Annotated in this window: 18 protein-coding genes and 1 pseudogene (2 of these 19 only partly in view); 15 read left to right on the top strand and 4 right to left on the bottom strand. The window is 73.0% G+C overall.

From position 1 onward, the window contains the following. The 11 genes and pseudogenes from AC3CHW_RS31555 to AC3CHW_RS31505 form a co-directional block, all read left to right on the top strand. Positions 1-7,487: the 3' portion of an SDR family NAD(P)-dependent oxidoreductase gene (locus tag AC3CHW_RS31555; RefSeq protein WP_488468739.1), read on the top strand. Its footprint begins 532 nt before the window's first position; 7,487 of the gene's 8,019 nt are visible here — the last part of the coding sequence; its start codon lies beyond the left edge, outside the window; the stop codon is at positions 7,485-7,487. A gap of 30 nt (positions 7,488-7,517) precedes the next feature. Further along, a complete protein-coding gene (locus AC3CHW_RS31550; protein WP_488468738.1) occupies positions 7,518-17,906 on the top strand; it encodes a type I polyketide synthase in 10,389 nt (3,462 codons plus the stop codon). A 43-nt stretch (positions 17,907-17,949) separates the two neighbouring features. After that, positions 17,950-23,322, top strand: a complete 5,373-nt coding sequence (locus tag AC3CHW_RS31545) for a type I polyketide synthase (RefSeq protein WP_488471231.1) — start codon at positions 17,950-17,952, stop codon at positions 23,320-23,322. Beyond that, entirely contained in the window at positions 23,222-29,893 is a 6,672-nt protein-coding gene (locus AC3CHW_RS31540) for an acyltransferase domain-containing protein (protein WP_488471230.1), read from the top strand. The genes AC3CHW_RS31545 and AC3CHW_RS31540 overlap by 101 nt, the downstream gene beginning before the upstream one ends. A gap of 25 nt (positions 29,894-29,918) precedes the next feature. Beyond that, on the top strand, positions 29,919-35,708 hold the full coding sequence (locus tag AC3CHW_RS31535; protein ID WP_488468737.1) for a type I polyketide synthase: 5,790 nt from the start codon (positions 29,919-29,921) through the stop codon (positions 35,706-35,708). A 113-nt stretch (positions 35,709-35,821) separates the two neighbouring features. After that, positions 35,822-42,988: pseudogene (locus AC3CHW_RS31530) on the top strand (type I polyketide synthase); the annotation flags it as partial. A 129-nt stretch (positions 42,989-43,117) separates the two neighbouring features. Continuing rightward, positions 43,118-43,807 carry a class I SAM-dependent methyltransferase gene (locus AC3CHW_RS31525; RefSeq protein ID WP_176160444.1) on the top strand — a complete coding sequence of 230 codons (690 nt, stop codon included), beginning with the start codon at positions 43,118-43,120 and terminating at the stop codon, positions 43,805-43,807. A 149-nt stretch (positions 43,808-43,956) separates the two neighbouring features. After that, positions 43,957-44,469 (top strand): SRPBCC family protein, encoded by a 513-nt coding sequence (locus tag AC3CHW_RS31520; RefSeq protein ID WP_176160445.1) that lies wholly within the window; start codon positions 43,957-43,959, stop codon positions 44,467-44,469. 87 nt (positions 44,470-44,556) lie between these two features. Beyond that, the gene (gene asnB / locus AC3CHW_RS31515; protein WP_488468736.1) at positions 44,557-46,398 is read left to right on the top strand and encodes an asparagine synthase (glutamine-hydrolyzing); all 1,842 of its coding nucleotides are present in this window, start codon (positions 44,557-44,559) and stop codon (positions 46,396-46,398) included. A gap of 13 nt (positions 46,399-46,411) precedes the next feature. After that, on the top strand, positions 46,412-47,185 hold the full coding sequence (gene ubiG / locus AC3CHW_RS31510; protein ID WP_488468735.1) for a bifunctional 2-polyprenyl-6-hydroxyphenol methylase/3-demethylubiquinol 3-O-methyltransferase UbiG: 774 nt from the start codon (positions 46,412-46,414) through the stop codon (positions 47,183-47,185). Then, entirely contained in the window at positions 47,182-48,990 is a 1,809-nt protein-coding gene (locus tag AC3CHW_RS31505) for an FAD-dependent monooxygenase (protein WP_488468734.1), read from the top strand. Before ubiG ends, AC3CHW_RS31505 begins: the two co-directional genes overlap by 4 nt. A gap of 198 nt (positions 48,991-49,188) precedes the next feature. On the opposite strand, the gene AC3CHW_RS31500 is transcribed toward AC3CHW_RS31505, so the two are convergent. Beyond that, on the bottom strand, positions 49,189-49,962 hold the full coding sequence (locus AC3CHW_RS31500) for a response regulator (protein WP_398608957.1): 774 nt from the start codon (positions 49,960-49,962) through the stop codon (positions 49,189-49,191). 122 nt (positions 49,963-50,084) lie between these two features. Between AC3CHW_RS31500 and AC3CHW_RS31495 the strand changes: the two genes are divergently transcribed. Both AC3CHW_RS31495 and AC3CHW_RS31490 read left to right on the top strand, forming a co-directional pair. Continuing rightward, on the top strand, positions 50,085-51,692 hold the full coding sequence (locus tag AC3CHW_RS31495; RefSeq protein WP_488468733.1) for a sensor histidine kinase: 1,608 nt from the start codon (positions 50,085-50,087) through the stop codon (positions 51,690-51,692). Next, positions 51,689-52,894 (top strand): PP2C family protein-serine/threonine phosphatase, encoded by a 1,206-nt coding sequence (locus AC3CHW_RS31490; protein WP_398608959.1) that lies wholly within the window; start codon positions 51,689-51,691, stop codon positions 52,892-52,894. Before AC3CHW_RS31495 ends, AC3CHW_RS31490 begins: the two co-directional genes overlap by 4 nt. Positions 52,895-53,138: 244 nt before the next feature. Here AC3CHW_RS31490 and AC3CHW_RS31485 read toward each other — a convergent pair whose 3' ends face one another. Continuing rightward, complete coding sequence (locus AC3CHW_RS31485; protein WP_488468732.1) at positions 53,139-53,729, bottom strand: DinB family protein; 591 nt, start codon at positions 53,727-53,729, stop codon at positions 53,139-53,141. Positions 53,730-53,944: 215 nt separating this feature from the next. Between AC3CHW_RS31485 and AC3CHW_RS31480 the strand changes: the two genes are divergently transcribed. Continuing rightward, positions 53,945-54,736, top strand: a complete 792-nt coding sequence (locus AC3CHW_RS31480) for an SAM-dependent methyltransferase (RefSeq protein WP_488468731.1) — start codon at positions 53,945-53,947, stop codon at positions 54,734-54,736. A 154-nt stretch (positions 54,737-54,890) separates the two neighbouring features. Here the strand turns inward: AC3CHW_RS31480 and AC3CHW_RS31475 are convergent, their stop codons facing one another. Together AC3CHW_RS31475 and AC3CHW_RS31470 are read right to left on the bottom strand one after the other, a co-directional pair. Next, complete coding sequence (locus AC3CHW_RS31475) at positions 54,891-55,496, bottom strand: class I SAM-dependent methyltransferase (protein ID WP_488468730.1); 606 nt, start codon at positions 55,494-55,496, stop codon at positions 54,891-54,893. Positions 55,497-55,590: 94 nt separating this feature from the next. After that, positions 55,591-56,544 (bottom strand): TIGR01777 family oxidoreductase, encoded by a 954-nt coding sequence (locus AC3CHW_RS31470; protein WP_488468729.1) that lies wholly within the window; start codon positions 56,542-56,544, stop codon positions 55,591-55,593. A gap of 278 nt (positions 56,545-56,822) precedes the next feature. Between AC3CHW_RS31470 and AC3CHW_RS31465 the strand changes: the two genes are divergently transcribed. Continuing rightward, positions 56,823-57,671: the 5' portion of an iron-containing alcohol dehydrogenase gene (locus AC3CHW_RS31465; protein WP_488468728.1), read on the top strand. The gene runs 312 nt beyond the window's last position; the window shows 849 of its 1,161 coding nt (coding positions 1-849); its start codon is at positions 56,823-56,825; its stop codon lies off the right edge, out of view.

The following is a 57,671-nucleotide window of genomic DNA, read 5'->3' as shown; positions in this document are numbered from 1 at the left end:
TCCCCACGCAGGGCGGGACACAGGGCGCTGCGGCGACCCGGGGCCGCACCGCGACCGGGGCGCCAGGCAGCACGGCAGCCGTCCCTGCCGCCGAGTTCGGTGCACGGGGCGCCGTGGGCGAGGCGCTCGCCCTGGTCGGCGCGCTCCCGGCGCCTGACTGGCCCCGGCCGGCCGCCGCCCCGGCGAGCCCGGACGGCGTCACGCTCCGGACCGCGCCGCTGGTCCCGCTCGTTCTCTCCGGGCACAGCGACGCAGCCCTACGAGCCAGTGCCAGAGCCCTGCACCGGCTGGTCGAAAGCTCCCCGGCACTCGGTCTCGCCGATCTCGGCCTGTCGTTGGTCAGCACCCGGACCGCCCTCGCGCGGCGCGCCGTCGTGCTGGCCGCCAGCCGCACCGACGCCCTGCGCGGGTTGCGCGCGGTGGCCGACGGCGCCTTCGACGCCATGGTCGTCAGCGCCACCGACCACGACAGGGACGAGGAGCCCGAGGGCGGGACGGAACAGCGCCCGGTCTTCGTCTTCCCCGGGCAGGGCCCCCATTGGCAGGGGATGGCCCTGGACCTGCTGGAATCCTCCGAGGTCTTCCGCCGGCACATGCGCGCTTGCGCGGACGCGCTGGAGCCGCACGTGCCCTGGGACCTGCACGAGGTGCTGCGCGAGGCGCCCGGCGCCCCCGCGATGCGGGCCGTCGACGTCGTCCAACCCGTCCTGTTCGCCGTCCTGGTCTCGCTCGCCGAACTGTGGCGCGCCTGCGGCCTGGAGCCGGCCGCGGTGGTGGGCGCCAGCCTGGGCGAGATCGCCGCGGCCCATGTCGCCGGGGCGCTCACGCTGGAGGAAGCCGCCCAGGTGGTCGCGTTGTGGAGCCAGGCACAGGCCGGGGCGACCGGTGACGGCGATCTGGCCTCCGCCCTGGCGTCCCGCGAGGAGATCGAGCGACGGCTGGGTCGGTGGGACGGCGACCGGCTGCACTTCGCGGGCTCCAACGGTCCCCGCTCGGTCCTGTTCAGCGGCGACCGGGAGGCCGTGGCCGAACTGCTGGCCGAGCTGATCGCCGACGGCGTACGCGCCAAGCGGCTCAGCAACGACCTCCCGGCGCACTCCCCCACGCTGCGCCTCGACGGGGAACTCCTGCTCGGCGGCCTGGCCGGGCTCACTCCGCGTACGTCGACGGTGCCCTTCTACTCCTCCCTGACCGGGGACCGCCAGGACACCGTCGGCCTTGACGGCCCGTACTGGCAGCGCAACATCACCCGGGAGATCCGGTTCGAGCAGGCCACCCGGGCTCTGCTGGCCGCCGGCCACCGGACGTTCGTGGAGGTCAGCCCGCACCCCGTGCTGCTCGCCGGGGTCCAGGAGACGCTGGAGGACGAGGGGCTGAGCGCGCACGCCACCGTGGTGGGTTCCCTGCGCCGCCACCAACCCGGCGTGCCCACCTTCCTGCGGTCCCTGGCGGAGCTGCATGTGCGCGGGGTCACGGTGGACTGGAGCGTCGTGTTCCAGGGCTCGGACGCCCGGCGGATGCGGCTGCCCACGTACCCGTTCGGAGCGGACGCGGCGGACGCAGCGGACGTGGCGGCCGGACAGGCCGCGGTCGGTGACGGCGGACCCGCCGACCGGCTCCGGCGGAAGCTGGCCGCACGACCGGCCGACGGACAGCGCGCCTGGCTGACTGAGCTGATGTACTCCCAGGTCAGCGCGGTGTGCGGGGGGCCTGTCCTGGACGCCGACGATGCCCGGCGGTCGTTCAGGGAACTCGGGCTCGACTCGGTGGCCGCCGTCGAGGTACGCAACCGACTGGTGACGGCGACGGGGCTGCCGTTGCCGATGACCCTGCTCTTCGACCACGCGACGATCGAGGCCGTCGTCGAGTACCTGCACGGCGCGCTGCTACATCCGGGGCCCGAGGTCGTTGACGTGCACACCGCCCCGGTCGCGGCTGACGCCGACGAGCCGATCGCCATCGTCGCGATGAGCTGCCGGTTCCCCGGTGGCGTCAGCACACCGGACGACCTGTGGCGGCTGGTCACCGAGGGTACGGACGCCATCTCCCCGTTCCCCGTGAACCGGGGGTGGGACGTGGCGGCCCTGTACGACCCCGACCCGGACCAACCCGGCACGACGTACGTCAGCGAAGGCGGCTTCCTGCACGACGCCGACCAGTTCGACGCGGGCTTCTTCGGCATCGGGCCGCGCGAGGCACTGGCGATGGACCCGCAACAACGGCTCCTCCTGGAGACAGCCTGGGAGGCGCTCGAACGCGCCGGTATCGATCCGACGTCCCTGCGCGGCAGCCCGAGCGGGGTGTTCATAGGCGCGATGACGCAGGACTACGGCGAGCGGATGCACCTGGCATCCGAGGAGGTCAAGGGCCATGTGCTGACCGGCAGTACCGTCAGCGTGCTGTCCGGGCGGCTGTCGTACGTGCTCGGCCTTGAGGGCCCGGCGATCACCGTGGACACCGCCTGCTCCTCCTCACTGGTCGCCCTGCACCTGGCCACCCAGTCACTGCGTCGCGGCGAGACGACCATGGCCCTGGCCGGCGGGGCCACCGTCATGACCGCGCCCGGCATGTTCATCGAGTTCAGCCGACAACGCGGCCTCTCCCCCGACGGCCGCTGCAAAGCCTTCGCCGCCTCGGCCAACGGCACCGGATGGAGCGAGGGCGTCGGCCTCCTGGTACTGGAACGCCTCTCCGAGGCGCGCCGCAACAACCACCCCGTGCTCGCCGTACTGCGCGGCTCGGCCACCAACCAGGACGGCGCCTCCAACGGCCTCACCGCGCCCAACGGCCCAGCCCAACAGCGGGTCATTCGACAGGCGCTGGCCGATGCGCGACTGGCCGCACACGAGGTCGACGCGGTGGAGGCGCACGGTACGGGCACCACGCTCGGTGACCCGATCGAGGCCCAGGCCCTGCTCGCCACCTACGGCCAAGGACGACCGGTCGACCGACCCCTGTGGCTGGGCTCGCTGAAATCCAACATCGGTCACACCCAGGCCGCCGCCGGCGTCGGCGGCGTCATCAAGATGGTCCAAGCCATGCGCCACGGCATACTGCCCCGCACGCTGCACGTGGATGAGCCCACGCCCCACGTCGACTGGGAGTCCGGCGCCGTACGCCTGCTCACCGAGCAGCGCCAGTGGCCCGAGACAGGCCGGCCACGCCGGGCCGCCGTCTCCTCCTTCGGCATCAGCGGCACCAACGCCCACGTCATCCTGGAGGAGGCCCCGGAAAGCGAGCCTGTTCCGAAGGACGCGGGTGCGCCGGTGGAGACGGGTATCGTGCCGATTGTTCTCTCCGCCCGCGACCCCCAAGCCCTCCGCGCCCAGGCCGCGCAGCTCGCCACGTACGTCGAAGAGCACCCGGACACGCCTCCGTACGCCATCGCCCACGCGCTCCTCGCCAGCCGAGCCACCCTCGAACACCGTGCCGTCCTCCTCACCCGCGACCGCGACCACCTCCTCGACGCGCTCCACGCTCTCGCGAACGATGAGGAACATCCGAGCGTGGTGACGGGGCAGGGAAACCACAGCCGACCCGTCTTCGTCTTCCCCGGCCAGGGCTCACAGTGGACCGGCATGGCCACCGACCTCCTGAACACCTCCGAGGTCTTCCGGCAGTCGATAGCCGAGTGTGAGAACGCCCTGGCGCCCTACGTCGACTGGTCGTTGACGGACGTGTTGACCAACGGCCAGCCCATCGAACGTGTCGATGTCGTGCAACCCGCACTGTTCGCCGTGATGGTCTCGCTGGTCCGAGTGTGGGAATCGCTGGGGGTCCGACCCACCGCCGTCATCGGCCACTCACAGGGCGAGATCCCCGCAGCCGTCATCGCCGGAGCCCTCACCCTCCAAGACGGCGCACGCATCACCGCCCTCCGCAGCCAAGCCATCCACACCACCCTCACCGGCCACGGCACCATGGCCTCCCTCACCCTCACACCCCAAGCAACCCAACAACTCCCCGGAGCATGGGGACAAGAACTCCACATTGCCGCCCACAACGGACCCCACACCACCGTCATCGCCGGCAACACCACGGCCATTGAAGACCTACTCCAACACTGCGAACAGCACAACATCCACGCCCGACGCATCAACGTCGACTACGCCTCCCACAGCCCCCACGTCGAACCCGTACGCGAGCAACTACTCAACCAACTAGCAGACCTGAAGCCCACAACGAGCGACATCCCGTTCTACTCGACCACCACCGGTCAGGCTCTCGACACCACCCACCTCACCGCCGACTACTGGTACACCAACCTCCGCCAACCCGTACTCCTCACCCACGCCACCACCACAGCGTTAAACAACGGACACACCACCTACATCGAAATCAGCCCCCACCCCATCCTCACCGCACCACTCCACGACATCACCGACCACACCAACCACCCCGCCACCATCACCGGAACCCTCCGCCGCGACCACGGCACCTGGACCCAACTCCTCACCCACGCCGCCCACCTCCACACCCACCACACACCCATCAACTGGACCACCACCCTCCCCCACCCAACCCACCACCACCCAAACCTCCCCACCTACCCCTTCCAACGCCAGCGCTACTGGCTCCCTGCTTCCTCACCCAGTCGCCGCCTCGGCCATGACTCAACTGGTCACCCCTTCCTGCTCACCCGTACCACCCTCGCCACCAGCCAGGAAACCCTCTACACCGGACACATCTCCACCCACACCCACCCCTGGCTGACCGACCACGCACTCTGGAACACCCCACTCCTCCCCGGCACCGCACTCCTCGAACTCGCCCTCCACACCGCCCACCACACCGGACTCCACCACATCGAAGAACTCACCCTCCACACCCCACTCACCCTCACCCACCACCAACCCCACCACCTCCAAATCCACATCGGCACCCCCAACACCACCGGACAACACCCCCTCACCATCCACACCCGACCAGAGGGCGCGGATGACGGTGCGTGGGTGCAACACGCGGTGGGAGTCGTGTCGGCGAAGGGGCGAGCGCCGCAGGACGGAGCGTGGCCGGGGCAGGGGGTTGCGCTCGCCGAGGTTGAGGGGGTCTACGGGCGGCTGGCCGAGGTCGGTTTTGACTACGGGCCCGCGTTCCAGGGGTTGCGGCGGCAGGGCCGGGCGGGCGATGACGTGGTCGCGGAGGTCGAACTGCCCGAGGCGCAACAGGCCGATGCTGACCGCTTCGACCTGCATCCCGCGCTGCTGGACGCGGCTCTGCACGCGACGCTGTTGGAAGGCGCGGATCGGGTGCGGTTGCCGTTCAGCTTCAGCGGAGTGACCCTGCATGCCACCGGCGCCACCGACCTGCGCGTACGGCTGACGCCGACCGAGCCCGACACGGTCTCGGTGCTCGCGACAGACGCCGGGGGGCAGCAGGTCGTCTCCATCGACGCGCTGACGTTGCGGGAGGTGTCCGCGGAGCAGTTCCGGGCCACGGCCAGCGGGCTGAACAACCCGCTGTACCAGGTGGAGTGGGTCCCGGCGGAGACGACTGGGCCGACCGAGCCGGCGCCGGTGGACGGCGCGCGGCGACCCGTTCTCGCGGGGCCCGCGGCGCTGCTCCCCGACCTCGCGGACGCGGCCCCGGCGTGCGTCGCGAGCGATCTCGGGGCGCTGATCGCCACCGTCACCGCTGGCGGTCCGGTGCCGGACACGGTCTTGGTGCCCTGCCTGTCTGGAGCTGGCAAGCCGGGCTCGGACGACGTGGCGGAGGCCGCGCACGTGGCCGCCCGTGAGGTGGGGGAACTGGTGCGGGCCTGGCTGGCTGAGGAGCGGCTCGCGGGCTCGCGGCTGGTGCTTCTCACGCGTGCGGCGGTGGCCGTACGCGACGAGGACGACGTGACGGACCTGGCGCGGGCGCCGCTGTGGGGGCTGATCAGGGCGGCAGGCTCGGAGCACCCCGGCCGGTTGGCGCTGGCTGACCTGGATGACGATCCCGACTCGTATCGGGTCCTGCTGCGCGCGCTCGCGACGGGCGCTGTCGATGAGCCGCAGCTCGCGGCGCGTGCGGGCCGGTTGTACGCCCCACGGTTGGCTAGGGTGGCGCGCTTTGACGGGGAGGGTGTGAGTCCGTTCGACGGCACGGGCACGGTGTTGGTCACCGGGGGCACCGGTCTGCTCGGCGGCATGCTGGCCCGCCATCTGGTCGGCGAGTACGGCGTTCGCAGCCTGTTGTTGCTCAGCCGTCGTGGCCTCGCCGCCGAGGGGGCGGAGGGGTTGCGCGCGGAGTTGGTGGAGCGGGGTGCGCGGGTGGTGGTGGTCGCGTGCGACGCGGCGGACCGTTCGGCGCTCGCGGCGGCCCTGGAGGCCGTGCCTGCCGAGTACCCGCTGACCGGTGTGGTGCACACGGCCGGGGTGCTCGACGACGGGGTGATCGCCTCGCTGTCACCCGAGCGTCTCGCGGCGGTTCTGCGGCCCAAGGTCGACGCGGCGTGGAATCTGCACGAGCTGACGCGCCCGTACGACCTGCGGGCCTTCGTGCTCTACTCGTCGGCGGCCGGCACGCTCGGTCAGGCGGGGCAGGCGAGTTACGCGGCGGGCAACGCGTTCCTGGACGCCCTGGCCTGGCACCGCCGCGCGACCGGGCTGCCCGGCCTCGCGTTGGCCTGGGGGCTGTGGGCCGAGGCGGGTGGGATGACCGGCCACCTCAGCGAGACGGACCTGCGGCGGTTGCGTCGCACGGGCCTGGCTCCCATGCCGTCCGAGCAGGGGCTCGCGCTGTTCGACATGGCGGTGCGGGCCGATGCGGACGCGCGGGCCGCGATCGGCCCGACGGTCGCCGGCGGGTCGGGCGCCGGGCGGGCCGCGCTGGTCCCCGCGGTCCTGGACTTCGCCGCACTACGCGCCCAGCCGGAAGTGCCGGCGCTGCTGCGGCGGTTGGTTCCTGCGGCGTCCCCGGCTCCGCTGCGGGCGGCGACCGGCAGGTCGCAGGCGGCGACGGTCGAGCGTCGGTTCGCGGAGCTGGCCCCCGATGAGCGCCGCCAGGCACTGGTTGACCTGGTACGGCGCCAGGTGGCGACGGTCCTGGGGCACGCCACGGCGGAGTCGATCGATCCCGAGCGCGGTTTCCTGGATCTCGGCGTCGACTCGCTCACCGCGCTCGACCTCCGTAACCGGCTCGGTGCCGAGGTGGGGCGACAGTTGCCCGCCACCCTCATCTTCAACCACCCCACCCCCAACGCCATGGGGCGCTACCTGGCGGCCGAACTCTTCCCCGGCGATGACGCCGCCGAGTCCGGTGCCGACGGGCCCGGGCCGGCCGCGGCCGATGGCCAGCCGGACGAGGCGGAGTTCCGCCGGGCGTTGGCGGCGATTCCGCTGGCCCGGTTCCAGGAGGCCGGTCTCGTACGGACCCTGCTGGGTCTCGCCGAGGCCGGAGGCGAGCACGGCGGACACGCCGCGGAGCCCGTGGCGGAGCAGCAGGACGCCGGGCTCGACGCGATGGACCTGGACGACCTGGTTCGGGTGGCCCTCGGTGACAACTAATCGTTCAGCCCATGAGGTTCGGAGTTATCGATGACCGCATCGAGCGAAGAAGTCGTCAAGGCACTGCGGGCCTCCCTCAAGGAGGTCGAGTCCCTGCGACGGCGCAACCACGCGCTGACCACGGCGGCCTCCGAGCCGATCGCCATCGTCGGCATGGCCTGCCGCTACCCCGGGGACGTCAGCTCGCCGGAGGAGCTGTGGCAGTTGGTGGCCAGCGGGGGCGACGCCGTCACCAGCTTCCCCGAGGACCGTGGCTGGGACGTCGCCGAACTCTACGACCCGGACCCGGACGCCGTCGGCAAGAGCTACACGCGCTCCGGTGGCTTCCTGAGCGGCGCCGCCGAGTTCGATCCGGAGTTCTTCGGGATCAGTCCGCGCGAGGCGACCGCCATGCACCCGCAGCAACGCGTCCTGCTGGAGGTGGCGTGGGAGGCGCTCGAACGCGCGGGCGTCGACCCCACGGCGGTGCGGGGCAGCCGTACGGGGGTGTTCGCCGGTGTGATGCACCAGGACTACGCCGCCAGGCTGCACAAGACACCGGACGACCTTGAGGGCTACCTGATGACGGGCAGCCTGGGCAGTGTGGTCTCGGGCCGCGTCGCGTACACCCTGGGGCTGGAGGGGCCCGCCGTCACGGTGGACACGGCGTGCTCGTCGTCGCTGGTCGCGCTGCACCTGGCGGGCCAGTCGCTGCGGGCGGGCGAGTGCTCCATGGCCCTCGTCGGTGGCGTGACGGTGATGACCACGCCGATCGGGTTCGTCGAGTTCAGCCGGCAGCGCGGGCTCTCCCCCGACGGCCGCTGCAAGGCGTTCGCCGCCTCGGCCGACGGCACCGGCTGGGGCGAGGGCGTCGGCGTCCTGGTGCTGGAACGCCTCTCCGAGGCGCGGCGCAACAACCACCGGGTGCTCGCCGTACTGCGCGGCTCGGCCATCAACCAGGATGGCAGCAGCAGCGGTTTCTCGGCCCCCAACGGCCCGGCGCAGGAGCGCGCCATCATGCAGGCGCTGGCCGACGCGCGGCTGGCACCGCACGAGGTGGACGCGGTGGAGGCGCACGGCACCGGCACCCGCCTCGGCGACCCGATCGAGGCCCAGGCCCTGCTCGCCACCTACGGGAAGGACCGGCCCGCCGACCAGCCGCTGTGGCTGGGCTCGCTCAAGTCCAATGTCGGGCACACCCAGGCCGCCGCCGGCGTCGGTGGCGTCATCAAGATGGTGCAGGCCATGCGCCACGGCGTACTGCCCCGCACGCTGCACGTGGACGAGCCCACACCCCACGTCGACTGGGAGGCCGGCACCGTACGGCTGCTCACCGAGCAGCGGGAGTGGCCCGAGGCAGGTCGTCCGCGCCGGGCCGCGGTCTCCTCGTTCGGCATCAGCGGCACCAACGCCCACGTCATCCTGGAACAGGCCCCCGAGCAGGAGGCTGTCCCCGAGGGCCGGGGACCGGCCGTCGACACGGGTGTCGTGCCGGTCGTCGTCTCGGCGCGCGACGCCCAGGCGCTGCGCGCCCAGGCCGCGCGGCTCGCCGCGTACGTCGAGGAGCACCCCGAGGCCGACCCGTACGCCATCGCGCACACGCTGCTCACGGCGCGCGCCAGCCTTGAACACCGCGCCGTGCTCCTGGCTCACGACCGGGGCCACCTGCTGGAGGCACTGCACGCCCTCGCCAAGGGTGACGAACACCCCAGCGTGATCACCGGCAACGCCGACCATGCCAGGCCCGTCTTCGTCTTCCCCGGCCAGGGGTCACAGTGGACCGGCATGGCCACCGACCTTCTGCGCACCTCCGAGGTCTTCCGACGGTCGATAGCCGAGTGTGAGAACGCCCTGGCGCCGTACGTCGACTGGTCACTCACCGACGTACTCACCAACGGGCAGCCCATCGAGCGCGTGGATGTGGTCCAGCCCGCGCTGTTCGCCGTGATGGTCTCGCTGGCCCGAGTGTGGGAATCGTTGGGCGTCCGACCCACCGCCGTCATCGGCCACTCGCAGGGGGAGATCCCGGCGGCCGTCATCGCGGGCGCGTTGACCCTCGAAGACGGGGCCCGCGTCACCGCCCTCCGCAGCCAGGCCATCCACACCACCCTCACCGGCCGCGGCGCCATGGCCTCCCTCACCCTCACGCCCGAAGCAACCCAACAACTCCCCGGGGCATGGGGCCGAGAGCTTCACGTCGCCGCCCACAACGGGTCCCACACGACCGTCATCGCCGGCGACACCGTCGCGGTGGACAACCTCCTCGCACTCTGCGCGGAACGGGACATCCACGCCCGACGCGTCAATGTCGACTACGCGTCCCACACGCCCCACGTCGAGGCCATCAGTGCCCAGCTCACCGACGTACTGGCCGAGGTGAAGCCCCGCAAGGGCAGCATCCCGTTCTACTCGACCACCACCGGACAGGCTCTCGACACCACCCAGCTCACCGCCGACTACTGGTACACCAACCTCCGCCAACCCGTACTCCTCACCCACGCCACCACCACCGCCCTAAGCAACGGACACACCACCTTCATCGAGATCAGCCCCCACCCCATCCTCACCGCCGCGCTCCACGACATCGCCGACGAAGTCGACCAACCTGCCAGCGTCACCATCACCGGAACCCTCCGCCGTGACCACGGCACCTGGACCCAACTCCTCACCCACGCCGCCCACCTCTACACCCACAACACACCCATCAACTGGAACACCACCCTCCCCACCACCGCTCCCCAACTCGACCTCCCCACCTACCCCTTCCAACGCCAGCACCTGTGGATCTATGACGAGGCAGCCGGTGGCGGGCTGGGTGACCAGGCGCCGGGGGACGAGGCGGACGCGGGGTTCTGGGCGGCGGTGGAGGGTGGGGACGTCGGCGCGTTGACGGAGGCGCTCCGGATCGAGGACGAGTCCGGGCGCTCGTCGCTGTCCGCGCTGTTGCCGACGCTGTCGGCATGGCGCAGGCAACACCGTGACCGCGACGCGGTCGACGGGTGGCGCTACCGGATCGCCTGGAAGCCGGTGGCGCGGGTGTCACCCGCGCCACTGACCGGCACCTGGCTCGTGGCCCTCGCCGCCGGGCACGACACGGACCCGTGGGTTACGGAGGCGCTGCGCGTACTCGGTGGCCACGGCGCTCGGATCGTGCCCGTGGAGCTGACCGAGGCGGACGCCGACCGCGACGCGCTCGCTGCCCGGCTGCGGGACGTGCTCGCTGGTGCGCGGAGCGCGGAAGGGGAAACCGAGGCGGCGGGTGTGCTGTCGTTCGTGGGGGTGGACTCGCGTCCGCACCCCCGGTTCGGCGCGCTGGCGACGGGGACGGCCCTGACGCTGACCCTGGTCCAGGCCCTGAGCCAGCTCGGGGTGCGGGCGCCGCTGTGGAGCGTCACCCGGGGTGCGGTGGCCACGGGGGACTCGGACGCTCCGGCCGATCCGGCGCAGGCGCAGGTCTGGGGGCTCGGCCGGGTGGTGGCTCTGGAGCATCCGGGGTTGTGGGGCGGGTTGGTGGACCTGCCGGAGAGCCTGGACGCGCGGTCGGTCGCGTTGCTGCGGCAGGTGCTGTCCGGCGCGACGGGCGAGGACCAGGTGGCGGTGCGTTCCGCCGGGTTGCTCGCGCGGCGGATGGTGAGCGCGGCGGGTGGCGCGCGGTCGGCGCGCCGGTGGCGTCCTCGGGGCACGGTGCTGATCACGGGTGGGACCGGAAGTCTCGCGCCCCGGCTGGCGGACTGGCTGGCCACCCAGGGGGCCGAGCATCTGGTGCTGGTCAGCCGGTCGGGGCCGGCCGCGCCCGGTGCCTCGGAGTGGGTGAGCGACCTCGAACGGCGGGGTGTGGGTGTGACCGTCGCGGCCTGCGACGTGGCCGACCGTGACGCGGTGGCGGCCCTGCTCGGCACGCTGCGGGCGGAGGGACACACCGTACGGACGGTGCTGCACGCCGCCGCCTTCATCGAGCTGGCGCCGGTCGGTGATACCTCGCTGACCAGCATGGACGCGGTGCTGGCGGCCAAGGTCGCCGGTGCGGCGCACCTGGCGGAGTTGCTCGACCCGGGTGAGTTGGACGCGTTCGTCCTCTTCTCGTCCATCGCGGGGTTCTGGGGCAGTGGTGACCACGCGGCGTACGCGGCGGCGAACGCGGCCCTGGACGCGCTGGCGGAACAGGGTCGGGCGCGCGGGATGCCGATGACGTCGGTGGCCTGGGGTGTGTGGGAAGACGCCGTGCACACCTGGCGGAACCTCGACGGTGTGGACGTCCAGGAGACCCGGGCGCGGGTGCGTCGTCAGGGGCTGCCGCTGATGCCCGCGGAGTTGGCCGTCGCCGCGCTCCAGCAGGCGCTCGACCAGGACGACACGTTCGTGGCCGTGGCCGACATCGACTGGGAGCGCTTCGTTCCCCTGTTCACCTCGATGCGGCCGAGTCGACTGCTGGACGCGTTGCCGGCTGCCCGGCGGCTGCTGGAGCGGCCCGACGCTCCCCGTACCGAGGAGGCCGCGGCCGGCGCCGGCGCCGCCGCGGAACTACGTGACCGGTTGGCCACGCTGACCGCCGCGGACCAGGAGACGGAGCTGACCGAGCTGATCACCCGGCATGCCGTGGTGGTGCTCGGGCTCGGCACGGCCGAGTCCACTCGGGTGGACCGGGCCTTCAAGGACGCCGGGTTCGACTCACTGACCTCGCTCGCCCTGCGCAACCGGCTCGCCGAGGCGACGGGGCTCCGGCTGCCGGCAACCCTGGTCTTCGACTATCCGACGCCTCTGGTGCTGGCGACCCACCTGCGCGAGTTGCTGATGGCCGCTCCGCACGGGTCCACGGCCGACCAGGGGACGGCACCGGTGGCCACGGCGGCGGCCACGGACAATGCGGCCACGGACGATGATCCGATCGCCATCATCGCCATGGCCTGCCGCTTCCCCGGTGGCGTCGCCAGCCCCGACGACCTGTGGCGGCTGGTGAGGAGCGGTGGGGACGCCATCTCGGCACCGCCGACCGACCGTGGCTGGGACCTGGCCGAGTCCTTCGGCATCGGCGGCGCCGAAGGCGACGACGCGGGCCGTCGGCGTACCGGGGAAGGCGGCTTCCTGCGCGATGTCGCCGGGTTCGACGCGGCGTTCTTCGGCATCGGACCGCGCGAGGCGCTGGCCATGGACCCGCAACAGCGGTTGGTGCTGGAGACCTCCTGGGAGGCGTTCGAGCGCGCGGGCATCGACCCGGCGACGCTACGCGGCAGCCGTACCGGGACGTACATCGGCGCGATGTCCCACGGGTACGGCCCCCGGTCGGCCGACGCGCCGCCCGCCGTCCAGGACTACGTCATCACCGGCGGCGTCACCAGCGTCATCTCGGGCCGTCTGGCTTACACGTTCGGGCTTGAGGGCCCGGCGGTCACGGTGGACACGGCGTGCTCGTCGTCGCTGGTCTCCCTGCATCTGGCCGCCCAGGCGCTGCGTACGGGCGAGTGCACGATGGCGCTCGCGGGCGGCGCGGTGGTGATGCCCACGCCGGACGTCTTCATCGGGTTCGGCCGGATAGGGGCGCTGTCCGCGAGCGGGCGCTGCATGGCGTTCTCCGACGAGGCGGACGGCTTCGGGCTGTCCGAGGGCGCCGGCATGGTGTTGCTCGAACGGCTCTCGGACGCCCGGCGCAACGGACACCAGGTGCTCGCCGTCATCCGGGGCTCGGCGACCAACCAGGACGGCGCCTCCAACGGTCTCGCCGCCCCTAACGGCCCCTCACAACAGCGTGTCATCCGCGCGGCGCTGGCCGCGGCACGGCTGGCCCCGGGCGAGGTGGACGCGGTCGAGGCACACGGCACCGGCACCCGCCTCGGTGACCCGATCGAGGCCCAGGCCCTGCTCGCCACCTACGGCCAGGACCGACCGGCCGACCGACCCCTGTGGCTGGGCTCGATCAAGTCCAACATCGGCCACACCCAGGCCGCCGCCGGCGTCGCCGGCGTCATCAAGATGGTGCAAGCCATGCGTCACGGGGTCCTCCCCCGCACCCTTCACGTGTCCAAGCCCACCACTCACGTGGACTGGACGGCCGGCGCGGTCGAGCTGCTGACCGAGGAACGTGCCTGGGTACGCGGTGAGACCGGGCCCCGCCGGGCCGCCGTGTCGGCCTTCGGTATCAGCGGCACCAACGCCCACGTCATCCTGGAGGAGGCCCCCGAGCCGCAGGCCGCGCCGGTCGACGAGAGCACACCGGATGAGACGGGCGTCGTACCGATCGTCCTCTCCGCCCGCGACCCCCAAGCCCTCCGCGCCCAGGCCACGCAGCTCGCCACGTACGTCGAAGAGCACCCGGAGGCCGACCCGTACGCCATCGCCCACGCGCTCCTCACCGGCCGAGCCGCCCTCGAACACCGCGCCGTCCTCCTCACCCGCGACCGCAACCACCTACGAGAGGCACTCCACGCCCTCGCCAACGGTGACGAACACCCCAGCGTGGTGACGGGACAGGGAAACCACACCAAGCCCGTCTTCGTCTTCCCTGGCCAGGGCTCACAGTGGACCGGCATGGCCACCGACCTCCTGGGCACCTCCGAGGTCTTTCGACAGTCGATAGCCGAGTGTGAGAACGCCCTGGCGCCGTACGTTGACTGGTCGTTGACGGACGTACTCACCAACGGCCAGCCCATCGAACGCGTCGACGTCGTCCAACCCGCACTATTTGCCGTCATGGTCTCGCTGGCCCGCGTCTGGGAATCGTTGGGCGTCCGACCCACCGCTGTCATCGGCCACTCGCAGGGGGAGATCTCGGCGGCCGTCATCGCGGGCGCGTTGACCCTCGAAGACGGGGCCCGCGTCACCGCCCTCCGCAGCCAGGCCATCCACACCACCCTCACCGGCCACGGCGCCATGGCCTCCCTCAACCTCACGCCCGAAGCAACCCAACAACTCCCCGGGGCATGGGACCGAGAGCTTCACATCGCTGCCCACAACGGGCCCCACACCACCGTCATCGCCGGAGACGGCGCAGCAGTCGAAGACCTCCTCAAGCACTGCGAAGAACACGACATCCACGCCCGACGCATCAACGTCGACTACGCCTCCCACAGCCCCCACGTCGAACCCGTACGCGAGCAACTAAGCAACCAACTAGCAGACCTGAAGCCCACAACGAGCGACATCCCGTTCTACTCCACCACCACCGGTCAGGCTCTCGACACCACCCACCTCACCGCCGACTACTGGTACACCAACCTCCGCCAACCCGTACTCCTCACCCACGCCACCACCACCGCCCTAAACAACGGACACACCACCTTCATCGAGATCAGCCCGCACCCCATCCTCACCACCGCACTCCACGACATCACCGACCAAGCCGACCAACCCACCAACGTCACCATCACCGGAACCCTCCGCCGCGACCACGGCACCTGGACCCAACTCCTCACCCACGCCGCCCACCTCCACACCCACCACACACCCATCAACTGGAACACCCACACCCCGAACGCAACCCACCACCTCCTCGACCTCCCCACCTACCCCTTCCAACGCCAGCGTTACTGGCTCACCACCCCCTCCACCACACACCCCAACGCCCACACCGCCGACCACCCCTTCCTGCTCACCCGTACCACCCTCGCCACCAGCCAAGAAACCCTCTACACCGGACACATCTCCACCCACACCCACCCCTGGCTGACCGACCACGCACTCTGGAACACCCCACTCCTCCCCGGCACCGCACTCCTCGAACTCGCCCTCCACACCGCACACCACACCGGACTCCACCACATCGAAGAACTCACCCTCCACACCCCACTCACCCTCACCCACCACCAACCCCACCACCTCCAAATCCACATCGGCACCCCCAACACCACCGGACAACACCCCCTCACCATCCACACCCGACCACACGCCCCGCAGGGGGACGAGGCGGCGTGGACGTGCCACGCGACCGGGTCGTTGTCGGCGAACGCGGAGACGGATGCGGGAGCGAGGGCGGATGCGGCGTCGGGCTGGGACGAAGCGGCGAGTTGGCCTCCAGAGGGAGCCGTGTCGGTGGCGGTCGAGGGGATCTATCCGCGGCTGGCGGAGGGAGGTCTGGTCTACGGGCCCGCGTTCCAGGGGCTGCGGGCCGCCTGGCGGCGTGGCGCGGAGGTGTTCGCGGAGGTGCGGTTGCCCGAGGCGCGACACGCCGACGCCGATCGCTTCGACCTGCACCCCGCACTGCTGGACGCGGCCCTGCACGCGACGATGCTCGACGGTGTGGAGCGGGTCGTGCTGCCGTTCTCCTTCCGGGGGGTGACTCTGCACGCCACCGGCGCCACCGACCTGCGCGTACGGCTGACGCCGACCGGGCCCGACACGATGTCGCTCGCGGTGGCCGATGGGCGGGGAGCGCCGGTGGCCACGGTCGCCGCGCTGGCGGTACGGCCGGTGGACCAGCGGCAGTTGGCCGTGTCGGGCCGGGCGGTGGCGGACTCGCTGTTCCAGGTGGCGTGGCACGCGGCGTCCGCCGACGCGCCGGGGGCGGGTCGGGTGGCGCGCTGTGCGGTGGTGGGTGGGGACGGGCTCGGGGTCGGCCCGGCGCTGCTGGGGGCCGGGAGCGCCGTGGAGGCCCACGCGTCGCTGGCGGATCTCGCCCGGGCCGTGGACGAGGGCGAGGCTGGTGTGCCGCCGGTCGTGGTGGTCCCGTGGCCGTTGTCGCGTGACGCGGACCGCCACTCGGCCGACGCGGCCAGCGACGCGGTGGTGCGCATGCTCGGCCTGTTCCAGGAGTGGGTGCGGGAGGAGAGGTTCGGGGACGCGCGGCTTGTCCTGGTGACGCGGGGGGCCGTGGCGGTGGCGCCCGCGGCGGGCGGTGGGCCGGCGGAGTCCGTGTCGGACCTGGCGGCGGCCTCCGTGTGGGGGATGGTGCGGTCCGCGCAGGCCGAGCACCCGGACCGGTTCGCGCTGGTGGACCTGGACGCGGACGCCGGCTCGGGGCGGGTGCTGGCGGATGTGCTCGCCGGGGCCGAGCCGCAGTGCGCCGTGCGGGCGGGGCGGGTGTGGGTGCCACGGTTGGAGCGGAGTCGTCCGCCGGCCACGGCTGGTCTCCCGGCGTCGCGGTCGGAGGGGACGGTGGTGATCACGGGTGGTACCGGAGTCCTCGGCAGCCTCATCGCCCGCCACCTCGTCACCCACCACGGCATACGCCACCTCCTCCTCCTCTCCCGCCGCGGACCCCACGCACCCAACGCCACCCAACTCCACCACCAACTCACCCAACTCGGCGCCACCCCCACCATCACCACCTGCGACACAAGCAACCACGAACAACTCGCCACCGCCCTCGCCACCATCCCACCCCAACACCCCCTCACCGGCATCATCCACACCGCCGGCACCCTCCACGACGCCCTCCTCACCAACCTCACCCCCCACCACACCCACACCACCCTCCAACCAAAAACCCACACCGCCTGGCACCTCCACCAACTCACCCAACACACCCCCCTCGACTTCTTCATCCTCTTCTCGGCGGCCGGGGGCGTGCTCGGTAGCGCGGGTCAGGCCAACTACGCGGCGGCCAACGGTTATCTGGACGCGCTGGCGGACTACCGCAGGGGGGCGGGGCTGCCGGCGGTGTCGATGGCGTGGGGGCTGTGGGAGGAGGTCAGTGAGATGACCGGCGGGCTGGGTGAGGAAGACCTGGCGCGGCTGCGGCGAACGGGTGTGCTGCCGTTGTCCTCGGCGGACGGGTTGGCGCTGTTCGACCTCGCGCTCGGGCAGGACCGGCCCCTGGTGCTCCCGGTGCGGCTCGACCTGGCCGCGATGCGCGCCAGGCCCGGTGCGCGTCCCGCGCTGCTGCGGGGCCTGCTCGGCGCTGCGCCGTCCCGTGCGGTCGCGGGCAGCGCGTCGGCCGCGCCGGGCGGCACGGGAGACGCCGCGGAACCCGGCGCCACACTGGCCCTCTCCGGACTGCCGGCTGCCGAACGAGCGCACGCGTTGCGGGAGTTGGTCAGGACACAGGCCGCGTTGGTCCTGGGTTACGCGGCGGCCGACGCCATCGACGACGAGCGCGGCTTCCTCGACGCGGGCTATGACTCGCTGCGGGCGGTGGAGCTGCGGAACCGGTTGAGCGCGGCCACCGGGTTGCGGCTGCCTTCCACCCTGGTCTTCGACCACCCCACGCCGGCGGAGGTGGCGGGCCGCCTCGACGAGTTGCTCCGGGAGCGTGAACGTCCGGACGCCGAGGCGTTGTTGACCCGGCTCGACGGCATGGCGGCGGACCTGTCGGCGGTGGTGGCGGACGACCCGGCGCGTGAGCAGGTGGTGACGCGACTGCGCGCGTTGTTGGCGGGCGTCGTGGGCGCGGCCGACGGTGGGGGCGGGAGCGGGGCCGGAGGGGAGCGGCGCGCTGGGGAGGGTGACGAGTTCGGTGACGTGTCCCTGGACGAGTTCCTGGACATCGTCGACGACGAACTGCGGGGCTGACGTGAACGACCTGGACCACTCCCGGGGGGAGACGTACACCAGCATGACGAGCGACGAGAAGGTTCTCGACACCCTCAAACGGCTGACCTCGGACCTGCGCCGGACCCGGCGGCGACTGCGGGAGGTCGAGGAGGCCAGCGGTGAGCCGATCGCGATCGTGGGCATGGCCTGCCGCTTTCCCGGCGGCGTGACGTCGCCCGAGGAACTGTGGCGGGTGGTCACAGAGGGGCAGGACGTCATCTCCCCGTTCCCGACCGATCGCGGCTGGGACCCGGACCTGTACGACCCGGACCCGGCCCGGCGCGGCAGCGTCTCCGTACGCGAGGGCGGATTCCTCCAGGACGCCGCCTCCTTCGACTCGGGGTTCTTCGGGATGAGTGCCCGTGAGGCGCTGGCCACCGATCCGCAGCAGCGGCTGCTCCTGGAGACGTGCTGGGAGGCGGTCGAGCGGGCCGGCATCGACCCGACGGCCCTGCGCGGCTCCCGTACCGGGGTGTTCGCCGGTGTCATCTACCAGGACTACGCGGCCCGGCTCCGGCATCCGCCGGGCGAGTTCGAGGGCTATCTCGGCAACGGCAGTACGGGCAGCGTGGCCTCCGGTCGGGTGGCGTACGCGCTCGGTCTGCGGGGACCGGCGATCAGTCTCGACACGGCCTGTTCGTCGTCGCTGGTCGCCGTGCACCAGGCGGCGCGGGCGCTGCGTGCGGGTGACTGCGCGCTGGCCCTGGCGGGTGGGGTGACGGTGATGGCCTCGCCGATGGCGCTGGTCGAGTTCAGCCGGCAGCGGGGGCTGGCGGGTGACGCGCGCTGCAAGGCGTTCGCGGCCGGGGCCGACGGCACCGCCCTGGGCGAGGGGGTGGGCATGCTCCTGCTTGAGCGGCTGTCGGACGCGCGGCGTGCCGGGCGTCGCGTCCTGGCGGTGGTCCGGGGCAGCGCCGTCAACCAGGACGGCGCGAGCAGCGGGCTCACCGCGCCGAGCGGGCCGGCGCAGCAACGGGTGATCCGGCAGGCGCTGGCGGGAGCCGGCCTGGCCGCGTCGGATGTGGACGCCGTCGAGGCGCACGGCACGGGCACCACGCTCGGCGACCCGATCGAGGCCCAGGCCCTGCTCGCCACGTACGGCCAGGACCGGCCGGCCGACCGGCCGCTGTGGCTGGGCTCGGTGAAGTCCAACATCGGCCACGCGCAGGCCGCCGCCGGGGTCGCCGGGCTGATCAAGATGGTGCTCGCGCTGCGGCACGGTGTCCTGCCCCGCACGCTGCACGTCGACACGCCGAACCCCCATGTGGACTGGTCCGCCGGTGCCGTGCGGCTGCTGACCGAGCAGCGGCCGTGGCCGGACACGGGGCGCCCGCGCCGCGCGGGGGTCTCCTCGTTCGGGGTCAGTGGCACCAACGCGCACGTCGTCCTGGAGCACGCCCCGGAGCCGTCCCGGGCGGACACCGGTGCCGATGTGCGGGCCCCGCTCGCGCCGCTGCCGGGCGGCGTGCCGTGGGTGGTCTCCGGGCGTGGCGCCGGGGCGCTGCGGGCCCAGGCCGATCGGCTGGCCGCGTACGTGGCGGAGCGCCCCGAGCTGTCCGCCGTCGAGGTGGGCGCGGCGTTGGCCCGTGCCCGCTCGGTCTTCGACCACCGGGCCGTGGTGTGGGGCGCTGACCGCGACGCGCTGCTGGCGGGGGTGCGGGCGCTGGCAGCGGACCGGGACGCGCCGGGCGTGACGCGCGGCTGTGTACGTACTGCCGCGCGCGCCGTGTTCGTGCTGGCCCCGCCGGAGCGGCTGGACTGGGCGGGCCGGCTGGCTGACGTCTCGCCCGCGTTCGCCCGTCGCCTCGCCGAGTGTGACGAGGCGCTGAGTGGCTTCGCCGACTGGTCGGTACGGGACGTGCTGCGCGGCGCCCACACCACGCCCGACGCGGACCCTGGCCGGTCCGCGCCCACGGCGGATGGCGTGGCCGCCGACCGGGCGGCGCGGTGGGCGGTCGTGGTCGCGCTGGCCGGGCTGTGGGAGGAGTACGGCGTACGGCCCGCCGCGGTGATCGGGGTGGGCGCCGCCGCGGTCGCCGGGGCGTGTGTGGCGGGTGCGCTGTCGTTGAAGGAGGGGGCCCGCGCGGTGACCTCCACGGTCGTGGCGCCGGTCGATCCGGCCGGGGCGCGTGTGCCGTTCCACGCGGCGCCTGACGGCCCGGCCGCCGCCGTCCGGGAGGTGCTCGGGCGCGGCCACACGCTGTTCGTGGAGGTGGGCGAGGGCGCCACGGTCGCCCCGGCCATCGCGTCGGTCACCGCCGTGACCGGCCACGAGGTCCACGTGATCGCCTCGCCGGCCGGTGGCGTCAGCGGCGCCGACGGGCTGCCCGCCGCGCTGGCCGCACTGCACGCCCACCACCTGTCGGTGGACTGGTCGGCGGCGTTCCCGAGTGGGGCGCCCACGGTGGAGCTGCCCACCTACGCCTTCCGCCGCCGCCGCTACTGGCTGGACGACGGTCCGAGGGTGGCCGACGTGGCGGCGGCCGGGCTGACCCCGGCCGACCATCCGCTGCTCGACGCCACGGTGGAGTTGCCCGACGGAGGTGGGTGGTTGTACACCGGGCGGCTGTCCGCGCGCTCCCACCCGTGGCTCGCCGACCACCGCGTCCTCGGCCGGGTGTTGCTGCCTGGTACGGCCGTGGTCGAGCTGGCGTGCTGGGCGGGTGCGCGGGCCGGGTGTGGGCACCTCGCGGAGCTGACGCTGATCGCTCCGCTGGAGCTGCCCGGCCCGGACGCCGGCCCCGACGAGGGCAGCGCCCTGCGCCTGTGGGTGAGCGCCCCGGACGCCACGGGGCGACGCGGGGTCGAGCTGTCCGCCCGCCCGGCGACCGAGCCTCACGGCCGGTGGACCAAGCACGCCATGGGCACGTTGACCCCCGTCCCCGGCCCCGGCCCCGATGGCGTCGGCGCGGCGGCCGACCCGGCCCACTGGCCACCGCACGGGGCCGAGCCGGTGGCACTTGACGACTTCGCGGAGCGCTCGGCGCGGCTGGGCATCGGTGCCGGCCCGGCCTTCGACGGTTTGCGGGCCGTGTGGCGGCGGGGTGACGAGGTGTTCGCCGAGGCGTCGTCGCCGGCCGCCCTGCAGGCCCAGGCCGGGCGGTTCGGGGTGCACCCGGCGCTGTGGGACGCCGCGCTGCGGGCCGTGGTCGCCGCGTCGCCGGACGGTGCCCCGGAGCTGCTCGTCCCGTACGCGTGGCACGGCGTGACGGTCACCGCCGCCGGGGCGGAGACCCTGCGCGTGTCGATCACGCCCGAGGGCCCGCACGCCGTGCGGGTGACGGCCACCGACGCCGCCGGCGTCCCGGTTCTGTCCGTCACCCGGCTGGAGTCCCGGCCGTTGCGGGTGCCGGTGCCCGCCGCGGCGGGCTCGCTGTCGCGCACGGAGTGGGTCCCGGCGCCCCGCACCGATCGCGGGCCCGGCCCGCTGGCGGTGCTCGGCGGTACGGACGCGCTACCGCTGGCCGTCGACGCGTCCTATCCGGACCTCGCTGCGCTGGTCGCGGCGGTGGCCGCGGGCGCGCCACCGCCCGGGGCCGTCCTGTGGCCGGTGCCCGTGCCGGGAGGTACGTCCGCGACGCCACCGGAAGCGGTGCGCGCCGCGACCGGTGAGCTGCTGGGCCTGGTGCGGGCCTGGTTGGCCGAGCCCCGGCTCGCTGACGCGCGGCTGGTCGCTGTCGTCACGGAGCCCGCCGGGGTCGGGGAGCCGGGCCGCCGGCTGGTGGGCGCGGCCGTGCGGGGGCTGCTGCGCAGCGCCCGCTCGGAGCACCCGCGCCGGTTCGGCCTGCTGAACCTGGCCGGTACGACCGCCACCGCGCTGGCACCCGCGCTCGCGCTGCTGGACACCGAGCCGGAGGTGACCCTGCGCGACGGCCGACCGCTGGTGGCCCGGCTGACACCGGTGGCTCCGGCGGCGGGCACCGGGGCGGGCCAGCCGTCCGACTCCGGGCACGGCACGGTCCTGGTCACGGGTGGCACCGGCACGCTTGGCGGGTTGGTCGCCCGACGGCTGGCGGAGCAGGGTGTGCGGCGGCTGCTGCTGGTCAGCCGGAGCGGCGAGCGAGCACCGGGAGCGCCCGAACTGGCCGCTGAACTCGGCGGGTTGGGTACGGAGGTCGCGTTCGCCGCGTGTGACGTGGCCGACCGGCGGGCGCTGGCCGCCGTGGTGCGCTCGGTACCCGCCGGGCAGCCACTGACGGGCGTGGTCCACACGGCCGGAGTCGTCGACGACGGCCTGGTGGCGACGCTGACGCCGGAGCGGATCGCGGCGGTACTCCGGCCCAAGGTGGACGCCGCCTGGCACCTGCACGAGCTGACAGCCGATCTGGGCCTACGGGAGTTCATCGTCTTCTCCTCCGCGTCCGGCGCCTTCGGCCCCGCGGGCCAGGCGGGTTACGCCGCGGCCAACGCCTGCCTGGACGCCCTGGCCCGACATCGACACACCCAGGGCCTGCCCGCCCTGTCGCTCGCCTGGGGCCCGTGGGCCGAACGCAGCGCGCTGACCGGCGCGTTGACCGACCGCGAGCTGGAGCGCATGGGCCGGGACGGGGTGCGGCCCCTGACGACACCGGACGCGCTCGACCTCTTCGACGCGGCTCGCGGGATGACCGGAGAGCCGGTGCTGATCCCGCTGCGGCTTGACCCCGACCGGCTACGGGACCGCGCTCAGCGCGGCCACCTCGCTCCGCTCCTGGCCGAACTGGTCACCTCCATCGCCCCTCCCCCGACCACCGACCCGGCCGCCCCCGAGACGTCCGCCCCCGAGTCAGCCGCCGCGCCTCCCCCGACACCAGCGCCCGCACCGGCTACGGCAGCCGCGCCAGCGACCCCGACCGGCGGCGGCGCCCTCCCCGCCGCGGAACGGCTACGGGCCATGCCGGAGCCGGAGCGGCTGCGGGCACTCACCGAACTGGTGCTGACCCAGGCCGCGGTGGCGCTCGGCGAGGCACCGGAGGACGGCATCGACCCGGACCTCGGCTTCGTGGACCTGGGCTTCGACTCCCTCGCCAGCCTCGACCTCCAGGCCGCGCTGCACGAGGAGATCGGGGTCGAGCTGCCCAGCACGCTGATCTTCGACTACCCCAACGCCACCGCGCTGGCCGGCCACCTCTGCGCCGAGCTGAGCGGGCGGCAGAGCACCGAGGTGGCCCCGGCACTGGCCGAGTTGGACCGCCTGGAGGCGTTCCTCACTCCCTTCGCCGCCGACGACCAGGCGCGGGGTTCGATCACTCACCGGCTGCGCGACCTGCTGTCCCGCTGGGCGGACGAGCCACAGGACGCCCCGGACCAGCCCGATCTCGCAGTCGCGAGCGACGACGAACTCTTCGCCGCCCTCGACCAGTTGCGCGGCACGGAACGCGGCACTCCCCCGACCCCGAACTCGAACCGGCTTTAGGAGCAGGCGCAAAGTGTCACAGGAAGACAAGTTTCGCGAGCATCTGCGCTGGGCCACGGCCGAACTCACCGAGTCACGGCGCCGGGTGGCCGAGTTGGAGGAAGCCGACCGCGAACCGCTCGCCATCATCGGGATGAGCTGCCGGTTCCCCGGCGGCGTCGACACCCCGGAAGAACTGTGGCGACTGGTGTCCACGGGGCAGGACGCCATCGGCGTACCGCCCGTGGAGCGCGGCTGGCACCTGGAGGACTTCTACGATCCGGACGGGACGCGCCCCGGCACCTCGTACGTGTGCGAGGGCGGCTTCCTGGAGGGCGCGACCGGCTTCGACCCGGCGTTCTTCGACATCAGCCCGCGCGAGGCGCTGGCGATGGACCCACAGCAACGGCTGCTCCTGGAGACGGCGTGGGAGGCGTTCGAGCGGGCGGGCATCGTCCCGGCGACGCTGCGCGGCTCCCGGGTGGGCGTCTTCGCCGGGCTGATGTACCACGACTACGCCGCGCGCCTGGGTGACGAGGTGGACGAGCCCGTCGCCGGGTTCCTCGGCAGCGGCAACGCGGGCAGCGTGGCCTCGGGCCGGATCGCCTACGTGCTCGGCCTGGAAGGGCCGGCGGTGACGCTGGACACGGCGTGCTCGTCATCGCTGGTCGCACTGCACCTGGCGGCCCAGGCCGTACGGCGCGGGGACTGCGCCATGGCGCTGGCGGGCGGGGTCACCGTGATGGCAACGCCGACCACCTTCGTGGAGTTCAGCCGCCAGGGCGGTCTGGCCAGGGACGGCCGCTGCAAGTCGTTCGCGGCTTCGGCCGACGGCACGGCCTGGGGCGAGGGCGCGGGCATGTTGTTGATCGAACGACTCTCCGAGGCCCGCAGCGCGGGGCACCCGGTGCTCGCCGTGCTGCGCGGGTCGTCGGTCAATCAGGACGGCGCGAGCAGCGGCCTCTCCGCGCCCAACGGCCCCGCCCAACAGCGCGTCATCCAGCAGGCGTTGGACGCGGCCGGCCTTTCAGCCGACCTGGTCGACGCGGTGGAGGCGCACGGTACGGGCACCACGCTCGGTGACCCGATCGAGGCCCAGGCCCTGCTCGCCACCTACGGCCAAGGACGACCGGTCGACCGACCCCTGTGGCTGGGCTCGCTCAAGTCCAACATCGGCCACACCCAGGCCGCCGCCGGCGTCGGCGGCGTCATCAAGATGGTCCAAGCCATGCACCACGGCGTACTACCACCCACCCTCCACGTCGACGAGCCCACACCCCACGTCGACTGGGAGTCCGGCGCCGTACGCCTGCTCACCGAGCAGCGCCAGTGGCCCGAGACAGGCCGCCCACGTCGAACCGCCGTCTCCTCCTTCGGCATCAGCGGCACCAACGCCCACGTCATCCTCGAACAAGCACCCGCGTTCGCCGCGACACCGGAGCCGGGGCCGGAACCACGCGAGGGGGTTCCCGCAGCGGCTCAGGCCGTGGCCTGGCCGCTGTCCGCCCGATCCGCCAAGGCACTGCGCGCCGCCGCGAGCCGGCTCCGAGCCGCCGTGGACGCCCACCCGGAGTGGACGACGGCCGACGTCGCGCGGACCCTGACGACGGAACGCTCGACGTTCGAGCACCGGGCCGTCGTCATCGGCACCCACCGCGCGGAACTCCTCACCGGCCTCGACGCACTGGCCGACGGCCAGGAGCACCCGAGCGTGGTGACGGGGCAGGGAAACCACAGCCGACCCGTCTTCGTCTTCCCCGGCCAGGGCTCACAGTGGACCGGCATGGCCACCGACCTCCTGAACACCTCCGAAGTCTTCCGACAGTCCATAGCCGACTGCGAGAGCGCCCTGGCGCCGTACGTCGACTGGTCGTTGACGGACGTACTCACCAACGGCCAGCCCATCGAACGCGTCGACGTCGTCCAACCCGCACTATTTGCCGTCATGGTCTCGCTGGCCCGAGTGTGGGAATCGTTGGGCGTCCAACCCACCGCCGTCATCGGCCACTCTCAGGGTGAGATCCCCGCAGCCGTCATCGCCGGCGCCCTCACCCTCCAAGACGGCGCACGCATCACCGCCCTCCGCAGCCAAGCCATCCACACCACCCTCACCGGCCACGGCACCATGGCCTCCCTCACCCTCACACCCCAAGCAACCCAACAACTCCCCGGAGCCTGGGACCGAGAGCTTCACATCGCCGCCCACAACGGACCCCACACCACCGTCATCGCCGGAGACGGCGCAGCAGTCGAAGACCTCCTCAAGCACTGCGAACAACACGACATCCACGCCCGACGCATCAACGTCGACTACGCCTCCCACAGCCCCCACGTCGAAACCATCCGCGAGCACCTCCTCACACAACTCGCCGACATAAAGCCCACCACGAGCGACATCCCCTTCTACTCCACCACCACAGGCGAAGCCCTCGACACCACCCACCTCACCGCCGACTACTGGTACACCAACCTCCGCCAACCCGTACTCCTCACCCACGCCACCACCACCGCCCTAAACAACGGACACACCACCTACATCGAAATCAGCCCCCACCCCATCCTCACCACCGCACTCCACGACATCACCGACCAAGCCGACCAACCCACCAACGTCACCATCACCGGAACCCTCCGCCGCGACCACGGCACCTGGACCCAACTCCTCACCCACGCCGCCCACCTCCACACCCACAACACACCCATCAACTGGACCACCCACGCCCCAGACCAGACCCACGACCACCTGACCCTTCCCACCTATCCCTTCCAACGCCAGCACTACTGGCTCACCGCCCCGGAGGCGGTCGGGGACGTGCGGTCGGCCGGGTTGGACGCGGCTGGGCATCCGTTGTTGGGGGGTGTGTTGTCGCTGGCGGGCGGGAGCGGTGACGCGGTGCTCGTCGGCAGGGTGTCGGTGCGGTCGCAGCCCTGGCTGGCCGACCATGCGGTGTGGGGCACGGTGTTGGTGCCGGGTGCGGCGCTGGTGGAGTTGGCCGTCCGGGCGGGTGACCAGGTCGGGTGCGATGTGCTGGAGGAGTTGACGCTCGCGGCGCCGTTGGTCGTCCCGGACGGGGAGGCCGTCCGGTTGCAGCTCACCGTCGGGGCTCCGGAGGAGGGTTCCGGGCGGCGGCCGGTGGCGATCCACTCCCGGCCCGACGAGGCCGGGGCCGACTCCGCCTGGAGCTGTCACGCGACCGGTTTCGTCGGTACCGGTGCCAGGCAGCCGGACTGGGATCTCGCGGTGTGGCCGCCAGTGGGCGCGGAGCCGGTGGACCTCGACGGGTTCTACCCGCGACTGGTGGCGAACGGGCTCGGGTACGGGCCGGCGTTCCAGGGCTTGCGCGCCCTGTGGCGGCACGGTGACGCGTGGTTCGCCGAGGTCAGGCTGCCCGATGACCAGTCGGCGGACGGGTTCGGCCTGCACCCGGCGCTGCTGGACGCCGCGCTGCACGGGGCCGTCGACCCCGCCGCTCCGATGCGGCTGCCCTTCTCGTGGACGGGTGTGCGGCTGTACGCGTCCGGGGCCACCGCGCTGCGGGTCAGGCTGACGGACGACGGGCAGGGCGGCCTCGCGCTCGCGCTGGCCGACGCCGACGGGGCTCCGGTGGCCGAGGTCGCCTCGCTGGTGGGTCGGGCGGTGACCGAGGAGCAGGTGCGGGCGGCGGGCACCGGTGACCGGGACGCCGCGCTGTGGGTGGACTGGCTGGAGGTGCCCCCGCCGGGTGACGCGTCGGAGTCCGGCGCGCCCTGGGCCCTGGTCGGCCCGGACGACCTCGCGTTGGGCGGGTCCGCCGTGGGGTCGCCGCTCGCCACGTACGCGGACCTGGCCGCGCTGGCGGATTCCGGTGCGGTGCCGGACACCGTTGTGGTGACCTGCGCTGGCGTGGGGCCCGCCGAGGAGGAGCTGCCCGAGGCCGTGCGGGAGGCGGTCGATCGGGTGCTCGGGCTTGCCCAGGCGTGGCTGGCCGACGCGCGGTTCACGGGCAGGTTGGTGGTGGTGACGCGGGGCGCGGTGGTGGCCGGGGACGGCGAGGCCGTACGGGATCTGGTGCACGCACCGGTGTGGGGGTTGCTGCGGTCGGCGCAGACGGAGAACCCGGACCGGTTCGTCCTGGCCGACCTCGACGGGCACGAAGCGTCCCGGGACGCGTTCGCCGGTGCGCTCGCCTCGGGTGAGCCGCAGTTCGCGTTGCGGGCCGGGCGGCTGTTGGTGCCCCGGCTGGTGCGGGACGAGCCCGGGCAGGCGTTGGAGCCGCCGGCGGACGGGGGGCCCTGGCGGCTGGACACGCGGGGCAAGGGCACGCTGGAGAACCTGGCGCTGGTGCCGTACCCGGAGGCCGCCGCACCGCTGGCGCCCGGGCAGGTGCGGATGGCGGTGCGTGCGGCGGGGGTGAACTTCCGGGACGTGCTGCTTGGCCTGGGCATGGTCGATCAGGACGTGATGGGCGGGGAGGCGGCGGGCGTCGTCCTGGAGGTGGGGTCCGACGTCACGGACCTGGCGCCCGGTGACCGGGTGATGGGCATGGTGCCCGGCTCCTTCGGGCCGGTCGCGGTCGTCGACCGGCGGCTGCTCGTACCGTTGCCCGCGAGCTGGACGTACACCGAGGGCGCCTCGGTGCCCATCGCGTTCCTCACCGCCTACTACGGCCTGGTGGAGTTGGCCGGGCTGCGGGAGGGCGAGTCCGTCCTGATCCACGCGGCGACCGGCGGCGTGGGGCTGGCCGCCCTGCAACTCGCGCGCCATCTCGGCGCCGAGGTGTTCACGACGGCGAGCCCGGCCAAGTGGCCGACGCTGCGGGCGTTGGGTGTGCCGGCCGAGCGGATCGCGTCCTCGCGGTCGCTGGACTTCGAGGAGCACACGCGCACCGCGTCCAACGGGGTGGACGTGGTGCTGAACTCGCTGGCCAACGCGTACGTGGACGCCTCGCTGCGGCTGCTGAACGAGGGCGGCCGGTTCGTCGAGATGGGTAAGACCGACATCCGCGACGCCGCGCGGGTGGCGGCGGACCATCCCGGTAGGTCGTATCTGTGGTTCGACCTGATCGACGCCGGTTACGAGCGGATCGGCCGGATGATGGCGGCGCTGATGCCGCTGTTCGCGGCGGGCACCCTCCGTCCGCTCCCCACCGCCACCTGGGACGTGCGGCGCGGGGTGGAGGCGTTCCGCTTCATGAGTCAGGCCCGGCACATCGGCAAGGTGGTGCTGACCATGCCTCCCGCGCCCGCCGCGACGCGGGACGGGACGGTGGTGATCACGGGTGGTACCGGAGTCCTCGGCAGCCTCGTCGCCCGCCACCTCGTCACCCACCACGGCATACGCCACCTCCTCCTCCTCTCACGCCGCGGACCCCACGCACCCAACGCCACCCAACTCCACCACCAACTCACCCAACTCGGCGCCACCCCCACCATCACCACCTGCGACACCAGCAACCCACAACAACTCGCCACCGCCCTCGCCACCATCCCACCCCAACACCCCCTCACCGGCATCATCCACACCGCCGGCACCCTCCACGACGCCCTCCTCACCAACCTCACCCCCCACCACACCCACACCACCCTCCAACCCAAAACCCACACCGCCTGGCACCTCCACCAACTCACCCAACACACCCCCCTCGACTTCTTCATCCTCTTCTCCTCGTCGGCCGCTGTGCTGGGCGGTCCCGGGCAGGGCAACTACGCGGCGGCCAATGCCTTCCTGGACGCGCTCGCGCAGCATCGGCGTGATCGGGGGCTGCCGGGTGTCTCGGTGGCCTGGGGGCTGTGGGAGCGGGAGAGCGGGATGACGGGGCATCTGGACGCGGCCGACCTGTCCCGGCTGCGCCGGGCCGGGACGACCCCGCTCTCCGACGCCGTGGGCCTCGCCCACTTCGACGCGGCGCTCGACGCCGACCGGGCCGCGGTGGTGGCGATGGGGTTCGACCCCGGCGCGGCGCGCGTGGCGCTCGGGGCGCAGCGGGTGCCGCCGCTGCTGCGGCGGTTGGTGGCGGCTCCGGCGCGACGGGTGGCCGCCGCCGGCGCTGGCCCGGCGGCCGGTGGCGCGCGGGCGCTGGTGGAGCGGCTGGCCTCGGTGCCCGACGCCGAGCGCGGCCGGTTGCTGCTCGGGTTGGTGCGGGAGCAGACGGCGCTCGTGCTGAGTTACGCGTCGAGCGGAGAGGTCGGCCCCGACCAGGCGTTCAAGCAGTTGGGCGTGGACTCGTTGACCGCGGTCGAGCTGCGCAACCGGCTGAGCGCGGCCACCGGTCTGCGGCTCCCCGCCACGTTGGTCTTCGACCATCCCACGCCGGCCGCGCTGGCCGGGCAGTTGCGTACGGAGCTGGCCGAGGCGCTGGGTGAGCCGGCCACGGTGGGCGAGGGAGCCGAGGCCGGCGAGGTGGACGACGCGGAGATCCGTCGGCTGCTGGCCACGGTCGCCCCGGCCCGGCTCCGCGCGGCCGGGTTGCTCGGCGCCCTGTTGGAGCTGGCCGAGCCCGCGCCACGGGTCGACGGGGCGGCGGCCGACGCGGACCCGGGTGACCTGGAGTCGATCGACGCGATGGACGCGGACGACCTGATCGGCCTGGCCTTCGGCAGTACCGACCTCTGATCGCGTTCGGACGGTGGAGAAGACGATGACCGCAGCACAGACACCCGCGTCACACGACCGCGTCCTGGCGGCCCTGCGGCACTCGGTGAAGGAGAACAAGCGCCTTGAGCAGCGCAATCACCAGCTCACCGAGGAACGACACGAGCCGATCGCGATCGTGGACATGGCCTGCCGGTTCCCCGGCGGTGTCACGTCGCCCGAGGACTTCTGGCGGTTGCTGAGCGAGGGCCGGGACGCCGTCACCGAGTTCCCCGCCGAACGTGGCTGGGACACCGAGGCGCTCTACGACCCGGACCCGGACCGGCCGGGCCACAGCTATGTGCGGCACGGAGCCTTCCTGCGGGACGCGGAACGCTTCGACGCCGCGTTCTTCGGGATCAGCCCGCGTGAGGCGCTGGCGATGGACCCGCAGCAGCGGCTGCTCCTGGAGACGGCGTGGGAGGTCTTCGAGCGGGCCGACATCGACCCCACGTCGGTGCGGGGAAGCCGGATCGGCGTGTTCGTCGGGGTGTCTCCGCTGGGGTACGGGGCGGGCTCGCAGGCGGCGTCGGAGGGCACCGAGGGTTACCTGTTGACCGGGACGACGGTCAGCGTCGCCTCCGGGCGGCTGGCCTACGCCTTCGGCCTTGAGGGGCCCGCGTTGACCGTGGACACCGCGTGCTCCTCGTCGTTGGTGGCCCTGCACCTGGCGGCGCGGGCGCTGCGGGCGGGTGAGTGCACCGCGGCGTTGGTGGGCGGGGCCGCCGTGATGGCAGCGCCGCACATGTTCGTGGAGTTCAGCCGTCAGCGTGGGCTCGCACCGGACGGCCGTTGCAAGGCGTTCGCCAGCGCCGCCGACGGCACGTCCTGGGGCGAGGGCGTGGGCCTGCTGCTTGTCATGCGGCTGTCGGAGGCTCGCCGCGCGGGGCACCGGGTGCTGGCCGTGCTGCGGGGCAGCGCCGTCAACCAGGACGGCGCCTCCAACGGGCTCACCGCGCCGAGCGGGCCGGCACAACAGCGGGTGATCCGGCAGGCGCTGGCCGACGCGCGGCTGGCCCCGGACGAGGTGGACGCGGTGGAGGCACACGGCACCGGCACCCGCCTCGGCGACCCGATCGAGGCCCAGGCCCTGCTCGCCACCTACGGGAAGGACCGCCCCGCCGACCGGCCACTGTGGCTGGGCTCGGTGAAGTCCAACATCGGCCACACCCAGTTGGCCGCGGGCGTCGCCGGGGTCATCAAGACCGTGCTCGCGATGCGGCACGGCGTCCTGCCACCCACGCTGCACGTGGACACCCCGGCCGAGCGGGTCGACTGGTCCCGGGGCGCGGTGGAGCTCCTCACCGAGGCGCGCCCGTGGCCGGCGGCCGACCGGCCCCGCCGTGCCGCGGTGTCCTCCTTCGGGATCAGCGGCACCAACGCCCACGTCATCCTCGAAGCGGCCGACCCCACCGACGCCGGCACGGGCAGCGCCCCCGCCTCCGCCCCCGCCTCCGGGCCGACCGTCGCCGCCACGGCGGCGGCCCCGGACGGCGACACGGGCGCGGGCGCGGCCCCGGGCTTGGCCAGTGGTGTGACGGGCGCGGCCGTGGGCGGTGGTGTGACGGGCGAGCGGGCCGTGGTTGCCGCCACCCCCTGGTCGTTGTCCGCCGCCAGCCCGGAGGCGCTGCGCGCGCAGGCCCTGCGGGTACGGGAGGCCGTCGCCGCGCACCCCGACTGGGAGCCGTCCGCCGTGGCCTGGGCGCTGGCCACCACCCGGGCCGACCTCGCCCAGCGGGCCGTGGTCGTCGGCGCCGGGCGTACCGAACTGCTCGCCGGGCTCGACGCGCTCGCCGGGGGCGCCACCGCGGCGCACACCGTCGTGGGCGAGGCGGCGCGGGGCGGCGGGCTCGCGTTCCTCTTCACCGGGCAGGGCTCGCAACGGCCCGGCGCCGGACGGGAGTTGTACGGCCTCTTCCCCGTCTTCGCCGAGGCGCTGGACCGCAACTGCGCGCTGCTGACCGAGCGGACCGGCCTGCCGCTGCGCGAGGCGCTGCTCGCCGAGGAGGGCTCGGCCGGCTACCCGGAGCACGTGCGGCTGCTGCGGCGGACGGCCTGGGCCCAGTGCGCGTTGTTCGCCCTTGAGGTGGCCCTGTTCCGGCTGGTGGAATCCTGGGGAGTGCGCCCGGACTTCCTGCTCGGCCACTCCGTCGGTGAGTTGGCCGCCGCGCACGTGGCCGGGGTGTTCTCGCTGGAGGACGCGGTGACCGCGGTGGCCGCCCGGGGCCGCCTGATGCAGGAGTTGCCGGCGGGCGGGGCGATGGTGGCCGTGGAGGCGACCGAGGAGGAGGTCGCGGCCCTGCTGGCCGGGGGCGACGGGACGGCGGAGATCGCCGCGGTCAACGGTCCGACCTCGGTGGTCGTGTCGGGTGACGAGGACGGGGTGCGGCGGGTCGCCACCGCGCTACGCGACCGGGGCCGGCGCACCAGGGAGCTGAGCGTCAGCCACGCCTTCCACTCGCCGCGCATGGACGGCATGGCGAGCGCGTTCCGTACGGTCATGTCACGGTTGGCGACCCACGAGCCGACGCTGCCGCTGATCTCCAACGTCACCGGGCTGCCGGTCACCGGCGAGCAGGTCCGCTCGGCCGAGTACTGGGTGCGCCACGCCCGGGCGACCGTGCGTTTCCACGCCGGCGTCCGGCACCTGGCGGCGCAGGGTGTCCGCACGTTCCTGGAGCTGGGCCCCGACAGCGTGCTGTGCGCGACGGCCCGCGACGGCGCCCTGGACGCGTTGGGCGCGAGCGGCGACGAGGTGGCGGCCGTGCCGCTGCTCCGCGCCGGCCAGCCCGAGCCGACGACCGTGCTCACCGCACTGGCCACGCTGCACGTACGAGGGTGTGGGGTGGACTGGCGAGCCTGCCTGGGTGATGTCGCCGGCCGCCCGGACCCGACGGCGCGGGTGGATCTGCCCACCTATCCCTTCCAGGACGAGCGCTACTGGCTGCCGCCGCGGCCGGCCGCCGCCGAACCCGCCGACCTGGGCCTGGAGGCCGCCGGGCATCCGCTGCTCGCCGCCGCGCTCACCCCGGCCGACGGTGACGGGCTGCTGTTGACCGGCAGGCTGTCGGTCCGCTCCCACCCGTGGCTCGCCGACCACGTCGTCCTGGACACGGTGGTCGTACCGGGCACGGCCTTCCTCGAACTGGCCCTGCACGCGGGGCGGTTGACGCGGTGCCCGGGCGTCGACGAGCTCGACCAGGAGAGCCCGCTGATCCTGCCCGCCGACGGCGCGGTCCGGGTGCAGCTCAGGGTGGGACCGCCCGAGGAGGACGGCCGCCGGCCCCTGGCCGTGTACTCCCGCCCCGACGGCGACGACACCGAACCCTGGACCCGGCACGCGAGCGGAGTGCTGACCACCGCGGCCGAGGCCGGTCCCGCCGCCGCCGACTCCCCCGGGCTCGACGGGGCCTGGCCGCCGCCGGGCGCCGTGCCCGTCGACATCGCCGACTTCTACCGCACGGTGGCCCTGGACGGCTTCACCTACGGGCCGTCCTTCCAGGGCCTGCGGGCCGTGTGGCACGTGGGCGACGACGTCTACGGCGAGGTGGAGTTGCCGGAGCCGTACCGGGCGGAGGCCCTCCAGTACGGCGTGCATCCCGCCCTGCTCGACGCCGCGCTCCACGCGGGCCTGGTGGGCAGCAGCGGGGAACAGGTGCTGCTGCCCTTCGCCTGGAACGGCGTACGACGCTCGCGTACCGGCGCGGCCCGGCTGCGCGTCCGCCTCTCCCCGGCCGGGCAGGACGCCATGTCGCTGCTGGTGACCGACGAGTTCGGCGCGCCCGTCGTGACGGTGGCCGCGCTGCGGGCGCGGCCGGTCTCCCTGGCCCAGTTGCGGGCCGCCGCCGGAACGCCGACCGGGGACGCGCTGTTCCGCGTCGAGTGGGCCGCCGCCGGCCCGGACACGGCGGGCGCCGCCGGGGCGGACGAGGCGGAGTGGGCGCTGGTCGGGCCGTACGATCCGCTGGCGGACTCGACACCCGAAGGGGCCGGCGGCCCGCTCGACCGCTACCCGGACCTGGCGGCTCTCGCGCAGGCCCTGGAGGGGGGCCGGCCGCTGCCGACGACCGTCTTCCTGACCTGCCCACACGCCGCGCCCGGCGCGGCCGTGCCCGAGGCTGCCAGGGAAGCGGTGGAGTGGGCCAGCTCCGCGCTCACCGCGTGGGCCGGTGACCCGCGCTTCGCCACCTCCCGGCTGGTCATGCTGACGCACGGCGCGGTCTCCGCCGGGCGGGACGAGGACGTGCCGAACCTCGCCCAGGCGCCGCTGTGGGGGCTGGGGCGGGCGGCCCAGGCCGAACACCCGGGCCGTTTCGTCCTGCTCGACCTGGGCGCCGGAGCCGACGTCCGCGCGGCGCTGCGGCGGGCCGCCGATTCCGACGAGCCACAGCTCGCCGCGCGGCCCGCCGGCCTCCGCACGCCCCGGCTGGTCCGGGCCAGGCCCGCCACCGTGGACCCCGCGCCAGCGGCCGCGCGCCTGGGCGACCGCGCCGGAACGGTCCTCATCACCGGCGGCACCGGCGCGCTGGGCTCGCTGCTCGCCCGGCACCTGGTCGCGGAGCACGGCGTACGACACCTGTTGCTGCTCACCCGGCGGGGCCCGCAGGCACCCGAGGCCGAGCGGCTGACGGCCGAACTCGCCACGGCCGGAGCGCGGGTGACGGTCGCGAGCTGTGACGTGTCGCGACGGCAGGCCCTGGCCGACGTGTTGGCCGGGATTCCGGCGGAGCATCCGCTGACCTCGGTCGTGCACGCGGCGGGGGTGGTGGATGACGGGGCGCTGGAGGCGCTGACGGCGGAGCGCTTCGACGCCGTGCTGCGGCCGAAGGCCGACGCGGCCTGGCACCTGCACGAGCTGACCCGGGGCATGGCGCTCGACGCGTTCGTCCTGTTCTCCTCGGCGGCGGCCACCCTCGGCGGCGCCGGGCAGGGAAACTACACCGCCGCGAACAGCTTCCTCGACGCCTTGGCCCAGCACCGCGCCGCCCACGGCCTGCCTGCCCACTCCGTGGCCTGGGGGCCGTGGGAGCAGCAGGCGGGGATGGCGGGAGAGTTGGACGAGGCGGCCCAGCGCCGGATGCGGCGCGCCGGGGTCCTCCCGCTGGCCCCGCACGACGGGCTCGCGCTCTTCGACGCCGCGCTGGCCGGCGACGATCACACCCTCCTGGCGGTCCGGCTGAACCTGGCCGCCCTGCGCGGCACGGCCGGCGCCGTGCCACCGCTGCTGCACACCCTGACCGGCACACCCACGACACCGGGGGCGGCGCCTGCCGCGGCCCAGTGGCGCGGGCGGTTGGCCGGGCTGGCGGTCGACGAGCGCGAGGGCGCCCTGCTCGACCTGGTGCGCGACGCGGTGGCCACCGTGCTCGGCCACTCGGACCCGACGGCCGTACACGGCGAACGGGCCTTCAACGACCTCGGGTTCGACTCCCTGACCGCCGTGGAGCTACGGAACCGGCTCGCCACCTCCACCGGGCTACGGCTTCCGGCCACCTTGATCTTCGACCACCCGACCTCCCGGGCCCTGGCCCGCTACCTGGACGGTGCGCTCCCCCAGGACGGGGCCCCCACCGGCGTGCCGATACTCGCCGAACTCGACCGGTTCGAAGCCACCCTGGCCACCCTCGCCCCCGACCACCCCGACCAGCCTCGGATCGCCACCCGGCTCCGCGCCGTTCTGGCCCGCTGGGACGACCGGCCGGTCGCCGCGGTTCCCGACCCGGACAGCGGGCTGGCGGACGACGCCGCGGACGACGAGGTCTTCGACTTCATCACCAACGAACTCGGGATCTCCTGACCGGCCCCGGGGCCACCACTCAACCGAGCCCCACGCCTTCTCCGTCCCTCCCGACCTGCCGAAAGGGTGGCACCACCGTGGCGAGCGAGACCGAGGAAAAGCTGCGTTACTTCCTCAAGCGGGTGTCGACCGACCTCCAGGAGACGCGCCGCCGCCTCCACGACCTGGAGTCCGTCGAGGGCGAGCCGATCGCCGTCGTGGGCATGGCCTGCCGCTACCCCGGCGGTGCCGACTCCCCGGAGAAGCTGTGGCGCCTCCTCACGGAGGGCCGGGACACGGCCACCCCGTTCCCCACCGACCGGGGCTGGGACGTGGAGGCGCTGTACGACCCCGACCCGGACCACCCCGGCACGACGTACGGGCGCGAGGGCTGCTTCATCGACGACCCGGGCCACTTCGACGCGGGCTTCTTCGGCATCGGGCCGCGCGAGGCGCTGGCCATGGACCCGCAACAGCGACTGCTCCTGGAGACCACCTGGGAGACGTTCGAGCGGGCCGGCATCGACCCGACCACACTCCGCGGCAGCAGCACCGGCGTCTTCATGGGCACCGGCCAACAGGACTACGCCTCCCTGGTCCAGCGGGCGACGGAGAACCTGGAGGGATACCTGCTGTCGGGCGGCGCGGCCAGCGTCATCTCCGGTCGGCTGTCGTACGTGTTCGGCCTTGAGGGCCCGGCGATCACCGTGGACACCGCCTGCTCCTCCTCACTGGTCGCCCTGCACCTGGCCACCCAGTCACTGCGTCGCGGCGAGACGACCATGGCCCTGGCCGGCGGAGCCACCGTCATGGCCGCGCCCGGCATGTTCATCGAGTTCAGCCGACAACGCGGCCTCTCCCCCGACGGCCGCTGCAAGGCATTCGCCGCCTCGGCCAACGGCACCGGATGGGGCGAGGGCGTCGGCGTCCTCCTTCTCGAACGCCTCACCGACGCGCAACGCAACGGACACCGGGTACTCGCCGTCGTGCGCGGCTCGGCCGTCAACCAGGACGGCGCCTCCAACGGACTCACCGCACCCAACGGTCCGTCCCAACAGCGCGTCATCTGGCAGGCGTTGAGCAACGCCAGGCTGACCACCGACGACATCGACGCGGTGGAGGCACACGGCACCGGCACCACGCTCGGTGACCCGATCGAGGCCCAGGCCCTGCTCGCCACCTACGGCCAGGACCGACCGGCCGACCGACCCCTGTGGCTGGGCTCGCTCAAGTCCAACATCGGCCACACCCAGGCCGCCGCCGGCGTCGCCGGCGTCATCAAGGCGATCCTCGCACTCCACCACGGGGCGCTGCCCAAGACCCTGCACGTGGACGAGCCCACACCCCACGTCGACTGGGAGTCCGGCGCCGTACGCCTGCTCACCGAGCAGCGCCAGTGGCCCGAGACGGGCCGGCCACGCCGAGCCGCCGTCTCCTCCTTCGGAGCCAGCGGCACCAACGCCCACGTCATCGTGGAGCAGGCCCCGGAGCCGCAGGCCGCCCCGGAGGAGGCCGAGACCACGGTCGACACGGGCATCATCCCGATCGTCCTCTCCGCACGAGGCCACCGGGCACTCCGCGCCCAGGCCGCACAGCTCGCCGCGTACGTCGAGGAGCACCCCGACGCCGACCCGTACGCCATCGCGCACACCCTGCTCAGCACGCGAGCCACCCTCGAACACCGCGCCGTCCTCCTCACTCGCGACCGCGACCACCTCCTGAACGCGCTCCACGCCCTCGCCAACGGTGAGGAACACCCCAACGTGGTGACCGGGAACGCGGACCACGCCAAGCCCGTCTTCGTCTTCCCGGGCCAGGGCTCACAGTGGACCGGCATGGCCACCAACCTCCTGGGCACCTCCGAGGTGTTCCGGCAGTCGATAGCCGAGTGTGAGAACGCCCTGGCGCCGTACGTCGACTGGTCACTCACCGACGTACTCACCAACGGACAGCCCATCGAACGTGTTGATGTCGTGCAACCCGCGTTGTTCGCGGTCATGGTCTCGCTGGCCCGAGTGTGGGAATCGTTGGGCGTCCAACCCACCGCCGTCATCGGCCACTCGCAGGGGGAGATCCCGGCGGCCGTCATCGCCGGCGCCTTGACCCTCCAAGACGGGGCTCGCGTCACCGCCCTCCGCAGCCAGGCCATCCACACCACCCTCACCGGCCACGGCACCATGGCCTCCCTCACCCTCACACCCCAAGCAACCCAACAACTCCCCGGGGCCTGGGACCGAGAGCTTCACATCGCCGCCCACAACGGGCCCCACACCACCGTCATCGCCGGAGACGGCGCAGCAGTCGAAGACCTCCTCAAGCACTGCGAAGAGCACGACATCCGCGCCCGACGCATCAACGTCGACTACGCCTCCCACAGCCCCCACGTCGAACCCGTGCGCGAGCAACTGCTCACACAACTCGCCGACATAAAGCCGACCACGAGTGAGATTCCCTTCTACTCCACCACCACCGGTCAGGCTCTCGACACCACCCACCTCACCGCCGACTACTGGTACACCAACCTCCGCCAACCCGTACTCCTCACCCACGCCACCACCACCGCCCTGAGCAACGGACACACCACCTACATCGAGATCAGCCCCCACCCCATCCTCACCACCGCACTCCACGACATCACCGACCAAGCCGACCAACCCGCCAACGTCACCATCACCGGAACCCTCCGCCGCGACCACGGCACCTGGACCCAACTCCTCACCCACGCCGCCCACCTCCACACCCACCACACACCCATCAACTGGAACACCCACACCCCGAACGCAACCCACCGCCTCTTCGACCTCCCCACCTACCCCTTCCAGCGGCGGCGCTACTGGGTGGACGCCAGGGCGTTGGACGTCTCGCCGCTGGCCGCGTCGGGTGGTGACGCGGTGGAGGGTGACTCGGCGGGAGCGGAGCTGCGGCGGGAGTTGGCTGGCCGGTCCGAGGTGGAACAGGAACGGGTGCTGCTCGAACTGGTGCGGACGCACGCCGCCGTGGTCCTGGGTCTGGAAGGGGCGCTGGATTTCGGGCGGTCCTTCAACGAGTTGGGCTTCGTCTCGCTCACCGCCGTGGAACTACGTAACCGACTGATCGCGGCGACCGGTGTGCGGCTGCCCGCGACCGTGGTCTTCGACCACCCGACGCCACGGGAGCTGAGTCGGCGGTTGCTCGCCGAGTTGGTGGGTCCCGGGGGCCAGCGGGCGCCGCGCCCGGTGGCGGCGGCGTGGACGGCGGCCGAGGGTGATGACGATCCGATCGCGATCGTCGCGATGGCCTGCCGGTTTCCGGGTGGTGTGGGCAGTCCGGAGGACCTGTGGCGACTGGTTGTCGAGGGTACCGACGCCATCTCGGCCTTCCCCGAGGACCGTGGGTGGGACGTGGCGGGGATCTACCATCCCGATCCGGGCCGCAGTGGCCGTACGTACACGCGGGAAGGCGGGTTCATCGCCGACGCGCACGCGTTCGACGCGGCGTTCTTCGGGATCGGGCCGCGCGAGGCGCTGGCCATGGACCCGCAGCAGCGGTTGCTGCTGGAGACCGCGTGGGAGGTGTTCGAGCGCGCGGGCATCGACCCGACGAGCACGCGCGGCAGCCGTACCGGTGTCTTCGCTGGCTCCAGTGGCCAGGACTATCCGCAGCTCGTCCTCGGTGCCTCGGCTGACATCGAGGGGTACCTGATGACCGGCAACGCCGCCAGCGTGTTGTCCGGCAGGCTGGCGTACGCGTTCGGGCTCGAAGGCCCGGCCGTCACCGTGGACACCGCCTGCTCGTCGTCGCTGGTCGCGCTGCACCTGGCCGCCCAGTCGCTGCGCTCGGGCGAAAGTGAGCTGGCGCTGGCCGGTGGGGTGACGGTGCTGTCCACACCGCAGGCGTTCATCAGCTTCAGCCGGCAGCGCGGGCTGGCGCCCGACGGTCGCTGCAAGCCGTTCTCCTCGGCCGCCGACGGCACCACGTGGGGCGAGGGGGTCGGGCTGCTCCTCCTGGAACGGCTGTCCGACGCCCGGCGCAACGGCCACCCGGTCCTCGCCACGGTGCGCGGCAGCGCCACCAACCAGGACGGGGCGAGCAACGGCCTCTCCGCGCCCCACGGCCCCTCGCAACAGCGGGTCATCCGGCAGGCGCTCGCCAACGCCCGGCTGGCTCCGGCCGAGGTGGACACGGTGGAGGCGCACGGCACGGGCACGCCGCTGGGCGACCCGATCGAGGCACAGGCCCTGCTCGCCACGTACGGCCAGGACCGGCCGGCCGACCGGCCGCTGTGGCTGGGTTCGGTGAAGTCCAACATCGGCCACACGGCCGCCGCGGCGGGGGTCGCCGGGTTGATCAAGATGGTGAAGGCGATGGAGCACGGGGTGCTGCCACCGACGCTGCACCTGGGCGAACCCACCCCGCACGTGGAGTGGGACACCGGGCGGGTCGCGCTCCTCACCGAGCCGGTGGCCTGGCCCGATACCGGCCGGCCGCGCCGGGCCGGGGTGTCCGCCTTCGGCATCAGCGGCACCAACGCGCATGTGCTCATCGAGCAGGCACCACCCGAGCCCGAGCGGGCGGCGGACGCGGCGAAGCCGGTCCCGGACCCAGCCCGCGCGGCGGAGCAGGTCCCGCAGCCGGCGTACGTGGCGGGTCCGGAGGGCGCGGAAGCCGCCCCGGTCGGGCACGGGCCACCGATGGTCTTGTGGCCGCTGTCCGCCCGTGGCGAGCGGGGTCTGCGGGCTCAGGCCGAGCGGTTGCGGGAGCACCTGGCCCAGCGGCCCGAGTTGGACCCGGTGGACGTCGCTCGCGCGCTGGCGGCCTCCCGGGCCGGGCTGTCGCACCGCGCGGTGGTCCTCGCCGACGGGCAGGGCGCCGACGCAGGGCGCGCTGGCCTGCTCGCGGGGCTCGCCACGCTGGCGGCGGGCGAGAACGCGCCGGGTGTGGTGCGGGGCACGGTCACCGGCGGTCGGACGGCGTTCCTCTTCCCCGGCCAGGGCAGTCAGCGGCCGGGGATGGGACGCGGCCTCTACGACGCCTTTCCGGTCTTCGCGCGGGCGCTTGACGAGATGTGTGGGCTACTGGACGAGCACGCCGACGATCCGGGGCGGCCGGGTCTGCTGTCGGTGTTGTTCGCGGCGGAGGGCACCGCGCGGGCGCGGCTGTTGGACGAGACGGTGTACACCCAGCCCGGGTTGTTCGCGGTGGGGGTCGCCGCGTACCGGCTCCTTGAGTCCTTCGGTGTCGTGCCGGACTGTGTCGGCGGGCACTCCATCGGCGAGTTGGCCGCCGCGCACGTGGCCGGGGTGTGGTCGGCCGATGACGCCTGCCGGCTGGTGGCGGCCCGGGCCCGACTGCTCCAGGCGACGCCGGAGGGCGGCGCGATGACCGCGCTCGAGGCGAGCGAGGACGAGGTGCTCCCGCTGCTGGGTGGGCGCGCCGACCAGGTCTCCGTCGCGGCCGTCAACGGGCCTCGCAGCACCGTGGTCTCCGGGGTCGCCGCGGCGGTCGCCGAGATCGCCGCCGTCTTCGCCGGCCAGGGGCGCAGGACCAGGGAGCTGAGGGTGCGCCGGGCCTTCCACTCGCCGCTGACGGACGGCGTGTTGGCGGAGTTCGGCGAGGTCGCGGCCTCGCTGACGTACCGGGCGCCGCGCGTCCCGGTGCTGTCCAACGTGAGTGGCGCGCTGGCCATCGCCGAGGAGTTCGGCACGCCGGCGTACTGGGTGCGCCATGTGCGCGAGGCGGTCCGGTTCTACGACGGGGCCCGCCAGTTGGCCGCCGACGGGATCACCAGTGTGCTCGAACTGGGGCCCGCAGGCGTGCTGTCGGCGCTGGTCCGCGAGGTTGCGGTGGAGCGGGGTGGCTCCATGGCGGCGGTGCCCCTGCTGCGGCGCGGCAGGCCGGAGCCCGAGAGCGCCCTGGCGGCGCTGGCCCACGCGTACGCCCACGGGGCGCCGGTGGCGTGGGAGGCGGTGTTCGGCGGTGCGGGGGGCCGTCGGGTCGAGCTGCCGACGTACGCGTTCCAGCGACGGCGGTTCTGGCCGGTTGGCCCACAGGGCCCGCGCCAGGACGCGGCCGACGAGCCGGTCGGGGCGACGGGGAGCGACGGCGCGGCCGTACTCGGCGAGCGGCTCGCGGAGTTGGACGGGGCGGGGCGTCGTGCGGAGGTGCGGGCGTTGGTGGTCGCCCAGGTGGCGGCCGTGCTCGGGCATCCCGCGACCGACGAGGTCGAAGCCGCGCTCGGCCTGCCGGAGCTGGGCATCGACTCGCTGGCCGCCACCGAACTACGCGACGGCCTGCACCGCGCGACGGGCGTGTCCCTGTCGAGTACCGCCGTCTTCGAACATCCCACCCTGGACGACCTGGCGGCACATCTCCTGGCCGGCTGGGAGGCGCTCGGCCCCGAGGCCCGGACCGCCCCCGCGCCGGCGTCCACCGGACCCGAAACCGGCGCGCCGACGACCGACGAGCCGACGGCTGACGAGCGTACGGCTGACGAGCGGACGACTGTCGAGCCGGCGGTGGCCGAGCCGGTGGGCCTGCTGGGTTCGCTGGCCGTACGGGCCGCCCGGGCGGGCCACTTCGCGGAGTTCGACGCTCTGCTGCGGGACGCGTCCCGCTTCCGGGAGACCTTCGCGGCGGTGTCCGACCTGACCCGGCGCGCGGCCCCGGTCCGGCTCGCGCACGGGCCGGCCCTCCCCCGGCTGGTCTGCTTCCCGTCCTTCGCCGGCAGGTCGGGGGCCCACCAGTACGCCCGGCTGGCCTCGGCCGCCCGGGGCGAGCGGGACCTGTGGGCGGTGCCGGCGCCCGGTTTCGTCGACGGTGAGGCGCTCCCCGCCGACCTGGGCGCGCTCGTGGACCTGCACGCGTCCGACGTCGGACACATTCGCGGGGACGCCCCGTTCGCCCTCGTCGGACACTCCGCGGGCGGCTGGATAGCCCACGCGGTGACCGAGCGTCTGGAGGAACTCGGCACCCCGCCGATGTGCCTGGTCCTCTTGGACAGCTACCCGCCCGGCAGCCCGGTGCTCCCCCGTATCCAGGCGGCGCTCGGCGCGGGCCTGGCCATGGGCGGGGGTGGGCTCGCGCCGGCCGGCGCGGCGCTCGACGACGTCTGCCTCACGGCGATGGGCGGCTACGGCGTCCTGTTCGCCGACTGGCAACCGCGTCCGCTCGCCACCCCGGTCGTCCAGGTCCGGGCCACCGCGCCGCTCCCCGGGTTCCCCACGGCCGACTGGCAGCCGGCCTGGCCGGGCGAGCACACCGAACTCCAGGTGCCGGGCGACCACTTCTCCGTACTCGGCGACCACGCCGCGGCCACCCTGCGGGCCGTCGGCGACCACCTCGGGGAGCCGTACTGACCGCGCCCCGGCCCGGCAGCGCCCCGCGCACCTCCCGTACGACCACGACTCCGCACCACGTCCAGCCGAACCGACCGCGACCAAGGGTGACCAGCGATGACCAGCACACACGACCACCAGCCCGACCCGGTGGACCAGGAGGTCCTGGACGGCCAGGCCGCCTACCACCCGCGTGCCCTCGCCTTCTACGACCTGGTGGTGTTCCGTGGCAGCGCCCCGCTCTTCTGGCGCTGCTCGCCGCGGAACTTCCTCCAGATGTACGCCACCAGCGTCGGGGCCAGCCACCTGGAACTCGGCGTCGGCACCGGCTACCTGCTGACCCGCACCCGGTTCCCGGTCTCCAACCCGAAGATCACGCTGGCCGACCTCAATCCCAGCACCCTGGACTTCACCGCGCGCCGACTGGCGTTCTACGAGACCACCAAGGTCGTCGCCAACGCGCTGGAGCCGCTCCCGGTGCCGGCGGAGAGCCACGACTCGGCCGCCCTCAGCTTCCTGCTGCACTGCGTGCCGGGCAGCCTGCGGGAGAAGGGCGTGGCCATCCGGCACGCCGCGGCGGCGGTCAGGCCCGGCGGCACGGTGTTCGGCAGCACCATCCTGTACGCGGGGGTCCCGGTGACCCGGTCCGGGCGGTGGCTGATGAACAACCTCAACGACAAGGGCGTCTTCCACAACTCCGAGGACAACCTGGAGGACCTGCGCGACCAGTTGAAGCAGAACTTCGACGACTTCGACCTGGTGACCCGCGGCAGCGTCGCGCTCTTCCGAGCCCGTAAGCCCGCGTGAGCCCGGACGCGCACCGAGCCAACATCCCGCGTGGCCTCACCCCGCCGCCCGGCGCCGCTCCCCACCTCCGACCCGGTCCGACACACCTGTCCTGCCCGTCCCGCCGCCTCGACGCCGCGGGCCCACCGCACGGAAGAGGAACCACACCCATGACCGCACGCTGGTATCCGATCGAGGAGGCCGACGACACCCTGTTCGCCACGGCCTCGCTCTACCACGCCCGCTCGGTGGAGGTGCCGTACTCGGCACAGGAGACCTGGGAGGCGCTGACCGGGGACGGGGTGTCGAGCTGGACCAAGGGCATGAAGCGACTGACCTGGACCTCGCCGCGGCCGTTCGGCGTCGGGACCACGCGGGAGATCGAGATGGGTGGTGACTTCACCCTGCGCGAGCGCTTCTTCCGCTGGGAGGAGGGGCACCGCAAGACGTTCACCGGGGTGGCCGGCACCCGGTCGATCTTCCGGCACCTGGTGGAGGACTACGTCGTGGAACCGACCCCGTACGGCGCCCGGTTCAGTTGGCGCTGGGCGGCCGAGCTCAACCGGCCCTGGTCGTTCTTCGGTCCGGCCCTGGACAAGCTCTCCTTCGCCCCGGTGGGGCGCTCCCACATCGACGGCCTGCCCGGCTACATGGCCACCCAACGGGCCGCGGCCGACCGCTGACGGGCCGGCCGCCAGCTCACCGGGCTGCCCGGCCCCGGCCCCGGCATCACAGAACCGCCACAGGAAACACCACAGGAAAGAGGACGTATGTGTGGGATCACCGGGTGGATCGCCTTCCGGCGGGACCTGAGCGCTGAACAGGCCGCGTTGGACGCGATGACGGCCACCATGCTGTGCCGGGGCCCGGACGCCGAGGGCACCTGGCTGTCGCCGTCCGCCGCGCTCGGGCACCGGCGGCTGTCCGTCATCGACCTGACGGGCGGCGTCCAACCCATGGTCGCGCAGACCCCGGACGGCCCGGTGGTCCTGACGTACAGCGGCGAGGCGTACAACTTCGTCGAGCTGCGCGACGAACTGCGCCGCCGTGGGCACGCGTTCCGCACCGCGAGCGACACCGAGGTGGTGCTGCGCGGCTACCTGGAGTGGGGCGAGGGTGTCGCGGACCAGCTCACCGGCATGTACGCGCTGGGCATCTGGGACGGGCGGGCGGACAGGCTGGTCCTGCTGCGTGACCGGCTCGGCATCAAGCCGCTGTACTACTACGAGACCGAGGACGGAGTGATCTTCGGCTCGGAGGCCAAGGCCGTCCTCGCCCACCCCGAGGTCGAGCCGGTGGTGGACACCGACGGCATGCGCGAGCTGTTCGCGTTCGTCAAGGAGCCGGGGCGCTCGGTGTGGGCGGGCATGCGCGAGGTGAAACCCGGCAACCTGGTCGTGCTGGACCGCTCGGGCCTGCGCGAGCGCGCGTACTGGCGACTGGAGGCCGCCGAGCACCGCGACGACACCGAGACCACCGTACGCCGCGTGCGCGAGCTGCTTGAGGACAGCGTCCAGCACCAGGTGGTGGCCGACGTGCCGCAGTGCGTCCTGCTCTCCGGCGGGCTCGACTCCAGCGCCCTGACCGCCCTGGCCGGGCGCCACCTGGCCGAACGGGGCGAGCGGACCCGTACCTTCACCGTCGACTTCGAGCAGCCCGAGGCGTTCCGCCCCGACGAGCTGCGCGGCTCACAGGACGCCCCGTTCGCCCGCGAGGTGGTCGAGCACGTCGGGACCGTGCACCACGACATCCGGCTCGACCACCAGGAGTTGGCCAACCCCGAGGTGCGGCGGGCCACGGTCAGCGCCCGCGATCTCCCGTTCGGCTTCGGCGAGGCGGACAACTCGCTGTACCTGTTGTTCAAGGCGGTGCGCGAGCACTCGACGGTAGCGCTTTCGGGTGAGTCGGCGGACGAGATCTTCGGCGGCTACCCGTGGTTCCACCACCCGACGGTGCAGCAGGCCCCGATGTTCCCGTGGGTGACGGCCTCCGGGCTGAGCCCCAAGTCCCACCCCACCAAGCTGATCAACCCCGAACTGCTGGTCGGCACGCTGGACGTGCCCGGCTACTGGCAGCAGCGCTACGCGCAGTCGGTGGCCGAGATCCCGGCGGTGCCGGGCGAGGACGCGCACGAGCGGCGGATGCGCGAGTTCTGCTACGTGCACCTGACGAGCCTGCTGGGGATGCTCCTGGACCGCAAGGACCGGATGAGCATGGCGGTCGGCCTGGAGGTACGGGTGCCGATCTGCGACCACCGCCTGGTGGAGTACGTGTACAACACGCCCTGGTCGATGAAGACGTTCGACGGTCGCGAGAAGAGTCTGCTGCGCGCGGCCGTCCAGGACCTCCTGCCGCGCTCGGTGGTGGAGCGGGTGAAGGCCCTCTACCCGCACACGCAGGAGTCGCGGTACGTACGGGAACTCCAGCGCCAGGTGGCCGAGTTGCTGTCCGACGACCACCGCGCGGTGGAGTTCTTCGACCGGGACGCCCTGACCAAGGCCGCCCGTGGCCTGCCCGAGGCCGTCGAGCCCGACGAGCGGGAGGCGTTCGAGCGGGTGCTCGACCTGGCCGTCTGGCTCGATGTCCGCCGTCCGACCATCAAGCTCTCCTGAGGAGCCACCGACCATGCCAGTCGACAACGACGTGTACAACCACCTCTCGTGGTGGGACGACAACCAGCCGTTCGCGACCCTGGAGGCGTTCACCCCGCCCCGGTTCGACTACTTCCACGAGGTGCTGACCAGCCGGCTCGGCCTGAACCTGACGGGCCAGCGGATGCTGGACATCGGCTGCGGTGGCGGGTTGCTCGCCGAGCGGTTCGCACGGGCGGGCGCCCAGGTCACCGGCGTGGACCCGTCAGGACCCTCGCTGAAGGCCGCCGCCGAGCACGCCCGCGCCGAGGGGCTGAGCATCCGCTACCAGGAGGGGTTCGCGGAGCAGCTCGACTTCCCCGACGCCTCCTTCGACCTGGTGTACTGCTGCGACACCCTGGAACACGTCACGGACACCAGCCGGGCGATCAGCGAGGCGGTCCGGGTGCTCAAGCCCGGCGGTTACTACCTGTACGACACGATCAACCGCACCTTCCGCTCCAAGCTCGGCATGATCAAGATGGCGCAGGACTGGAAGTCCGTCCGCTTCGCGCCCAAGGACCTGCACGACTGGAACGGCTTCATCAAGCCCGCCGAGCTGCACGCCCTCTTCCGCACCCACGGCCTGCACAACGAGGACCTGGTCGGCTTCGCCTCCAGCCGGCCGCCGCTGGAGCTGCTGCGCGCGATGCGCAGCCGGGCACGCGGCGAGATCACCTACGGCGAGTTGGGCCGCAGGTTCCAGCTCAGGGTGGCCAAGGACACCTCGGTCATCTACGGCGGCTACGCCAGGAAGGTCGCCCCGTGAGCACCGGCGAGAGCGCCACCCACCCCACCCGCGACGCGTCCCAGGAGGCTCCGCACGTGCACGTACCGGTACTGATCGTGGGCAACGGCCCGGCGGGGCTGACGGCCTCGCTGGCGCTGTCGCGCTACGGCGTACGGCATCTGGTGGTCGGCAAGTACGAGACGAGCGCGAACACCCCCCGCGCCCACCTGCTCAACCAGCGCACCGGCGAGATCCTGCGCGACCTGGGTGTCGAGGAGGCGGTGCTGGAGGCGGCGACACCCAGCTCGCTGCTGGCCAACCACGTGTTCATGTCCACCTTCGCGGGTCCCGAGGTCAGCCGGCTCGACGCGTACGGCAACGGCCCGGACCGGATCGGCGACTACCGCGCCGCCAGCCCGAGCCAGATGTGCAACCTGCCGCAGCACCTGCTGGAGCCGATCCTGGTCCGGGAGGCGGAACGGGCCCACGTGGGCGAGTTGCGCTTCGGCCAGGAGTTCCTGCGCATGACGCAGGACGCGGACGGGGTCACCGCGGTGATCGTCGACCGTCGGACGGGCCAGGAGTACGAGGTGCGCTGCGACTACCTGATCGGCGCGGACGGCGCCAACAGCCGGGTGATGGAGCAGGCGGGACTCACCCTCGCGGGACAGACCGGCCTGGCCAGGGTGGCGTCGATCTGGTTCGAGGCGGACCTGTCCCGCTACTGCGAGGACCGCCCCGCGATCCTGTACATGGGCGCCGTGCCGGGCAACCCGCCCGAGGACGGCCGGGTCTTCGTCAGCATCAGGCCCTGGAACGAGTGGGTCTACCTGCGCTTCTTCGGCCCCGACGAGGAGTTCGACCCGGACGACCACGAGGAGGTGCTCGGCCACATCCGGGAGAGCGTCGGCGATCCCTCGGTCAACGTCACGATCAAGCACGTCTCGCCGTGGGAGGTCAACGCGGTCGTCGCGCCCCGGTACGCGTCGGGGCGGGTGTTCTGCGTCGGGGACGCCGTGCACCAGATGCCGCCCACCAACGGTCTCGGCCTGAACTCGGCGGTCGCCGACGCGTTCAACCTGTGCTGGAAGCTGCGGCTGGTACTGGAGGGGACCGCCGGGCCCGAGCTGCTCGACACCTACCAGAGCGAGCGGCTGCCGGTGGGCGGCCAGATCGTCGACCGGGCGGTCCGCAGCATGCTGGACTTCCTCGCCATCCCGGCGGCGCTGGGCTTCACGGCCGAGCAGAGCGCCGCGGAGCAGTCCGCGCTGCTGCGCGGCCTCGCCGACGACACACCGGAGGCGGCCGAGCGCAGGACGGCCCTGGCCGCCGCGACCGACCAGATCAACTACCAGGTCAACGCGCACGGCGTGGAGATCGGCTACCGCTACCGCTCCGGGGCCCGAGTGGACGACGGCACGCCGGAACCTTCGCAGGAGACCGACCCGGAGCTGTACTACCAGCCCACCACCTGGCCGGGCGCCCGGCTCCCGCACGCCTGGCTGGAGGACGGTCGGCGCCGGGTCTCCACCCTCGACGTGGTCGGCCGGGGCCGGTTCGTCCTGCTCACCGGCCGCGGCGGCGAGGCGTGGCACGACGCGGCCAGCGAGGCCACGCGGTCGACCGGGGTCACCGTCACGGTACGCACCATCGGCGCGGCCGAGGGCCTGCGCGACCCGTACGGCACCTGGGAGCGGCTGCGCGAGGTCGACTCGGACGGCTGCGTCCTGGTGCGCCCCGACGGCCACGTGGCCTGGCGCGCCCAGACCAGTGAGGTGGCCACCGACCTACCGAAGGTGCTGGCCCGCCTCCTCGGCGCGACCCCGGAGCGGGGCCTGCGCTGACCCGCGTACCGCGCGGGGCACGGGCTCGTGCGGGGGTACGGCCGCCACGGCGGGCCGCACCCCCGCACGGCCGTGCGCACGCGGTGGTGCAACCGGTGGCGCGTACCCCTCGCTCTCGGCCCGTCGACGCGAGGCACTCACGCGGAGCCAGGGGAGCGCGCGGAGCACCCCGTTTCGCGCGGTCACCCAGGAGGGTGATCAGGGGCGGGGGCGGGTTGCCGTGTCGAGGTAGAAGGCGTCGATGCTCTGGACGGCCTGCTCGAACTCCTCGAGGTTGACGGGCTTGGTCACGTAGGCGTTGGCGTGGCTGCTGTACGCGCTGGTGACGTCGTCAGGCGCGGTGGACGTGGTGAGGACCACCACGGGGATGGTCTGCAGGTCCTCGTCGCCCTTGAGGATCCTCAGCAGCTCGCGGCCGTTCATCCGGGGCATGTTCAGATCGAGAACGATGAGATCGGGCCGCGGGGAGTCAGCGGCGCGCAGGTGTTCCAGCGCGGCGACCCCGTCGGTGACCCGGACCAGGTTGCGGGCTCCGCGCTCGGAGAGGGCTTCCTCGATGAGCATGGCGTCAGCGACGTCGTCCTCGACGAGCAGGACGTCGAGGGGGCGGGCGGGGGTGGCCATCATCGGGTGCTCCGTGGGTTTCTCGTCTGAATGGTGGAAAAGGCCCGGCCAGCGACGCCGGGCGCCCTGGCGGGTCATGCCGCATGCGGAGCCGAGCTGTGGGTAGCTGGCGCCCGCGCGGGCGGCGGCCGTGGCCGCCTCACGCTGGAGCCGTTCGGTGGCTTGCTGGAGGTGGTCGAGGACGTGGAGTAGGGCCAAAGCCTCCGGTAGCTCGCCCGATGCCCAGCGTGAGGAGGGCTTCTCCAGCAACCGTTGGGTGAGGCGCCGTGCAAGGTCGTCCACCGCCGCGTCAGCGATGGCGGCTGTCTCGTGCGAAGAGGTCCGCAGGTCGAAGTTCTTGCCTGGCATGTCCAGCACCCTAGGCCCCCGAGGCGGCCCGCGACAACAACAGTTGTCGCCCCATACAGTGTGCTGGCCATACTTACCCGACGCCCGGGACGGCTGTCCTAGTGAAACGAGGAGTGCACGAGATGACCGGCGACGAGAGACCGCCGCGTCTGCGCGGACTGTCCGCGTGGACGACCCGCCGGTGGCTTCGCGTGGGGGTGTCCGTCTCCCTGGCGGTACTGGCCTTGCTCGGCGCGACGGGAACCTGGGTCCTGTCGCGGACCGAGACGATCAGCGAGGACCTCGTGGACGTGCGCTCCCCCGCGCTGATCACCGCGATCCGCCTGGAGTCGGCCGTCCTCAACCAGGAGACGGGCATCCGCGGCTACGGGATCACCGGCGCGCCGGAGTTCACCGCGCCCTACCGGCAGGGGCTCGCCGAACAGCGGGCGGACCTGGAGCAGCTCGCCGACCTGCTCGCGGACGACCCCGACAGCCGGGCCGGGCTGGAGGCCGTACGGAAGGCCGTGGAGCGGTGGCAGGAGAGGGTCGCGCGGCCGATCGCCGAGGCGCCGCCGGACGCGGTCTCGGCGCTGGCGGCCGAGCGGGCGGCGGAGGGCAAGGCCACCTTCGACGAGGTCCGCGCCGCGCTCAACGACCAACAGCAGCGCCTGCGCGCGGACCAGGCCCAGGCCCGGGACGACCTGATGTCCATGCTGACCGTACGGAACTGGGTGTTCAGCACCATCGGCGTGCTCATCCTGGCGCTCGCGGCCCTCATCTTCGAGGGGCTACGTCGCGGCATCACCAGGCCGCTGGACCAGCTCGGCTCGGACGCCCGCACCATCGCCGGGGGTGACTTCGATCACCCCATCGACCCCTCGGGGCCGGCCGACCTGCGGCGGCTCAGCGGTGAGATCGACTCCATGCGCCGGCGTCTCGTGCGGGAACTGGCCTTCAAGGAGGAGGCGCGGTCGCGGCTGGACGCGCAGGCCGCGGACCTCCAGCGCTCCAACGCGGAGCTGGAGCAGTTCGCGTACGTGGCCTCGCACGACCTCCAGGAGCCGTTGCGCAAGGTCTCCAGCTTCACCCAGCTCCTCCAGCGGCGGTACGGGGGGCAGCTCGACTCCCGGGCCGACCAGTACATCGACTTCGCGGTCGACGGCGCGAACCGCATGCAGGTCCTCATCAACGACCTGCTCGACTTCTCCCGGGTCGGGCGGCTGCACAACACCCACGAGAGCGTCGACCTGGAGCAGGTCCTCGATCGCACCCTGTCCACGCTGAGCGTCGGCATCGAGGAGGCCGGCGCCACCATCACCCACGACCCCCTGCCCACCCTGATCGCCGATCCCACCCAGATGGGCATGCTCTGGCAGAACCTGATCGGCAACGCCGTCAAGTTCCGCCGCCCCGGTCAGGCGCCGGAGGTGCACGTCGCGGCGCGCCAGGAGGGCGAACTGTGGCGGTTCACCGTCACCGACAACGGCATCGGCATCGACCCCGAGTACGCGGACAAGGTCTTCGTGATCTTCCAACGGCTGCACACCAAGGACGCCTACTCCGGAAGCGGCATCGGCCTGGCCATGTGTAAGAAGATCGTCGAGTTCCACGGCGGCACCATCGCCGTGGACACCTCGTACCACGACGGCGCACGCATCAGCTTCACCCTCGCTCCCGAGCCGCCGGAGGCCGCCGACGCGCCCATCGCCACGGACACCGACCGCTCCGAGGAGGAGCAGGCACGATGACCGCGCCGGTGACCACCACAGACAGAGCGTCCGCCGACGAGCCGACGTATCACATCCTGCTGATCGAGGACGACGAGGGCGACACCCTGTTGGTGGAGGAACTCCTCCACGACACGGGGTTGCGGTTCGAGCTGACCACGCGCACCACGTTGGCCGAGGCCCGTGGCGCCCTGGCCGACAGGCGGATCAACTGCATCCTTCTCGACCTGCACCTGCCTGACGCGTCGGGCACCGACGCGGTCACCGCGATCCGGGCCCTGGCCCCGCACACCGCCGTGATCGTCCTCACCGGCCTTTCCGAGGCCCAGGCGGGCACCGAGGCCATGGCCGCCGGCGCCCAGGACTACCTCGTCAAGGGCAAGGTCGAAGCGGACCTGATGCACCGGACGGTGCGCTACGCCGTCTACCGGAGCCAGACCGAACGCGCGAACGCCGAGGCCCAGGCGGCTCGCCTGCGGGCGGAGGAGAACGCCCGACTGGAGCGGGGCCTGCTGCCCCAGCCCCTCCTCGACACCTCCACGGTGCGCGTCACCTCCCGCTATCTGCCCGGTGCCGAGATGACCCTGCTCGGCGGGGACTTCCTGGACGTGGTGGAGGGTGACGACGGTCTGTTGCACGCGGTGGTGGGCGACGTCAGCGGGCACGGCCCGGACGCCGCCGCACTGGGCGTCTGCCTGCGCATCGCCTGGCGCTCCCTGGTGCTCGGCGGGCACCGGGGGGACGACCTGTTGCACCTCATGGAACGCATCCTGATCGCCGAACGCGGCAACCAACAGCTCTTCGCCACGTGCACCCTCCTCACCCTGGACCAGGCGGCGGCCACCGCCACCCTCCACCTCGCCGGCCACCACGAGCCCCTCCTCACCACGACCGAAGGCACCCTGGAGGTGAGCGCCGCGCACGGCATCGCTCTGGGCATCGTCCCGGGGGTGGACAGTTGGCCCGCCACGGTCGTCCCCCTGCCCGCCGCCGGAGCCCTCACCCTGTACACCGACGGCCTCACGGAGGGACACAACGGCCCCGGGCGCGAGCGACTCGGCGTCGAGGGCCTGCTGGCCCTCATCGAGAACCTGCCGCCGACGCCCCCGGCCACCCACGTCGACCTGCTCATCAAGGAAACCCACGAGCTGAACGCCGGGCGGCACTCCGACGACGTCGCCGTACTCCGCCTCGACTGGGGCAGGCAGCCAGCCAACGGCTGAGTCCGGGGCCGGCTCGCCCGGCTCCCGCACGGCGCGTACGGGCACGCGGCCGGCCGTGGGGCCGGCCGCGTGTCGTTCGCCCTTCCCCCGGTGGCCAGGAAGCCGGCCCCGCTCCGGGCCCCGGGTGTCGTCCGCGGCCCTGGGGCGGGTGCCTGGGGAGTCCACTTCCACGGGGCCGGCCGCGATGGGGTGGCGGGGCAGGTGACCACGAGGGACTGTCACGGCGGACTGTTCGGGGTCGACCTCAGCGTTGCTTGTGCTGGGCCTCCTTGGCGGAGGTCTCCAGTCGGTCCCAGTAACTCCGGTACCACGCCGCGTCGCCGCCATCCATGTTCGTGCTGTCCCTGCGCATGCCGACCGTGCCGTCGATGAGTTCCCGGACGATGTCGGCGTGGCCCGCGTGCCGGTTGGTCTCGGCCGTCATGTGCAGCATGATCCGCTGAAGCGTCACCTCGCCGTCTTCCCACCACGCGACGTGGCCCTTGGCGTCCAGCGGCAGCGCCTCGATCGTCGCGTCCGCGTGCGCCCAGGCGCGGCGGTAGAGGCCGAGAACGTCCTCGCGCGACTCGTCGGCGGGTGCCCACATGTCCGCGTTGGGCTCGGAGCCTTCCTCGTCCCAGGGGAGGAGTTCGTTGTGCGGGCGGTCGAAGGTCGGGCCGAAGTAGGCGAACTCGACGCTGGCGAGGTGCTTGACGAGACCGAGGAGGTTGGTGCCGGTCGGTGTCAGCGGGCGGCGGATGTCGTACTCGGACAGCCCGTCCAGCTTCCAGACGACGGCTTCGCGGGCTGTTCTCAGGTAACGGTGCAGGTCGGACTTGGGATCATGGAGTGTCATGGGAGCCGAGTCTCGCACCACCGGACATCTCCCCGCGCGGCGCGGCCTGCGCAATCATGGGCGCCGTAGCCACCGTCGGGCGCTACGGCGTCTGCTGAACGTCCGCGCCCACCACCGCTTCCGAGACCTCCGCCCGCGCGCCCCCGGACACGACACGCGCTCAACGGCCCGACCCACCCTGACAGTCAGTCGCACGCAGGAAGGCCCACACCACGATGACCGACAGCCCGGGCACGCAGGTCCCCAACGTCTACGCCGGCATCCTGGGGGCCGGTTCGGAGGAGTTCCACCGTCGCGATCAGGAGTTGGCCCACGCCCTCCTCACCGCGGTCCCCTCCGCCAGCCTGGTCGCCCACCACACCCGCGCCTTCGTCCTCTCCGCCGCGGAAGCCTGCGTCCGCCAGCACGGCATGACGCAGATCCTGGACCTCGGCGCCGGCCGCCCCACCGCGCGGAACGTCCACGATGTCGCCCACGCCGCCGACCCGGCGGTGAACATCTGCTACGTCGACCACTCCCGCGCCGCCGTGGCCGCCCTGGCCGAGCAAGGCCCCACCGACAGCGATGGCACGGTGTCCTACCTCGTGGCCGACATCAGCGACCCCGACACCGTCCTGCGCTCCCCCGCCGTGCGCGAGACCATCGACCTCACCCGCCCAGCGGCCGTGCTCCTGGGCGCGGTCATCCCCTACATCACCAACGTCGACGTCCCCGACATGCTGAAGAGGTACACGGACGCGCTCGCCCCCGGCAGCATCCTCGTCCTCTCCCACGGCACGTACGACTTCGACCGTCCCAAGGTGCGACGGATGCAAGAGGTCTACGAAAGCTTCGGCATCCCCTCCCACATGCGCGGCGAGAACGAGCTCCGCGCCCTGATGGACCACGCGGGCGTCACCGTGCTGCCCCCGGGCATCGTGGCCACCAACCAGTGGCGCCCCGAGGGCGCGGTCGAGGCCGACGCGAGCGAGGCGTGCATGTACGGCCTGTGGGGCCGCACTGGGTGAACCACCCGAGGGTGACGCGCCCGCACGGCCCCCTTCCGCACAGCGGGTCTCCTGGCTGGTCATGATCCGCATGGGTCCGGGCCCGCGCGCCGGGGGCTGTCCGCTGTGGAGCGTTCGAGGCGGGCCCCACCGCCTCGCGCGGGGCTCCGGCGTCTCAGCCGCGGTGGACGCTCACCGCGTAGCCGCCGTCGTCGTACGGGTGGGCGTCCCACGTCGCGAAGCGGTCGACGAGGGTGAGGCCCGCCGCGGCGCAGTAGGCGTCGTACTCGGCCAGGGTGATGCTGGGCGGCACCGGCAGGTGGGCCTCGTCCAGGCCGAACCCGGCGACCAGGAATCCGCCCGGGCGCAGCGTCGCGGCCAGTCGGCTGACCACCGTGGCCTCGGTGCCCGAGGCGAGCAGCGGGAAGATGTTGCCGGCGGCGACCGCCAGGTCAAGGCCCGCGGTCACGCCCAGCTCGGCCAGGTCGAGACGCGCCAGGTCGGCCTGGAACCACGGCAGTTCCGGCGCCTGGCGGCGGGCCACCGCCAGCATGGACGCGTCGAGGTCGACGCCGACACAGTCGTACCCGAGCTCCGCCAGTCGGATCATGACGCGCCCGGTGCCACACCCGGCATCCAGCACCCGCGCCCCGGGAGGGACCAGCGTGGCGCAGAACCGCGCCTCCCCGTGCATGTCCTTCCCGCTCTCGGCCAGGGCCGCGAACCGGGCGGCGTAGCCTTCTCCGGACGTCCCACCAGTGAGTTCTTCCCAACGGCTCATGCGGGACAGCGTAGGCGAGGGGCACGGGGCCGCGAGCCCCGTGTGGGCGGTGGCAGCCGAGCGGCCGGCACGGACGTGGCGGGGGCCGGAGCGTTCACCGGGAGCGTCGTCCGCCGCGTGCGCGCCGTACGAGGTCGTCGGCGGCCTGTGGCCACCGGGCGTGGTCGAAGGTGAAGCCCGCTTCGAGGAGCCGGCCCGGGACGACGCGGCGACTCTTCAACAGCAGTTCGGTGTCCGAGCGCAGCGCGAACGCGCCGAGTTCGGCCATCCACCTGGTCGCCGGCAGCCCCACCGGGACGCCCCACGCGGTGCGCAACGTACGCATGAACGCGCGCTGCGGCAACGGGGCGGGGGCGGCGAGGTTCACCGGGCCGCTGAAGTCGTCCCGGTCGACCAGGAACTCGACCGCGCGGACGAAGTCGTGGTCGTGAATCCAGGACACGTACTGGGCGCCGCCCGCGACCGGGCCGCCGAGCCCGAGCCGCGCCAGCCACGACAGGACGTCGAAGACGCCACCGCGGTCGGGGCTCATCACCATGGCGGCGCGCAGGGCGACCTTGCGGGTGTGCGGGGTGTCGGCCTCCTCCTGGGCCTGCTCCCAGTTCCGGGCGATGTCGACGCTGTAGGCCCAGTAACCCGGGACGCGGGGTTCCGTGCCCCCGAGCGCGCCGGTGGCCTCGTCGTTGGGTGCGTCGAAGCGGTGGGCGTAGATGGTGGCGGTGCTCATCTGCAACCACACCCGAGGGGGCCGGGAGGCGGACGCGATGGCCTCACCCACCACGCGCGCGGAGTCCACCCGCGAGTCCATCATGGCCCGCAGGTTCGCCGCGGTGTAGCGGCAACTCACGCTGCGCCCGGCCAGGTTGACCACGACGTCACTGCCGTCGATCGCCTCGGCCCACGCCCCCAGCGTCCTGCCGTCCCACCCGATCTGCCGCTCGCGCACCGGCCGTCTGGTGAGCACCACGACCTCGTGTCCGGCGGCGGTCAGCGCCCGATCCAGGATCGTGCCTACCTGTCCGGTTCCCCCAGGTATCACTATCTTCATGAGATTCCTCCTCGGCGTGCCACCGAGCTTAGGCGGCCCCCCGCCGTGCCGAGCGCGGGGGTCCTCGTGCCGTGGCCCGCGACCGGACGAGCCCCACGAGGGTGCGGTCGGGCGTCGGTCGAGGGGCCGCGTACGTGAGGTCGCCACCGTCTCCCCCCGTAACCCGGCCCTCCGCATCACGCCCGTCGCCCGCACTGTTGAACTCGCGTGGTGCGGGCGGCAGAGTCGAACAGCCACGGAGCGCTAGCTCTCCCGCCTCATCCGTCGAGAGGTTCTTCATGATTGCAAGCCTGTCCCTGCCGCGGGTCCTGCGCGTCGGCCGCGGTGCCGCCGGTGAGTTGGGCGACGTCATCACCGGGCTCGGACTGAGTCGCCCGCTCGTCGTGACGGACGGGTTCCTGACCGGGACGGGCGCGGCCGAGCGGCTGGCAGCGCCGCTGCGGGCCGCTGGCCTGCACCCGTACGTCTTCTCCGGCACGGTGCCCGACCCGACGACCGATTCCCTGGCACCGGGGTTGAAGGCGTTGCACGAGCACGAGGCGGACGTGGTGGTCGGGTTCGGCGGTGGCAGCCCGATGGACACCGCCAAGGCGCTGGCCCTGCTCGGCGTCCAGGGTGGTTCGATGCGCGACTACAAGGCCCCGCGCGTCAACCACGGCCCCGCCCTGCCCGTGATCGCCGTGCCCACCACGGCCGGCAGCGGGTCGGAGGCGACCCAGTTCACCATCATCACCGACAGCGCCAACGACGAGAAGATGCTCTGCATGGGCCCGGCGTTCCTGCCGCTCGCCGCCATCGTCGACGTGGAGCTGACCATGTCGATGCCGCCCCGGCTGACCGCGGACACCGGCATCGACGCGCTGACCCACGCGGTCGAGGCGTACGTGAGCCGCAAGGCCAACCCCTTCTCGGACGGCCTCGCGCTCACCGCCATCACGACCATCGGCCGCCACCTGCGGCGCGTCTACGCGGACGGCGCCGACGCCGAGGCCCGCGAGGCCATGATGCTCGCCGCCACCCAGGCCGGCATCGCCTTCTCCAACTCCAGCGTGGCGCTCGTCCACGGCATGAGCCGCCCGATCGGCGCGCACTTCCACGTCGCCCACGGCCTGTCGAACGCCATGCTG

Source organism: Streptomyces sp. MGP-BFMKR1 (assembly GCF_057766585.1).
This window is presented reverse-complemented; position numbering and strand designations above follow the sequence as displayed.

Excerpts from the sequence above, each read along its gene's own strand:
- AC3CHW_RS31550 (WP_488468738.1), top strand. The coding sequence starts at position 7,518 with ATGACCGCATCGAGCGAAGAAGTCGTCAAGGCACTGCGGGCCTCCCTC.
- AC3CHW_RS31545 (WP_488471231.1), top strand. The coding sequence starts at position 17,950 with ATGACGAGCGACGAGAAGGTTCTCGACACCCTCAAACGGCTGACCTCG.
- AC3CHW_RS31535 (WP_488468737.1), top strand. The coding sequence starts at position 29,919 with ATGACCGCAGCACAGACACCCGCGTCACACGACCGCGTCCTGGCGGCC.
- AC3CHW_RS31525 (WP_176160444.1), top strand. The coding sequence starts at position 43,118 with ATGACCAGCACACACGACCACCAGCCCGACCCGGTGGACCAGGAGGTC.
- AC3CHW_RS31520 (WP_176160445.1), top strand. The coding sequence starts at position 43,957 with ATGACCGCACGCTGGTATCCGATCGAGGAGGCCGACGACACCCTGTTC.
- asnB (WP_488468736.1), top strand. The coding sequence starts at position 44,557 with ATGTGTGGGATCACCGGGTGGATCGCCTTCCGGCGGGACCTGAGCGCT.
- ubiG (WP_488468735.1), top strand. The coding sequence starts at position 46,412 with ATGCCAGTCGACAACGACGTGTACAACCACCTCTCGTGGTGGGACGAC.
- AC3CHW_RS31500 (WP_398608957.1), bottom strand. The coding sequence starts at position 49,962 with ATGCCAGGCAAGAACTTCGACCTGCGGACCTCTTCGCACGAGACAGCC.
- AC3CHW_RS31495 (WP_488468733.1), top strand. The coding sequence starts at position 50,085 with ATGACCGGCGACGAGAGACCGCCGCGTCTGCGCGGACTGTCCGCGTGG.
- AC3CHW_RS31490 (WP_398608959.1), top strand. The coding sequence starts at position 51,689 with ATGACCGCGCCGGTGACCACCACAGACAGAGCGTCCGCCGACGAGCCG.
- AC3CHW_RS31485 (WP_488468732.1), bottom strand. The coding sequence starts at position 53,729 with ATGACACTCCATGATCCCAAGTCCGACCTGCACCGTTACCTGAGAACA.
- AC3CHW_RS31480 (WP_488468731.1), top strand. The coding sequence starts at position 53,945 with ATGACCGACAGCCCGGGCACGCAGGTCCCCAACGTCTACGCCGGCATC.
- AC3CHW_RS31475 (WP_488468730.1), bottom strand. The coding sequence starts at position 55,496 with ATGAGCCGTTGGGAAGAACTCACTGGTGGGACGTCCGGAGAAGGCTAC.
- AC3CHW_RS31470 (WP_488468729.1), bottom strand. The coding sequence starts at position 56,544 with ATGAAGATAGTGATACCTGGGGGAACCGGACAGGTAGGCACGATCCTG.